This is a genomic window from Methylobacterium sp. WL12 (assembly GCF_008039475.1).
Taxonomy (GTDB): Bacteria; Pseudomonadota; Alphaproteobacteria; order Rhizobiales; family Beijerinckiaceae; genus Methylobacterium; species Methylobacterium cerastii.
The window spans coordinates 1-54,802 of the sequence record NZ_VRUW01000029.1 but is presented as its reverse complement, the minus strand read 5'-3'; the positions used below and the strand labels follow the sequence as shown (position 1 = coordinate 54,802).

The window sequence follows — 54,802 nt, the reverse complement described above, 5'->3', positions numbered from 1 at the left end:
CACACCACCAGGACCACCTCGACGGTGTCGGGTCCTGAGGCGAGCGGCCGGTCGTGGAAATAGTACAGGCCGGTCAGGTTCGCCTCGCGGTCGACCATCGAGGGCTTGTCGACCCAGTCCATCGGCCCCCAAGCCAATCCGAACGGCGCCTCGCCCGCCGTCGGTTCCGCCGCCATGGCCGCGCCTGTCCACGCCACCACCGTCAGTGCGAGCGCGGGGCGGCGAGACATCGTCCTACTCCGCGGCCTGGGGCAGGACGGGGCGTGCATGGGGACCCTCCTTCTCGACGGTGGCCTTCCTCGGGGCGACGGCACCGGCGAAGCGCACGTAGAGCGCCGGCAGGACGACGAGGGTCAGCAGGGTCGCCGAGATGAGGCCGCCGATCACCACCGTCGCTAATGGGCGTTGGACCTCCGCCCCGGTCTCCGTCGCAAGGGCCATCGGCACGAACCCGAGCGATGCCACGAGGGCGGTCATCGCCACCGGCCGGAGCCGGGTCATGGCGCCTTCGAGGATCGCCTCGCGCCTCGGTCGACCTTCCGCGATGAGCTGCTTGATGTAGCTCAGCATCACCAGGCCGTTGAGGACGGCCACCCCGGACAGGGCGATGAACCCGACCGCCGCCGGGACCGAGAACGGCATGCCCCGCAGCCACAGGGCCGCGATACCGCCGGTCAGTGCCAGCGGGACCGCGCTGAACACTAGGAGGGCGTCCCGCGCCGAGTTCAGGGCCGAGAACAGCAGCAGGAAGATCAGGAAGAAGCACACCGGCACCACGACCATGAGGCGCTGGCGGGCGGAGGCCAGGTTCTCGAACTGCCCGCCCCAGGTCACGTAGTAGCCAGACGGCAGCTGCACACCGGACGCGACCTTGGCCTGGGCCTCAGCCACCAGCGAGCCGATGTCGCGGCCGCGCACGTTGGCGGTGACCACGACCCGGCGGCGGCCGTTCTCGCGCGAGATTTGGTTCGGTCCCTCGGTGACGGAGAAGCTCGCGACCTGCTTCAGGAGCACCGAGGAGGCCCGCCCGTTGACGCCCGGGGGCAGCGGCACCGGGATGTTCTCCAGGGCCTCGCGGTCCTCGCGGACCTTGTCGTTCAGGCGCACCACGATGGGGAAGCGGCGGTCACCCTCGAACACCATGCCGGCCTCGCGGCCGCCGATGGCCGCGCCGATGACGTCCTGGATCGAGGACGTGCTCAGGCCGAGGCGGGCCGCCTCCGTCTTGTTGATCTTGATCTCCAGGAACGGCAGGCCCGCCGTCTGCTCGACCTTGACGTCGTCGGCGCCCTCGGTTCCGCGCAGGATCGCGGCGACCTGGTTGGCGGCCTTCAGCATCGGCTCGAACTCCTCGCCGAACACCTTCACGGCGAGGTCGCCGCGGGTGCCGGCCAACAACTCGTTGAAGCGAAGCTGGATCGGCTGGGAGAACTCGTAGACGTTGCCGGCGAGCGCCCCGAGGGCCTTCTCGATCTGCTCCTGCAGGTCGGCCTTGGACAGGTCCGGATCGGGCCATTCCTCCTGCGGCTCCAGGATGACAAAGGTGTCGGACGAGCTCGGCGGCATCGGGTCGGAGGCGACCTCCGCGGTACCGGTCTTCGAAAAGACGTAGGCCACCTGGGGGAATCGGCTGATCGCCTGCTCGACCTTCAGCTGCATCGCCTGCGACTGGGTCAGGGAGGTCGAGGGGATGCGCTGGGCGTTCAGCGCGATGCTCTTCTCGTCGAGCTGGGGGATGAACTCCTGCCCCAGCTTGGTGAACAGGAAGCCGGCGCCGACGAGCAGCACAATGGCGACCGCGACGAAGGTCAACGGGACGCGCAGGGCGGCGCCAAGGACAGGACGGTAGGCGGCCTTGATCCCGCGGATGAGGACGTTGTCGGTCTCGGTGACCTTGCCGGTGATGACGATGGCGATCATCGCCGGCACGAAGGTGAGCGACAGGACGAAGGCCGAGACGAGGGCGATGATGACGGTCAGCGCCATCGGTTCGAACATCTTGCCCTCGACCCCGGTGAAGGTGAGGAGCGGCACGTAGACGAGGATGATGATGGCCTGCCCGTAGAGGGACGGCTTGATCATCTCCTCGGCCGAGACGCGCACGGTGACGAGGCGCTCCTCCAGGTCGAGCTTGCGACCGAGCTCGGTTTGCCGCCCGGCGAGATGGCGCAGGGCGTTCTCGGTGATGATGACGGCCCCGTCGACGATGAGGCCGAAGTCGAGCGCCCCGAGGCTCATCAGGTTGGCGCTGATGCGGCCCTGGACCATGCCGGTCATGGTCATCAGCATCGCCACCGGGATCACCAGCGCCGTGACGATGGCCGCCCGGATGTTGCCCAGCAGCAGGAACAGGATGACGATGACGAGGGCGGCGCCCTCGGCCAGGTTCTTCGCGACCGTCCGGATGGTGGCCTCGACCAGCAGGGTCCGGTTCAGGACGGTCTGGACCTCGACGCCGGGGGGGAGCGTGCGCCGGATCACCGTCATCCTCGCGTCGACGGCGGCCGAGACCGTCCTGCTGTTCTCGCCGATCAGCATCAGGGCGGTGCCGATGACGACCTCGCGCCCGTCCTCGCTACCCGACCCGGTGCGCAGGTCGCGCCCGATCCGGACCTCGGCGATGTCCGAGATGCGGACCGGCACCCCGCCGCGCGTGGTCACGACCACGGAGCCGATGTCCTCCATCGTCTCCAGGCGGCCGGCGGCACGGACGACGTAGCCCTCGCCGTTGTCCTCCAGGTAGCGGGCGCCCTGGTTGGCGTTGTTGGCCTCCAGCGCCCGGCCGATGTCGGCGAACGACAGGTCGAGGGCGGTCAGCTTCATCGGGTCGGGCTGGACGTGGTACTGCTTGTCGAAGCCGCCGATGCTGTCGACGCCGGCGACCCCCGGCACGGTCTTCACCTGGGGCCGGATGATCCAGTCCTGGACCGTGCGCAGGTAGGCGGTGCGTTCGAGCTCCGTCGTGAGCCGCTGGCCCTCCGGGGTCAGGTAGCTCCCGTCCGATTGCCAGCCGGCCTTGCCGTCCGGGGAGACCTTACGATCCTTCGGTTGGGCGTAGTGGATCGACCACATGTAGATCTCGCCGAGGCCCGTGGAGATCGGGCCCATGTGCGGCTCGGCCCCCGGCGGCAGGGTCGACTTCGCCTCGCCGATCCGCTCCGCGACCTGCTGCCGTGCGAAGTAGATGTCGAGCTTCTCGGAGAAGACGGCGGTGACCTGCGAAAAGCCGTTCCGCGAGAGCGAGCGGGTGTATTCGAGGCCCTTGATCCCGGCGAGCGCGGTCTCGACGGGGTAGGTCACCTGCTTCTCGATATCGACCGGCGAGAGCGACGGCGCCGTGGTGTTGATCTGCACCTGGTTGTTGGTGATGTCCGGCACCGCGTCGATGGGCAGCTTCGTCAGCGAGAAGACGCCGAAGCCCGCCGCCAGCAGCGACAGCAGCACCACGAGCCAGCGCTGGTGGACGGAGAAGTCGAGGATCTTCGAGATCATGATGGCCGCCCTCAGTGGTCGTGGTCGGCTTCGGCCTTGCCGAGCTCGGCCTTCAGGACGAAGGAGTTGGCCACCGCGACCTCGTCGCCGGGCTTGAGTCCGGTAAGGATCTCGTACGCGTCGTCGTCGGCCTTGCCGAGCGTCACGTCCCGGCGCTCGAAGCCGTCCGGGGTCCGTACGAACACGACCTTCTCGCCGCCGATGGTCTGGATCGCGGACTTCGGCAGCCGCACCTTCACCGGGTCGCGGGCGATCTCGACCTCGGTCGTCACGAAGGTGCCCGGCCGCCAGGCCATGTCCTTGTTCGGCAGGGCGACGATGACCCGGGCCGAGCGCGTCTCGGCGTTGAGGATCGGGCTGACGAAGACGACCGTGCCCACGCCGCGGGAGGCGTCGTCGCCTCCGACGATGGTGACCTTGGCGCCCTCGCGGACCTTCGACAGCTCCGTGGTCGGGATGGCGAGCTCGATCCACACGGAGGACAGATCGGCGACGGTGTAGACGTCGGCCGGATCGCCCTCCTTGCCGACGGCGGTTCCGACATCGACCTTGCGCTCGACCACACGGCCGGCGAGCGGGGACTTGAGCTCGTAGCGGCGCAGCGAAGATAGGTTCGGGGTGGTTTCGTCCTTCTTGGCGGACGTCGCGACCTCGGCCGCGTTCAGCCCCAGGGCCGATAGCTTCTGGCGTGCCAGGTCGACCCGAAGGGTCGCGTCCGAGTAGGCCGCCTTGGCGTTCAGAAATGCGGACTCGGCCGAGATCCGCTTGTCCCAGAGGGCCTGCTGGCGGTCGAAGTTGGTCTTCTCCAGGTCCGCCTTGACTGTCGCGGTGAGGAAGTCGCTCTTCGCCTCGGCGACCTCGCGGCTGTCGAGGATGGCCACGACCTCGCCCTTGGCGACCTCCTCGCCGAGGCGCTTGCGCATCTCGGCCACGGTTCCGACGACCCGCACGGGGACGCGAGCGATCCGGTCGGCGTCTTGGGCGATGGTGCCAGGCACCAGGAGATGTCGTGAGAGGATGCCACCCTCGACCGTGGCGAGCTTGATGTCCTGCTCGGCGGCCTGCTCGGCCGTCATCTTGATCTTGCCCTCGCCCTCATCGTCGTGGCCGTGCGCCTCGCCCTCGGCGTGCTTGTGCTCGCCGGCAGGCTTGGGCTCGGCGTCGGCATGCTCGTGGCCATGCTCGCCATGACCGTGGCCATCGTCGGCTGCGGGTGTCGCCGGCTTAGTCATGGCTGCGTTGGTCGGCGGCGCTGCCCGGGCGTTCGTCAGGCCGGCGGCGGCGAGCGCGCCCTGCACGACCTCGGACACACGGGGGAAGGCACCGCCGACGGCGATGCCGATGGCCAGGAAGGCCACGGAGAGGAGTGCACGCATGGAGGAAGGCCATTCGCCTGGGATCCGGCGAGCCGCTCAAGCGGCTTCCTGGATCCGGTTCGGATCACGCTCGATGAGGAAGCCGGCATCCGCAAGGATGGACGGCAGGCAAGCGCCACGGTCGTGGCGATGCGGCCTCAGGCGCGAGGCGGCCTCGGTAAACGGTCCGGTGAGACGGACCCGATGGCGGTGGTCACGGTCGCGTACAGAGCACGCCCGGTCGCCGGGGACGGCAACGCAGGTGCTTCGTCGACCCCAAGAGCCTGATGGCAACCGCAGTTGGCGTGACAGGCCGGGCAGGCATCGCCGTGGCCGGTGCCGGCCGCCTCGGTCGGGGCGGACACCGACAGTCCATGGCTAGCCGGGCGATGGGCCTCGGAGGAATGGACCGTGCCGGGGACGACGAGCGACAGGACCAGGACGAGCGACAGCACGCGGACGGTGGTCGCCCACCAGCCGCGCATCGTCTCGTAGGCCCTGATCCGGGGTCCCGTGGTCATGGTCGCCTTATGAACGATTCAGGGTCACCCGTACATGCCGGGTGAGCCACGACGAGGACGGAACCTCAATAGTCGTCGTGATGATGGTGGTGCCTGCGCTCGCCGTAGAACCGGCGCTCGCCATAGTACGCCCGGTCGCCGTAATCCCGGTGCGATCGGTGGATGACGACGTCGTCATGGTCGCCATGGTGGTAGCGATCGACATGGACGTCGCCGCGCCGGTCGAAGTCGCCGCCGTAGTATTGGGCGGACGCCGCGGCCGGGGCGAGGATCAGGCTGACGGCGACCAAGGCCGGAATGCGGACACGCATGGCTCGTTCCTCAAGGGATGATGCCGTCAGGATCGGCTTCGACGGTTGAACGAGGCCTGAAACCGCCGTTCATCCATCGGTGGCCGGAAGCACCGAACCGATGTCTCGCGACACGGATACAGGGCTCCTTCGGTCGCACGGGTTGAAGGCATCCCCTTACGGTCGGGCATGTTTCCGATGGCTCACACGACGTGGGCGGGGGCGAGGGTGCAGGCGGTGTCGGCGCTCGTCTCGACCTGCAGGGTGGTGTGGCCGATGCCGAACCGTTCCCTGATCCCGGCGGCGGCGTCCATCAGGAAGGCGTCGTCTGGTCGGCCGCCGGGCATCAGGAGATGGGCGGTGAGGCAGGTTTCGGTAGTGCTCATCGCCCAGACGTGCAGGTCGTGCAGGGCGGCGACCCCGGGCAGTCCTTCGAGATGGCTTTGGACCGTGTCCGGATCGATGCCCGGCGGGACGGCGGCGAGGGACAGCGTGAGGCTGTCGCGCAGGAGGCCCCAGGTGCTCCAGACGATGACCGCAACGATGGCAAGGCTGACGACGGGATCGAGCCAGGTCCACCCGGTGTAGAGGATCACGAGGCCGGCGATCACCACGCCCGCCGAGACGGCGGCGTCGGCGGCCATGTGCAGGAAGGCGCCCTTGATGTTGATGTCGCCCTTGGCCCCGGAGGCGAACAGCCAGGCGGTGATGCCGTTCACCAGGATGCCGACCGCGGCCACGATCATCACCGTCTTGCCGGCGACGGGTGCTGGTTCGCCGAAGCGCTGGATCGCCTCCCAGGCGATGGCGCCGACGGCGACCAGCAGGAACACCGCGTTGAACAGGGCCGCCAGGATCGACGAGCCCTTCATCCCGTAGGTGTAGCGGGCGCTCGGGGCGCGCTTGGCCAGCACCATGGCGACCCAGGCCACCACGAGGCCGAGCACGTCGGAAAGGTTGTGGCCGGCATCGGCCAGCAGGGCCATCGAGTTCGCCAGCACCCCGTAGGTGGCCTCGACGACGACGAATCCGACGTTGAGGGCGATGCCGATGGCGAACGCCTTCCCGAAGCTCGCCGGGGCGTGGCTGTGTCCGGGGCCGTGGGCGTGCCCGGCGTGGGCTTCGGAATGGTCGTGTCCGGCGTGGTCGTGGCGTTCCGTCATCTCGGCTTCTGGTCTGAGGGTGCAAGCATCGATGCCTAACTCCTCTACCCACTAGAGGAGCAAGCCTGCGTTTCGGCCTCGGTCAGTGCCGGTCGCTGAGACACTCGCCGTGGTCGGCCAGCACCTCGATGATGCGGCATTCCCCGACGTCGCCGCCCGAGCACTGCTCGACCATGGCCTGCATCTCCCGCCTGAGGCCGGTAAGCCGGGCGATCCGGTCGTCGATGTCGGCGAGGTGTTTCCGGGCGATGGCGTCCGCCTCCCCGCAAGGCCGATCGGGATGTCCGGCCAGGTCGAGAAGGGTTCGGATATCCGCGATCTCGAAGCCGAGCTCGCGGGCGTGCCGGATGAACCGCAGCGTCCGGACGTCGCCCTCTCCGTAGGTGCGGCGATTGCCTTCCGTACGCACCGGCGTCGGCAGCAATCCGCGTTCCTCGTAGAACCGGATCGTGGGGACCTTCACCGCGGCGCGCCGCGACAACTCCCCGATGGCGATGGGCTTCATTCCGCTTGCTCCTCTAGTCGCTGGAGGAAGTAGGGTGCCTTCGAGAGATGCGGAAGGCACCCGCCATGAGCGACGCTGCGACCCCGGACCGAACCGAGAGCCCCCCGACGCGCCTGCGCGTGACTGGGATGGACTGCGCCTCGTGCGCCGCCAAGGTCGAGAACGCCGTTCGGCGCCTACCCGGCATCGAGGACATCTCGGTCTCGGTGGCGACCGAGACGCTGACGGTGCGGCATGGACCCGCCACCGACGCCCGGGCCATCGCGGCGACGGTCCGCAGCCTGGGCTACGGCGCCGAGGCCCCCTCCGCCGACACGGTGTCGGATGCCGAACGACCTGAGCCGGTCTGGTGGCGGTCTCCGAAGGCGCTGCTGGCGTTCGCCTGCGCGGCGGCCCTGGTGCTGGCTTACGCGGTCGGCCAAGCCGCGCCGGCAACGGAGCGCTGGGCTTTCCTGGCGGCCATGGCGGTCGGCCTGGTACCGATTGCTCGACGTGCCGTCGCGGCCGCCCGGCACGGGACGCCGTTCTCCATCGAGACCCTGATGTCCGTGGCCGCCATCGGCGCGACCGCCATCGGGGCGACCGAGGAGGCGGCCACGGTCGTCTTCCTGTTCCTGGTCGGCGAGGTGCTGGAAGGGGTGGCCGCAGGCCGGGCCAGGGCGAGCATCCGCGGCCTCACCGGCCTGGTGCCGGACACGGCCCTGCTGGAGGGCGACGGATCGATGGAGCGGGTGCCCGCGGCGAGCCTGCGGGTCGGGGCGACCGTCCTGGTGAGGCCGGGTGACCGGGTCCCGGCGGACGGAACCGTCCTCGACGGGGAGAGCGCGGTGGACGAGGCGCCGGTCACCGGCGAGAGCGTGCCGCGGCGCAAGGCACCGGGCGATGCGGTGTTCGCCGGGACCGTGAACGGGGACGGCGCGCTTCGGGTGCGGGTGACCGCGGCGGCGCAGGACAACACCATCGCCCGGGTCGTGCGGCTGGTGGAGGAGGCCCAGGAGGCCAAGGCCCCGACCGAGCGCATGATCGACCGCTTCTCCCGCATCTACACCCCGGCCGTGGTCGCGGTGGCCGCCCTCGTCGCGATCCTGCCACCGCTGCTGTTAGGGGGCTCGTGGGACGGCTGGGTCTACAAGGGGCTCGCCATCCTGCTGATCGGGTGCCCCTGCGCCCTGGTCATCTCGACGCCGGCCGCCATCGCGGCGGGGCTCTCGGCAGGCGCCCGGCGGGGCCTGCTCATCAAGGGCGGCGCCGTGCTGGAACGGCTCGCCGCCGTGACCATGGTGGCCTTCGACAAGACCGGCACCCTGACCGAGGGCAAGCCCGTGGTCACCGACGTCCTGGCGTTCGGCCGGTCCGAACGGGAGGTCCTCTCCCTGGCCGCCGCGCTGGAGGCGGGCTCCTCGCATCCGCTCGCCAAGGCGGTCCTGGCCAAGGCGGCGGAAGCCGGCGCACCGATGCCTCCGGCATTCGGGTCGAAGGCGCTCGGCGGCAAGGGGATCACCGGCAATGTCGGCGGCCTCGACCTGTTCCTCGGATCGCCGCGGGAGGCGGCAGCGCGCGTGACGCTCAAGGCGGAGCAGGAGGCGCGGATCTCCACCCTGCAGGGCGAGGGCAAGACGGTCGCCGCCCTGCTGGCGAACGGGGCGTTGGTCGGGCTGTTGGGCATGCGCGACGAGCCCCGGTCCGACGCCAAGGCCGGAATCGACCGTCTCGCGGCGGAGGGCATCGGGGCGGTCATGCTGACCGGCGACAACGCCCGCACCGCCCGGTCGGTGGCGGGAACGCTCGGCATCGAGGCACGGGCCGAGCTCCTGCCGGAGGACAAGCAGCGGATCGTGCGCGAGCTCCAGGCCGGGGGTGCGGTCGTGGCGAAGGTCGGGGACGGCATCAACGACGCCCCGGCGCTCGCGGCCGCCGATGTCGGCATCGCGATGGGTGGCGGCACCGACGTCGCGCTGGAGACGGCCGATGCCGCGGTGCTGCACGGGCGCGTCGCCGACGTGGCGCGGATGGTCGAGCTATCCCGCCGGACGCTGGCGAACATCCGCGCGAACATCGCCATCGCGCTCGGACTGAAGCTCGTGTTCCTGGTCACCACCGTCGCCGGCATCACCGGTCTGTGGCCGGCCATCCTGGCTGACACCGGAGCCACGGTGCTCGTCACGGGCAATGCGCTGCGGCTGCTTGGCATGCGGCTTCGTTAGGCGAATGGCGCCTTGGCGCGGCGTGGGACGTGCGAAGCTCGAAGCCGTCGGCTTCATTCGGTAGACTTCGCTCCGTGGGCTGCGGACAGGTTGTCCCTGGAGATCGTCGTCAATCTACCTTTGACCCCTCCCGTGGACAAATCCAGAAGGCGGGTCTCCGAAAGGGGGCGCCGCCTTCACTCGTTCTCGACTTCGAAGGACGCAGAAAGCGCATCCCGCGGCCCTTCTCCGGGAACCTCCTTGCATCGCCGGAAGGGTAGGCGCCCAGGCTCTTGCGTTCCGACACCGTCGGCGCACCGAGCTAGGCTACCCATGCTTCGCATTGAGCATCACCGCTCAGAAACGACAAAGGCCGCCCTCCTTTCGGAGGCGGCCTTTGTTTTACTCTAGGTTGATTCAATGCGGAACTTTGGTGGTGAAATGCGGATCATTGGGTCGGCTATCATCAACGGCTATCAGCTAGGACTATCAGGAATAGCAGGTCGAGCATGTTGGTGACCTTGCATGCAGGGTTCGCCGCCGGGTCGAAATATCCTCATGAATTATATTAAGCATGCCGCACGCCCCGCTTCGTTAGTTGTAGAGACCTCAGCAATTAAAATTGTGTCGATTACCCCTTAATTCAGCGATTTGCTTTTGGTAAAATAATTCCGAAGTAGCTCGGCACGCCGGCGAGAGGGATCTCCGTCCGTCGCACGCGCACCCCGCCACCGGCGCTCAAGTGCGCGAGATCCAGCTTGCGCAGGTACTTCACGGGCGCGCAGAAGCCGAGCGGCTCGGGGATCGTGAACTCGTCGGTAACACGGTTGATATGGCTGATGCGCTAGTACCCATCGAGGATCTTGACGGGGGCGTTGCACCGGATTTTCCTCGAAGTCAGCGGCGATCACCGGGACTGCCCGCGGCGCGGGATCCGCATCGGGCTCCACGTCCTCCACGGGGGACGGGACCTGCCGATCGCACACCGCCGGCGGGATCTCCTCGACCCCCGTAGCCTTCCGCGCGGCGACCTCCACCATCGAGGCCTCGACCCGCGCCGATTCCCCTCGCCGGCGTTGGCTCGGGTTCGTGTTGTATTCCCAGAGCCGGTCCGCAACCTCGGCGTCGATCGTCTCGTCGGGCAGCACTGCCACCGCTATGTGACCGGATGCGATCGTCTTCCTCACCGCTTTGTGGTTTCAGCTGCTGCGGATCTCTTATGCCCGGCGGGACGGTCAAACCGGGCGGACTGCCTCGATGTCGGAGAATGCCAAGTGCAGGTGGTAGCTGTCCCATGCCGGCAGGGGCTCAGGCGAGGACGGGCTTTAGACCAAGACGATGGCCGTCGGATGCCAAGTCTTGATGGCGGCCGGCACGGCATCGAGGCTGGCGAGGGCGAGGCGCATGGGGGGCCTGACATGGAAAGGGACGGGTGGCTGAGCCAACCCGTCCCTGGAGTGTAGCTGCACAACCCGCTCCCATGGGGCTCGCGGCCCCTGCATCGGACAGCTCCCAGTGTCGGCTACAGCGGAGGCAGATGCGGCTGCTTGGGCCCGAGGCGCGACGTAAGGGCGTCAGCCGCCTTCTGCCTCTCCCACCCCCTGGAGAGCAGCTCGCGGAACGCGAGGCGCATGACCTGCCCCAGGTAGATCTCCGGCGCCGGAGGACGGGTCACGCCGGTCTTGATCCGGATCTCGTCCCGGACGTGCATCTGCTGCGAGACCATGGCGTCGACGAGGACCATGTCGAGGGTCGTGCGGTCGGCGACACGCTGGCGGTATTCGCGGTTGCGGGCGGCTGCGCTCCTGGCATCGGCGGCCGCCTTTGCGACTGGGTGCAGATCTGCACCGGGGGCGTAGGTCTCGTCATCGTCGAAGACCAAGTCGTCTGGGTCGACGTCTGCGGTGGGCAGGGACAGGAACACGGCGGCGGATCCGGAGGGAGCGATGAGCGGATCATCGCTCCCCGGGATGAAAGGATCACGGCCTTTCTCACCGGCATGAGATGTAGAACCGCAACCGTCGCGGTCGGCGGGAACGTGCGATCGTGCAATCGACAACTTGCAAATCTGAAACTGAAAAGAGGGCTGCTTACGAGGGAGAATGGGCGGAGACTGTTCGTAATACTAATAGGGACCGACCGACTTTCCCTTCCTTCCGGGCCGTTCAGACCCGTCCCAACCCTGCCGACGGCCTCTGCGCCTATTCTATTAGCATTGCGCCCCGAACAATGGTCCGCTTTTCCCCACTCCGTGCTCTTGTGAGAAGCCAAATTCGGCGTATCGTTTCGTTGCAGATTTGCAGAACGGGCCGACATGAGCACCGCTTCCAACCTTCGTCGCGTGCCAACACGCCGCTCTGCCTTCGTCCCGCAAATCCGTGGGGACTTGGCTCAGGCCCTAGTGAGCCCCGAGGCGTTCCTCGACGTCGCGCCGTCTGTGCCCCGCTCCGTTGCGTGGCTGAGGGATCGGACGCTCGCCCACAACCCGAAGGCCACGGTCCGCGACATCGCCCTGTTCGAGATGCTCGTTGCCCTCAGCGTCGTAGGAGTCGAAACTGAGGATACGATCCGCGCTGCGCGGATGTGCTCAGTCAGGCAGGCGTCGACGGTCCTCTCTGTCGGCGGTCACTCCGCACAACCACGCGAGCTCGTCGCCGCCCTTGAGAGGCTGTTCGACCGCAAGCCAGAGCCGCTGAAGCTCGGCGCGATGTTCTACTTCCACCTGCCGGGGTGGGTAGTGCCGGTGCAGCAACCGGGCACGCGATACGCGCACATCGACCTCGCCGTACTTGCCCGATTTCGCCGGCGATCGTCGCCGTTCCTCTACCGGGAGATATTGGCTCACATCGCGGCCGAGCGGATCAGGTACGAGCCGGGCGCGCCGCCTTTTGAGATGCGCATGCCACCGTCCCTTCTGGGGGACATTCTCGGCATGCTGGCGCCGGTGCACGTGGGGCAGCTGCGCCTCAGGTATCTGGATCCGGCAGTGGCCGAGATCCGCGAGCACGTCCGATTGTTCGAGATCGTCTCGGTCGCCGACGTCCACCAGGGTCGTGCCGTGACAGAGATCGTCCTCACGATCCGGATGCGGCCTCCAGAGCGGCTGGACGCCGTGCCGACGCGGCTGATCAGCGAGACGGATTTCTCGTTCATGTCGGAGCGTGGGGACGCGCCGGCCTATCGCGTCAAGCCTGCGACGCTGGTGCGCCTCGGCTCCAGCCTGCCCAGCACCGTCATGCGCAGGAAGAAGAATGGCGGCGCAAACCCGCTCTTAGGCTCCGAGATGCTCCAGCGCTACGACACCTGGCTGATCGCTCTCAACGAGGCCCTCACGAGGCGAGCGCTCACGCCGGGGTACGAGACGGGCGCCTATCGCGGGCAGCGGCTGCTCGACACGATCGAGCGCGATGGCGCTGATGCGGTCTTCTTCGCGTTCTCGCATGCCGAGGCCGCCGCCCCGGATCTGGGCCCGGTCATCGCCGAGCGGCATTCACTCCGGTGGGAAGCCGACGCGGCGCGGAAGGCGCGGGCGAAGGCGTCACGGGCTGCTGCCGCACGGGAGCGCCGGGTGGAGGTGCGGAATGCGAGGGCGGACGGCATGATGGCTCCGCCGCAGAAGCGCAGACCGAATCGTGAGGAGCCGATGCCGACCGCACCCGTCCAGTCCGCTACCGAGGCCGCTCATCCCGTTCTGTCCGCGGAGATGATCGCGATGCTCTCGACGCCTGAGGGGATGGCAGAGGGCGATCGGCTCTACAGGGAATGGGATCAGGGATTCGATTTCCCGTTCTCGCATGCCGTCAAGGCAGCGGAGCGGATCAAGGCGGCATTCCAGCGAGGCGACTTTCCGATCCTCGCAGCCGTCAATGCGGCGATGGACAATTACTACCTGCGGTCGCTGAAGCCGATCCTGAAGATCTCCTACGACTACGTCCCGGGCCTGACGAAGACGGAACAGGAGGAAGAGGCGAGCCACTGGGTGTCGCTGCTCGCTAGATGGTGGCCGAATCGCGTCAGCCTCGGCCGCTCGAAGGATCCCGTGGCTGAGATCCTGAACGATCGCGCGGTGTACCTGCGTGACCGCGCCCGGACGACGGAGACGATTAAGTCGGCGAGAGCCGCTGCGCAGGCGAGGCTCAAGGCCCCCATGCCCAGGCCAGAAACGGAGCGCTACATCAACGGGTACCAGCCCAAGCGGCGCATGCCGGCCTAGCCAAGAGCCTGATTCGTCACGTCAATAGGCGTGCGAAATTCGTTGAGGAAAACCTCGAATCGCGGATCCTCCTGTTCCGGTGACCTGGGCGGTCGATTCGGTTTTCTGGGGACAGGCGTTGAGTGCGCAGGGGCTGGTCAGGCGTGCGTGTTCGACAGCTACAACCGGTGGTGCGATGAAGCCGCCGCCACCGTCAGGGCCCACATCCGGGCAGAGGGCTACAAGCCGAAGGAACTGGCGACCCGGCTACCCAGCGTGCGAGCCGGGCGCCTAACAGACTTCATGAAGGGCAAGGGCGAATTCGCGCCCCGCGTGATCGCCTCTTATGCCGAGGCGGCCGGCCTGGAACTAGACCCGCCGAACTTCCGTAAGCGGACCAGTTGGGCGCCTCGAATCCAGAAGGACGAGCCCCGGCAGGACGGGGGCTGAGCATGGCGCGCCAGCTCGATGCCGTCTTGGACCTTTGGGCCAAGGGCTATTCGGTCGCCACGATCGTCGGCGAGACCGGATCCACGCCCGGCTCCAACTACGTGATGGTCCACAAGGCGCGGAAATGCGGTGATCGCAGGGCAAAGCCCCGGGCGTTCGCAACACGGCCCGTGACGCACCACAGCCGGGGCTTCAGCCTGGACGGGCGCCGGTCGCGAGGCCGGCGCCCTTTTTCATGCGTCAGTACGACGGGTAATCGTCGAGCGGATCCGTGTTCGGATCGGACGGCGGCTGCGGCTGAGGCGGTGACACTGCCTCCAGGCGCGAGACCAGCTCGTCGAACGCGTCCTGCGCCGGCCTCGTCGGATCCGGGTGCGGCTCCCCCGTCCGGTAAAATCGACCCTGCGTGCGGATCCAGCCCGGGCCGCGCGCCAGGATCGGGCTCGTCATCACCGGCCCGTCGGCGAGACGCGGGTGCCCGGTGCACGTGCCGTAGAGCGCCGGCTCGCCGGTGCCGGGGTACGTCGTCTCGACGTAGTCCGTCAGGAATGGAGCGGCGGCGAGGGTCCGCTCGTCGGGCATCCAGCCCGCTTCGAGGAGGTCCTGATCCCGCACGGCGTCAGCGCGACGCTTGGCGATCTCGGCGAGGGACAGGCGGGCGAAGCGCACGGGGGGGCTCCTTTCTCGGATGGTGGGCGCGGGGAACGAATCCCACAATGTCAGGGGCACAGCCGGCCTGGCGGCTGCAGCCGGTACCGGGCGCCGTCGTGGGTCAGGTCGCCCCCCGGCTCGATGGCGAGGTCCGTGTCGTAGGAGGTCTCGGCCCCGCCCATGCCGTAGCAATGCGGGGCGGAGACCTGCCCGGCGCGGTAGGCCGCCCCCCGGCAGTCCATGAGGTCGATGCCGAGCATCCCGGGCGCGGGACCGATCGTGACGTCGGGCAGGCCCGGGGCGCAGTATCGGCCGGGGGCGGGCTGCGCGGCCGCGGCCGTCGGAACGGCCAGCAGCAGGGCGATGATGAGAGTCCGGGTCATGCCGCTGCCCTCCCTTCCTCGCACCTGTCGCACTGGCAGCGGATCCAGCTGCCGCGGCGCAGCTTCCCAGGTTGCCCGCAGTCCTCACAGATCCAGGCGCTCAGGATGTCGACGGCCTCGATGATGTCCTCGGCGGCCTGGGAGTCCTTGTCGGCGTGCCAGTCCCAGCGGGCTTGGCCAAACTTTTCCTTCGTGTCGTCGGTCACGAATCCGGGCGGGAGCCCGGCGCGCACGAGAGCCTCGGCCCCAGCGCTCCAGAGCCAGTACCAGCCCGGTCCCGTCGACGGGCTCATCCGGCCGAACACGCGCCGGTGACGCCGGATCAGCTGATCGTCCCAATCCTTCGGGCAGCGCGGCGTGCCGTAGCGCCACCGCGCTTGCAGCGTGCGCGCAAGGAGATCCAGGATCACGGGACCGGGTATGGCTCCGACCGAGGGCCCGCCACCAGGCTTCCGCATCTGCTCGCGTTCCGTGGCGAGCCGGGGTGCGGTCCAGCGGATCACGGGACCACGCCGGTTCGGCACGATGGCGGTGATCTCGACCGAGCCAGCGCCCGCGTAGTCCTTGAGGGCACGGGACGCGATCAGCGCGAATTCGTTGAACAGCATGACTTCCTCCTTGCGTGCGGGGTCCGCGGATCCGTTTCATGAGCGGGGGGCCTGACGATCATCGCCGGGTGGCAGCGCCGTCGTCAGGATGAGGAGGAGCTGCGCGAGCATTCGCAGGTCTCCGGATCCGGCGCGTCCCGTGGCGTAGGCGCGGGCGCCGTGGTCGAGGACGACGACGACGGCCGCGGCGAGCTCGGGGCGGACGACGTCCCGCTCCCTCGCCCCCGCACGGATTCGCGCGCGGCTTCGAGGACAGGCAGCTTCTTTCGGGCATGCGAGGACATGACAGATCTCCAGGGATGGGGGTGTTGGGGTGGGGTCAGTGACGGGCGGTGAACCGGTCGCGGCTCGCGAGGACGGTCTCGACCATCCGGCGCAGCGGCCGCATCGAGCCGCCCTTCCACGGGATCATGTCGAGGTCCTCGGGCGAGAGGTCCGGGCACCAGGTGGCGTCGAGCCCGCGTTCCCGACGTAGGTCCCCCAGGATCGCCGCCGCGACGATTGGTAGGTCCTGCTCCCGGGGCGCGGGCCAATGCAGGGCCGGGACCCGGTCCCGCAGAGGGCCGACGATCCCGCCGAGCGAGTTGGCCGTCAGGACGTACGAGACGGCCGAGAGATCTACTGGGGCCTCTAGGGCTGGGTCGTGGATAGACCGGGCGGTATGCTCCAGAAATGGAAGGATCGTCTCATCCAGCCTGCCCCACCTCCGGGACGTGCCCGCCTTCTCGACCTCGTCAACGACGATTCCGACAGACGCCTTCTGAGCCCGAAGGATCGCCTGCGCGCTCGTAGACATGCGCCAGGATCCCCATTGACGGCTCGTGCCGGCGAACGCGCCGCCATCCATCTGCCCGGCGGCCGAGTAGAGCGTCACGTCCAGCCCGGCGGCTTCGAGCAGCTCGCGCGCAAACGCTGTCTTCCCGAAGCCGGGCCCGCTCACGAGGATCCGAGGCCGGAACCCCGCGAACGGCGCGCCGACAAGGTCGCCGGCGTACGCCTCGATCACCTCGGGTGCCCAAGGGAATCGCGCGAGCAGCGCCGCGGAGAAGGCATGCGGATCCGGTGCCGCGACGAGCGGCAGGGGCTTCTCGGCGTAGGCTTCGACGAGCGCCCGGGGGCTGTCGCCGCGGTCCTGCTGACTGGCGCTGGGCTTAGGCAGGTGGCCTAGCTTCGGGAACACGACGAGCGTGCGGGGGGCCTTGGAAGCCGCCGCGCGCTTGTCGGCCTCGGCCCGCGCACGCTGGGCGGCCTGGGCCTCAGCGAGGATGTCGTCGAGCGACGCCAGATCCGATGTGTCCGCCTGCTGCCCGGCGCCGCCGCGGAGGATCGCGTCCTCGTCGTCCAGCATCCGCTCGGCGCCGGCGATGACCGTCCACGCCCGTAGCCAACTCTCCGCCCGGAAATCATAGGCGGCGAGCCGGGCGTAGACGGGGCCGCCGACGTAGTGATCTACGTACGCGTCCTCCTGCGCGTCGCAGGCGTAGAGACAGGCGGCGCGGAACGCGAGGAAGCCTTCCGAAATCAGGCCCATGTCGACCCAGCCGCACGCACTCTCCAGCGCGTCGGCGGCGCAGCGCGCAGCAGCCTCCTTGCTGCCCATGTGCCACTGGTGGAAGGGCAGCAGATCCGCGACCTCCAGACAGGCGGTCCTCGACATGTCGGGCACGGGCCGGCGCAGCGCAGCTTCGGCGCGCCGGAGCGTCGCGGCGGTCGTGTCATCGATCGCGCGGCGGACGGCCGCCAGAACCGGGTCCGGTAGCACGAGGTCGAACAGCGGCGTCAGCAGCAGCCGCGCGTCCTCCCGGGCGGACCACAGCACGAATTCGCCGCCCCGTAGGTGCTGCGCACGGTCGAGCGGGGCCTCAGGCGCCTTGGGGCCGGAGAGCTCGGCCGGGTTGAGCATGACGGCGCGCACGGCGGCCATGCTCGCGCCGAGTCGCTTGGAATCGTCGGTCATCGGAGGACACTCGCAAGATAGAGAAAGCAGGACGCGGCGAGGCCTGAGCTGTCTGGCTCAGGCGGCGGTCAAGGCTTTCAACATCAGGCGAGAGAGGGTCACGGCGGAGTCCTTTCGAGTAACGAGGATCACTAAGGCCTGGGCGGGGCAGCTTGGCTAGATGCCGATTCCCCGGATGGTGTGCACAGTCTTACTCACATGCTGGAAATGACGCGGTAAACCTCGCTCTCATCCTCGTCAGCGTTCTGCTGTCGGATGTCCTCGAAGCTCGGGCGCGGCCGGTGGACGGTCAGTCTCATGTCGAGCCCGAGGGCGTGGAGCACCCGCAGCACGCGGTGCAGGCTTGGCTCCATGCCGGCCTCCTGCTCGAACCTCGCGAGCCACGACAGGCTCACGTCCGCCTGAGCGGCGAGCCGGCGCTGCGAGAGCCGGCGGTGGATCCGGGCGGTCCGGACCTGCCCTCCGAGTGCGAAGATTTCCATGCCCCGGATGGTAGCGCGCCGGCCTGAAAGGCACCGGCCGGGGATACCCGTGCCAACATGCTGCACCCGTCCGAGACGGCCCAGCGGCCGGTTTACCTCCTAGGGCGCGCTCTCACGAATCAGTCCGCTGCGAGATTTCCGCTCTGGCGTCCAGGTCGAATCGTTCATCGGGTGGCAGAATCCCCTCGGGAACAGGACAGCAGGGGACAGAAGGCATGCCGCAGGACAGGTTTTATCTGACCGCTTGGACGCCGGAGGGCGACGGCGAGACCCGCAAGCTCATGGAGCGCGCCGGCACCGACGACGGCGGCGACGCCGTTACGGCCGAGTTCTCTCGGTACCCGGCTCCGCTCGGCGAGCAGCTCGCCGACACGGCGCTCTCCGCGGCGAACGCCTACGCGGAGGCCAACCCGAACTCCTTCGCCCCTGTGGAGGAGTGAGCGCCATGACCCGCTCCCTCGATCCCGCCCTGCTGGCTCGGCTCGACCGGCGGTTCGCCGGGCAGCCGAACTTCAACACCTGGCTCGCCCGACAGAGCGTGGCGATCGCAGTCATGGAAGAGCCGGCCGAGCCGTACCCAAGGCCGCACTACGACTATGTCGCCGACCCGGAGCTGCAGAAGCCAATCCGGCTTTGGGAGGTGGCGATCGTCTACCGCGACGGCCGCCCCGACAACGTGCTGACGCCCCCGGGCGGCGTCCCGGAGGAGGAGGCTATCTCCGTCTACCGGACCTACCGGGACACGGTGGACCGCGCCGAGGGCGTGGTCGGCACCTTCCCGGCGCGGGAGGGCTGACCGCCATGACGAGGTTCATGCTGGTCTGGATGGCGCTCTCGTTCACGGCCGGGCTCCTCATCGGAAAGACGATCGCCTGGGGGCAGCGGCCGACGCCGGCGCCCCCGGCACCCAAGACGCCGGCGGATGACCTGCCGGCGGTCGCGAGCCCGTGGGCGTGAGGGAGGAATCGATGGAACAGGACAACGGCTACCCGAGCGGCGAAGTCATCCAAGAGTTCCTAGCCGCCGTCCACCAAGCTCTTTTCGAGGGCACCGGCATGAGGTTCAAGCTGGAGCTCGACACCGAACATCATGTGCTCAAGGTCACGCGCCTGTGTGATGGCTACCACTGCGCGATCCATGTGCCCCCGCTCCGGGATCCGGCGTTCACCCGCACCGAGTTCAGGATCGGCGGGGACGACGTGCCGAGGGATGAGAGGCTCAAGGCAGCCATGCTAATCCGGATGCACGACGCTGCTGCACAGATCGTCCGAAGCTGCCAGGTCGGGGCGGAGGGAGTCGCCCCGAAATCCTCCGCCAAATCCCTTTGGTGGGAGAACTCCAGGGGGCGGACGATCGCCACGCTGATGGGCGGCGGCATCACCGTTCACGACGGTGACACACTCAACGGCCTCGTCTCTCCAAACCACCTCTCCTTCTACGTGGGCGACCGCCGCGTCCTGCAGGTCCTTAAGCACCTCGTCGGCCCCGTCCCTGACGAGAGGCTGCTCACCGGCCTTTGGGAGGTGTTCAACGACGGCTTCACCGCCGGGCGACGGGCCGGCACCAAGTAAGGCGCCCGGGATCTCAGGCGCAAGTTCCGCGACCTGATGCGGGACAGCCCGGAGGACGAGGTCTCGGTCATCATGGACCATGTCCATGACGCCGCCTCCGCCGACGGGGAGGCGGCCTGACATGGGCACGATCTGGCTCAAGGAGCGCTACGCCCCCGAGGACCGCCACCCGGTCACTCGGGAGCTCGTCCCCGGGGCGATCCCGCCTGGGCTCTACTGCGAGGACCTGGAGGGATTCCGGCACCTGCAGCGGGGGGCCCGGGTGCGCGGCCGGCCGTTCGAGCCGGCCCTGTCGGGCCCGGCCCGCTACGACGGCAAGGCGGTCTACGTCGCTACGCCGGAGCAGGCCGCGTTCTTCCGAGCGAACGCGGTGCAGGCACCGTCCCCGTCGAAGGACGGGACCACCCGCATGCGGCAGGTCGCCGCCGAGATGCAGGCTGCGATCGCCAAGGCGGCCCGCAACGACGAGCCGCCGCCCCCGCGAGTGAGCAAGCCGTTCCGCGGGATGAACCGCGCGGCGCGCCGGAGGGCCGGGGCATGAAGGCCGAGACCATCAACGAGCTCGCTCGTGCCGCGGCCGAGCAGGCCGAGGACATCTTCAGCAAGACCCGAGACGGGGATCCAGCCGCCCGGTGCGTCCGCCTCCGGAAGATGTTCGCCGACTGGTTGCGGCACGCCACGGAACGGGAGCGCCGTAACGACCGGCGTCGGATCGGGAGGACGAGGGCGTGAGCGCGACAGGTCAGGCTATCCGGGACCTCTATGCTCTGCGGGTCGAGGTTGCGCGCCAGGACGAGCGCCTGAACGACCGTGGCTCTCGGTTGGAGGGCGTGCTCTCTTGCGAGGCGATCGTCTCGGACGCTGCCTCAGCCATGGACCTGCTGTCGAAGCGGGTTGTGGTCGCTGAGCAAGAGCGGACTGAGGCGGTGACTGAGCTGAAGTCAGCGCGATTCCGGCATGAGCAATCGACGCGGTGCGCCGGCTGCGGCGAGCGCAAGCACACCCCGCTCCGGGTCGGCGACATGGGCGGGTACGTCTGCCTGACCTGCATCGACAAGCGCCTCACCGAACTGCTGTCGAAGGAAGGGCAGTCGGCATGAAGAAGTCCCACGCCATCCGCCACCGGAAGCTCGCCGCCCTGCAGCGGGCTACCAACCGAGGCGCTCGCTCCCCGAAGGTCGACCGGTCCCGCCGAGAGTCCTTGGCCTGGGAGCGGGTCTGCCGATGGGGCCGCCCCTTCACGCCGCCGGCGCTTGTTGGCGGAACTTACGCGTTCACGCTGAGGGGGCGGACATGAGCACCCGCTGCGCCTTCTGTGGCCTCCACGCCTACCGGGACTGCCAGAGCGAGGAGGCGGCGACGCCCTGCAAGGCCGACCGGATTCAGCGGGCCCGGGACGCCACGCCGATCGGCGAGGTCGCCAAGCTCGGGCTCATCCAGTTCCACTCGCAGGACGACCTGCGGGATCGCTTCTACCACGTGGTCGACGACCTGCGCCGGGCCGGCTGCATCGTCGACCTGTGGCTCATGGATATCGCGACCGTGCTGGAAGAGCACGGCTACGAGATGACCGTTCGCCGGGTCGCCACGGCCGAGGACCTCGCCCGGCAGCGCTCGCGCATCGCCCAGTCGATCGCAAACAGGGAGCAGCGCTCATGATCGAGACCATGCGGCACAGGCAAACGATCCGATCAGCCCGGAACCGCAACGAGTGGGGGGAAGGCGGAACGCTCGGCCGACTTGAGCGAGCCAAGGCGCAGGTCGAGGCGGTAGCCTATTTCGCCGCTCCGGAGCTCGGCGCAGACGCCGCTCACCTGCGTGATGTCCTGCTGCTGACGATCGAGGATGCGATCGTGCAGGTGCAGCAGGACGACCGCTTCACCGCCAACATGGCGAAGGAGATCCGCGCATCATAACCGACACCCCGCGCATGCTGTCCCGGGAGTGGGATTCCTTCGTCGAGGCGTGCGACCTGCAGCATGCTCCGGAAATCCAGCGTCGCGAGATGAAGCGCGCCTTCATGGCCGGGGCCCGCTCCTACTCGGGCCTCGTCATGCGGCACGCCTCGGGCGGCGACGAGGTGACCGAGACCGACCTCGCCATGATGGAGGCGTTGGAGGTCGAGATGGCCGCGTTCCTGAAGGATGTCATGGCGGGGCGGGCTTGAAGCAGAAGTCCCTGCGCGCGGCTGGGCTCAGAGCAGAGTGAAATCGCGCGGGTTTTCGAGCCTCCAGAACCGCCCCGGCGGCTTGAGCTCGCCGTGGATCGAGACCATGCGCCCGGTCTTATGAGCATCGACGGCCTGCAGGTACTCCTCCGGAGGCAGCGAGACCCGCACCCGGATCAGGCCGTGCTCGTCGCTGTCCCACTCGACAATGACATCCTGCGTCCCCGAGATGCTGAAGAGGTCGGAGGGGTTCTCGTTCGAGTGGAGAGTGCGGATCTTGCCGACGATCGTGCGCCGCCGCTCCTCGTCAGAGTGGCGCAGGGCCTTGGCCGCCTCGCGCATGATCTCGGCCGAGAGTGCGTGCCGGATCTCGAACGAGGGGGCCGCCCCGACGTCGGGCACGCCCCACTCGGGCGAGAAGGCGATGTCGATCCGCACCTCGCCCGCGTGCGGGACCTCGACCAGGGCGGCGAGCTCCTCGCAGGCGTTGGCGTTGAGCCCGGCCTCGTAGCCCCGCACGATCTCCCCAGGGTCCTCGCGGGCGATCGCCCCCTCGATGAGGCGCAGCCCGCGGGCGAGCCGCTGCACCGTACGGCGCTCCAGGGGCGGCGCCGGCGGGGCGGCCTCGCCGGGCACGATCGTGTTCGGGCCGACCGGGCTCTCGACCGTGAAGCCGAAGCTGCCGCGGAAGGTGTGCCCGAACCGGCATTCGTCGGCGTAGCGCTGGGCGACGCCGTCGACCCTGGTGAAGTAGGCGGAGGCGTGAAGCTCGGCGTGCGCGGACGCGGCGAGGAGCCTGGCCATCCGCCGGATGAATTCCTCGGCCGTCCCGAGCTTGATCGTGTCGTGCCGGATGACCGAGTCAGGGAGCCGTGACTTGATCAGGTCGTAACTGATGGCCCGGATCGCCGCGATGACCGCGACCGTGTCCCGGCCTTCGAGGGCGGTGAGGGTGTGCACAGCCTGACCGATCCGAACGAACACGTCCCGGGCCTGCGACGTGCCGGGTAGGACGATCTCGATCTCGTCCGCCGCGGGACCGAGCGAGTACAGCTCCAGACCGCTCCGCAGGGCGTTGCGGCGCCACCCGGCCGTGGCCAGGTACCGCTTGAGGGAGCCGAGCGGGATGCGCTCGATGTCATCGGGCTCGCTTGTCATCGGCCGGCCATGGCCTCCTCGCGGGCGAGCGCCATGATGCCCTGCAGGGTGGTTGGTGTCAGCAGGTTGGTCCGTGGGATTCGGATACGCCTGGTCGACGAGTTTTCCGTCGGCGGATCGCTGGTCCTGTACCAGTAGCAGCAGTGCCGCAGGTACATCTCCGTTTCAGATCCAGTGAGCCACTGATTTACGTCTCGGGGCAGGCAGAGCAGTATGAGGATCGTCATGACCTCGCCGGGCTCCCGATCGGCGATAGTCCGGTGCGCTCGCGCTTCGAGATCGTAGACGACGTTCGTTTCTTCGTAATCCCAGTCGACGCTTGCCTTCATCTGAAAGCGAACTGGAAATCCGGTCTCAACACGCTCGCGACCACGCATCTTTACGGGATAGAAGTAGCCGTCGATGCCGTAATCGAAGATGGGGGTGGCCACGATGTTAAGCCCAGCGCGGCCAGCAAGAGCATGGACGTACGCGAGCGACAGGGCCTCCTGCGTGTGCTCGCGGCTGATCAAATCCCCGCCCCGGCGAGATCCCTCTTGCCGCTTGGCATACCATGCAACCTGAGGGAGTCCAGGCGGAACAGGCTCCTTCCGAGGTCACGTCAGCAGCTTGAACCGAGCACGCTCGCGCTCGTAGGCGGCGAGGACGTACGGCACCCAGACCTCCATGCCGGCGGCCTTCAGCGGCAGGCGCTGCGCCTTGATGTAGACCCGGCGCGTGATGTCCTCGGTCCGGGACTTCTCGTCTTCGTCGCTGCCCGTGGCCTTGGAGTGCGCCAGGATCGCAGAGGCGGCACCGCCGAGCTGCTCGTCGTCAAGGAACGTCGATAGGGTCCGGCGGGCATCGTGCGGCGTCCACCGGCGGATCCCGTAGCGCTGGAACAGGTCGCCGAGCGGGCGCGCGATCCGCGACCCGGCCTTGCCGTCCTTCTCCTTGCCCTCGATCCGGTAGAAGAATTGCGTGTAGCCGCTCGGGGTAAGGTGCTTGCCCTCGATCCGGCTCGGAAACAGCCAGGGCGAGGACGGGTCCGCGCCGCACCGCGCGATCGCCTCGACGGCGGTAGGGGGAATCGGAAGGGCATGGGGCTTGGCCGCGCGCCGGCCGCCCTTCATCTCAGCGCCGGTCCACGTCCAGACCTGCCAGTCCGGACGATCGGGCATCGCGATGACGCCGGCGCGTCGGGTCCGGCCGAGAGCCCCGGTGCGCTGCCCGGTCAGCACCACGGCCCATAGGGCGGCGAGCGTGCCTGGGTCGGTCTGCTGGTCGGTCCCGCCAAGGCACCGATGGTGTTCCGCGACCAGCAGCGTGCGGACCAGCTCCTCCACCGTCGGCGTGTGCTCGCGCGCGGTCGAGCTGTACTGGATCGCCCATTGCTCCTGCCACCACGGGTACCGCTGGTCGGACAGTCCGGATCTCGTCCCGTGGTAGCGCCAAGCCCAAGTCAACGCCTCCTTGCACTGCGCGACCACGCGCGCTGCGGCCGAGACGGTGCGGGTCTCGGCGACGCGATCGCGAAGGGATTCAAGCTCGGAGATATCGAGGTGCTGCAGCTCGCGGCCGTCGATCGGCTCGAACTCGTCGCCCTCGTGATAGGCGCGGTACTTCGACCGGTAGCTCTCCCGGAGCCCGGGGAGCTTCGCGGCGAGGAACTCCTCCATCAGGTCCCGCCACTGCCATGGCCCGCGGCGGCGCCGATCGGCGGGCGACGGGAACGGCTCGCTGATCGGGAAGGCCACGTCGACGGCGTGCGCCATGTCCGCGCCCTTGGCCATCTGCCTCTCGAAGATTCCGACGTCCTGACGCGGATCGACGCCAAGCTCCACGTCCCGGCGCGCCCGAGCCGCGGCCTCCCGCGCCGCCGGGAGGTTGAGCACGTCCATCGACCCGAGGCGGATCGTCCCCTTGCGGTGCCGCAGGTACCAGGTCCCCGCCGCCCGGGTCACCCGCAGGGTCAGGCCCGGCGTGTCGGTGTCGAGGATCTCGGCCCCCCGGCCCTGGATCGATCCGGACCTGATCATGGCCGCCGCGCGGGTTAGCGTCGCCGCCGTCATCCGCACCCGTTCGCGGGCATAGGTGCCCCTACTCGTCGTCTCGCCCATCGCCCGTCCCCACGGATACAACGGGGATACAACACAACCATGCCCGGCGAGGCAACGCCGTTTAATGCCTATTCAGAGGGAGAAAACCGAACTATCGCAATGATTTGTCGTCTGTGGTTAACAGAGTTTCTGGCAGTTCTTTAATGGTGGGATATAGCTTCCCAAGCTGAATATACGGGTTCGATTCCCGTCGCCCGCTCCAATCGGCGCTTACCGAACGAGCATGAGTTCCAAGGTAAGCGGACTCCTACGGGCGCATTTTCGCGCTTGATCGGATCAAATCCAAACTCATTTGAATGTCTGCGTAAGGCTCGCCCGGCAAGCTCATGCAAGAGACCGGGGAGCCCGAAGCAGTTTCGCCGATCGTTGGCCTCGATCGGCGACGGACAGTTCGTTAAATCAGGTAGAAGGTCGCGTCCGTCTTGAACACCTTCGGGCAGTTCGCGGCGTCGACGAGCGCCTGTGCATCCGCGATGGAGATGTGATGGTGCAGCGCGATCTCGGGAAGGGTCATCCAGCTCTGTTGCACGTTAGCCTCCTTGGTTAACGCGACAACGCGGCGCATTCCGAAGCGTTGCCCGCGTTCTCGGCGGAAAACCGTTTCCGGCGCGGCCTCCGACGCTTTGCTGAAACGGACGAAGCACGGTGGCAACCGGCGGCCATCGCGAAAATGCGCGTCAGACCGGCCAGGCGGCGTCGCGGTAGGCGCTGTCCCAGAACATCCATTCGAGCCGGGTGGCGTGCGTGAAGGCCCGGTGCATGCGTTCGCGCAACGTGGGCGACGCGTGGATCGCGGCGGCATTGGTCGCCGCGATCATCCGGGCGACGGCCTCCTGGAAGTCCGTCCCGGAATAGGTGTCGATCCAGGCGTGGTAGGGGTTGCCGGCGCTCTCGCGCGCCAGGATGTCTCGGCCGACCTCGGCGTAGAACCAGAAGCACGGCAGCAGCGCCCCGAGGAGCACCTCGAACGGTTCGGCATAGGCGGTCGAGAGCAGGTAGGCGACGTAGTGGTCGCAGGCCGGCGTCAGCGGCGTCGCGGCGAAGGCGTCCGGACCGATGCCGAAGTCGCGGAAGAAGCCGCCGTGCAACGCGCGCTCGACCACGATCGCCTCCTCGGCGGCCTTCGCGAACAGGACGATGCCGTCGGGCTCGGGCGCCTTGGCAGCGGCGAGGCTCAAGGCACGGCCGAAGCCGATCAGGTAGTGCGCGTCCTGCACGATGTAGTGCCGGAAGCGCGACTGCCCGAGCGTGCCGGCGGCGAGCTCGGCGTTGAACGGCATCGTGCGGATGGTCTCGTAGAGCGCGGCATTGCGCGCCCACGCCGCCTGCGAAAAGGGGCCTGTCTCGGTCGCGCCCATGGTTCGCTCCTCCGTCGTGTCGCGCCTGTGCCGGTCAGCCCTGGCGCTGGGCCTCTGTGACGGCGACGTGGATCAGCTCGGCCAGCGTGCGCACGCCGAGCTTCTGGCGCATCTGCGAGCAGGCGTTGGTGACGGTCTTGTAGCTCACCGACAGGTCGGTCGCGATCACGCCGTAGGACTTGCCCTGGGCGAGACGTGCGAGAATCTGCTGCTCGCGCGGCGTCAGCTGGGATTCCGGGGTGCGGCGGGCGTCGGTCCGCAGCATCGCGACCTCGGTGGCCAGCCGCCGGTCGAGGTAGACTTGGCCCGCGCGGACCTTCTCGAAAGCCTCGAACAGCTCGGCAGAGGCATGGTCCTTGAGGACGTAGCCGAGCGCCCCCGCCTCGAGCGCGCGCGCCACGATCACCGGATCGTTGTGCATGCTGAAGACCAGGATGCGGGTCTTGGGCTCGACGGCGCACATGCGGCGGATCAAGCCGAGGCCGGCCAGGCCGCTGCCCTGAAAGGTCAGGTCGCAGATCACGATCGGCGGGCGCAGGCGGTGGAACGCGCGGTAGCCGTCGACCACCGTCGTCGCCTCCGCCACCGTCTCGATGCCGGCATCCTCCAGCACCCGGCGGCAGCCCTGCAGCACGATCGGGTGGTCGTCGATCACGAGCACCGGCATCCGGGTCTCGACGGCGACGGGCTTCATGGCAAAGGCGTTCATCGAGCCACGGACTTCATGGTGAGGCCACTCGGGGTGCGAAGACGACACGGGATGGGAGGGCCGCTCACGCGGATCGCACTTGTCCGGGATCGTCGGCCCGGTGCGGATCCACGGGAATGACAATGCGGACAACGGCGCCGGGCGGGTGCTTGTCAAGAACAAACGTGCCGTCGAGGGCCTCGACGCGCTCGCGCATCCCCGAGAGCCCGAGCCCGGTGCCGTGGTCGGGATCGAACCCGGCGCCGTCGTCCGCGATCGACACCATCAGCGCGCCGTCCGCCTCGCGCGCCTTGGCGGTGACCGACGCGGCGCGGCCGTGCCGCACGGCGTTGGTCGTGCTCTCCTGGATGCAGCGGAACACCGTCAGGTCGGCCAGCTCCCCGTATCCGCGGGCCAGGCCGGCGAAGTGCCCGGAAAAGCGCGTCTCGGGATGGCGGCGGGCGAAGTCGCGCAGCAGCAAGTCCAGGCAGTCGGCGAGCGGCACCTGCCCGAGGGCGTGCGGTCGCAGGCGATTGAGCAGGTCGCGGTTGCGGCTCTGCACCTGCGACACGATCCCGGCAATTTCGGACGCTCGCGCCGAAAGCTTGTTGCGGTCGGGCTCGGCGGCTCCGGTGGCGAGCCGCCCGATCGAGGCAGCGTTGGCTTCCAGCGCGAACAGGCAGGGGCCGAACTCGTCGTGGAGTTCCAGGGCGGTGCTGCGGCGCTCGTCGTCCTGCGCGGTCAGCAGTTGCCGCTTCAGCCGCCCGTTGGCGGCGCGGACCGCGCTCAAGGCTTCCGCCACCTGGTTGAACCGGGTCGCGATCACCGCAAACTCGTGGCTCGACGGGCTCGGAAGACGTGCCGTGTAGTCGTGCCGCTCGAGCTGGGTCAGGCCGTCGGCGAGGCGCGCGAGCGGCGCCAGCACCCGCCCAAGCGCGAGGTACAGGGCGGCCAGCATCGCCGCGTTGATGCAGAATGTCGTGAGCGACAGCGCGCGGGCGTAAACCCAGATCTCGTCGATCTCGTCCATCGGCTGGGTGGTGATCCGCGCGGTGCCGATCGTGCGGCCGGCGGTGACGATCGGCAATTCGTGCTGCTCGATCTTCGGCATGATCAGGTCGGCGAACCAAGCGGGCGCCGCCCGCTCCGGCCGCGGCTGACCGATCGGCGCGCCCACGGTCGCGCCTTCGGCGTCGCGGACGGTCACGCGGACGTGGCGCAGCACCTGGAAGCGCAGGTCGAGGGTCTGAAGCAGGCGCTCGGCCGGCGCCGCCTCGAGGAGGCGGATCGTGTCGGCGACCAGCGATTCCACCGTGGACAGGGACGCCCGCGTCTCGACCTTCACCGCGTTGCGCGCGTTGACGACGATGACGCCGCAGGACACCAGGGCGGCGATCACGTCGATGGCCAGGACCACCGCGATCAGCCGTGCACGCGTCGACCAGCCGCTCCAGAACCTGACGGCCGGAACCGTCTGGGGCAAGGTCGGCTCGGCGGCGGGCACGTCGTCCGGCTGCGTCGCGAAGGGGATCGGCTGGGCGTTCACGCTGCGCAGGGTGGCGGCGCGGCGCGGCGAAGTCCATGGCGTGGATGGGAGCCCGACGGGCCATCCACATTCCGGCCCTCGGCGACCGACCCGGCTTGAGCCGCCGCGACGACCGGCGTAGCCGTCGCCGCCATGCCCCTCGATGCGAACGATCGCGAGATCCTGCTGGACGCGCTCGCCGACCCCGCGAGCGCGTGGAGCCTCGGCGCGTTCGGGGCCGCAGCCGAATTTCGCCGGGGGCAGGATGAGCCGTTCGCGACGCTCGAAGCGGGCAGGGTAGGCCTGCGGACCGACCGCGGCGGCATCGTGTTGACGCTTATCGAGACACTGCGACCGGTCGCCTACGAAATGCCGGTGGGCGACGGCTGGAGCCACGCAGTCGCCCTTTGCCTGCCGGCGACAAGTCTCGTGCCGCCAGCCCGCATGGGGTTCACCGAGTTCGGCCCCGACGCCGAGGCCCTCGATCCGACGCGGCGCGAAGCGGTGAGCTTCGATCTCGGGCTCGGGCTGAGCCCAGCGTCGGTCCGCATCAGGACCGACCGGCCGGCAGCGTTGGACAGGCTGCGCGCGCATCGCGGCTCGGCGTCGATCGACTTCGACGCCGTCATCCGGCCCGAGCTGGTGGCGGGCGGTGCCGACCTCGTCGTCGCGGGTCCGCTCGGGCGAATCGAAATGCTGGGCGGGGCCGGCAACGCCTCCGGTCCGCGGGCGTTCGTCGTGCCGAAGATCTTACTGCGCAGGCTGACGCACCTGGCGACGGCGCCGATCCCGATGGGCCTCGTGCCGGTGGGCCACCTCTATCCACCGCATCCCTGCCGCGACGCGGCGGGCCGCGCGATGCCGTTCGAGCGTGCGCGGCACGACGCGTTCCAGGCCCTGCTCGCGCGCTGGGGCGACCGGGACGGCTTCGCGCTCAAGGCCGCCATCCTGTCCGGCGGGCCGCGCCCCGCCCAAGCAGCGGATCGGTGGGTCCGCGCGATCGAGCGGGTGGCCGGCGCGCAGGCCCGCTACTTGGCACACTCGCGTTGAGGCGTACCGAAGAGCAGGCGATACGAGTTCTTAAGCAGCCTGCGTCTACGCAAGACCTCGTCGCCGGAACGACTTCTCCACAGAAGACGCCGGGTGCTGAAGCCGCGGATCAGCGCGGCGAATGCGCGACGACATCGTTGCGCCGTATTGCCGGTCCTCAGTGGAACGCCAAATCTCGCGTTCGGAAGGTCTTCGGGGGCGGGCGCGACCGTGATTGGGGGGATCGGTCGCATTCGTCTCGCTTTTCCGACGCAACCTCGTGCCAAGATCGACCCCGCCCGATGATTGATCTCGCCCTCGACCCTTCCGAGACCCGATCCGCCGCCGCCGCGACCCCGCGCTCAGGCGTTCGCCGTCCATGGGCGCGGATCGCCCTGTTCGGTGCGCTGGGCCTCGGCGCCACCGGGGCCTTCGCCGGCGTCGCCAGCACGTACCTCTCGGGCCTTGCCGGCCCGCAGCGGGCGAAACCGATCGCGATGAGCCAGAAGGCCGCCGACTGGCCCGACCTCAAGGACGGCATGCCGGCGCTGGCCGGAAGCGGTCCCGCGGTCCCGAAGATCCGCGAGATCCTGCCGCCCGAGCCGGCGACTGCGCCGGTCGTCGAGGCGCGGGTCGACCCGATTCTGCGCGCCGGAAACACGGCCGCGGACACCGTCACACTGCCGGTCGCGCTCCCCGTCGCCCCCGCGGGCAAGCCCGACGTCCCGGCGCAAAAGCCGCTTCCGGCCATCGTCGAGGTGCCGGTGATCGGCCCCGCCCGCCAGGCGACGCTGGTCGCGCCGGCCCGCGCTGTCCCCGGAATTGCGCCGCTCGCGGCCGAGACGGTTCGGGCCAAGACGGAAACCACCACCTACGCGGCCCTGCCGCTCGAACCGCCGAAGGCGATCGTTGCCAAGCCGGCGGCGACGAAGGACGAGGCGATCCGGCAGGAGGGCGCCAAGCCTGAGGTCACGAAGCTCGAGATCAGCAAGCCGGAAGCGGTCAAGGCGAAGCCGCGGATCGAGGCGCACGCCAAGCCCACTTCGGTGCCGGCGAGCAAGGCGGTGGCGGGGAAGCCTGCCGCCCTGAAGCCAGTGGCGGTCGAGGCCAAGGCGGCGGAGACCAAGCTGGCGCCCGCCCAGGCGCAGGACGAGGACACAGAGGTGTTCGGGATCAAGGTCCCCTCGCTCGCACCCGCCGGCCGCAAGATCCGCGAGAGCGTCGAGGCCCTCGGCGACGCCGTGAAGGGCATTCCCGACCGGTTCTGACCGGCCCAGACGTGTTGGTGACGGGCGTCGCCCTAAGGCGGCGCCCGGTCGCGGCTCAGGCCCGCGGCTTCCGGGCGTAGGTCTTGGCCCCTTCGGGCTTTCCGACGTGGCGCTCGTGCTTGGCCGCGCGCGGGCTCTTGAAGCCGGCCGGCCCCTTGCGCTCGGCGGCGGGCGCATCGCCCTCCAGCGCTTCCACCTGGATCTCCGGTGAGCCGTTGCGGGCGAACGCCTGCGCGAAGCGCGAGGCGGCGTTGCCGCGGACTTCGAACTTGGTCTCCCGGTCGAAGATGCGGATCGCGCCGATCTCCTGGCGGTCGATGCCGCCGCGGCGCGTCAGCATCGGCAGCAGGCGACGCGGGTCGGCGTTGTCACGCCGGCCGAGATTGAGCCGGAACCACACCGCCGGGCCCATCGCGGCGATGCGCTCGGGGTCCATCGGGTCGTAGGGCGGACGGCTCGACGCGCCGCGGCCGGACTGCTCGCCGGGGTCGGTCACCTCCTCCGGCGCCGGCAGGCGGGTGCGGTAGACCCGGGCCAGCGCGGCAGCGAGCTCGAGCGGCGTACGGCCGGTGACCAGGGTCTCGGCGAGCGCAAGGTCCTCCTCGCCGGGCGCCTCGGTGAAGAGCGGGTCTTCCAGCATGCGCTCGCCGTCGAGGCGGCGGATCTCGTCGGCCGAGGGCGGGCCGCCCCATTCGGGGCTGATCTTGGCGAGCTGGAACATCTGCTCGGCCCGGCGGCGGCGGGCGTTCGGGATCAGCAGGATACTGGTGCCCTTCTTGCCGGCGCGGCCCGTGCGGCCGCTGCGGTGCTGCAGCACCTCGGCGTCGTGCGGCAGGTCGGCATGGATGACGAGCGACAGGCCCGGCAGGTCGATGCCGCGGGCGGCGACGTCGGTGGCGACGCAGACCTTGGCACGGCCGTCGCGCAACGCCTGGAGCGCGGCGTTCCGCTCGCCCTGACCGAGCTCGCCCGACAGCGCCACGGTGGAGAAGCCGCGCTCGGTCAGGCTCGCCTGGAGGTGGCGCACAGCGTTGCGGGTGTTGCAGAACACGATCGCCGTCGGCGCGTCCGCCGCGCGGAGCAGGTTGAGCACCACGTGCTCGATCTCGCGCGGTACGACGCGGATCGCCCGGTAGGCGATGTCGGCGTGCCCGCGGGTCTCGCTCTTCACCGCGAGCCGCAGCGCGTCGCGCTGGTAGCGGGCGGCGAGGCTGTCGATCGCCTTCGGCAGAGTCGCCGAGAACAGGAAGGTGCTGCGCTGGTTCGGCGTCGCCGAGAGGATGAACTCGATGTCCTCGCGGAAGCCGAGGTCCAGCATCTCGTCGGCCTCGTCGAGGACGACCGCCCGCATCTGGTCGGTGACGAGGGTCCGGCGTTCGAGGTGGTCGCGCAGACGCCCGGGCGTGCCGACGACGATGTGCGTGCCCTCGTTCAGCGCGCGGGCCTCGCGGCGCGGGTCCATGCCGCCGACGCAGGCCGTGACGCGGCCGCCGGCGGGGCCGTAGAGCCACATCAGCTCGCGCTGGACCTGCAGGGCGAGCTCGCGCGTGGGTGCGATAACCAGCGCCAGCGGGGCGCCGGGGGGCGCCAGCGTCTCCGCGCCGTCGAGGAGCAGGCCGGCCATGGCCAGCCCGTAGGCGACGGTCTTGCCGGAGCCGGTCTGGGCGGAGACGAGGAGGTCGCGGCCGTCGGCGGCCGCTTCGAGCACGGCGCTCTGCACCGGCGTCGGTTCGGCGTAGTCATGGTCGGCAAGCGCCCGCGCGAACGGGGCGGGAAGGGTGGGAAACGGCACGGTACGGGGCTTTCACGACCGTCCGTCCCGTCAGAACCGACGCTGGGCGCGGCTCTCTGTCAGGCTCACCGGTCTCGACTCGGGTTGCGAAGCCATACCCTCTAGCGGCTTCCTGGGATTTCCGCCACGTCCCGGCCCGCATGGGGCGGTTGCGTGTGCGCAATCCATCCCGATCGCCTAAGCATCGTCGCAGGGGCGGATGGATCGGACGATCGATGGGAACGGCGCGGTTGGCGGTGGTGTGGGCGACGGTTGGCGCCTTCGCGTGGTTCGGTAAGGCGTGGCTCGGCGACCTGACGTCGCCGCTGTTCGCCCTCGCCCTGTTCGCGTGGCTGCTCGTCGCGATCTTCTGGTGTGCCTTCGGTGTGGTGCACGAGGCGGAGGAGCTGGCCGACATCCTGGGTGAGCCGCTGGGCACCCTGGTGCTGACGCTCTCCATCGTCGTGATCGAGGTGGCGCTCGTCTCAGCGGTGATGCTCGGCGCGAAGGACGCGCCGACCCTCGGTCGCGACACGATGTTCGCGGTGCTGATGATCGTCCTCAACGGGGTCGTCGGCCTCGGGCTCCTGGTCGGCGGCCTGCGGCACCACCAGCAGAGCTACAACCTGCAAGGGGCGTCGGCCTTCCTGTCGGTGATCATCCCGCTCTCGACCCTGGCGCTGATCATCCCGAACTTCACCACCTCGACCCGCGACGGCACCTTGACCACGCTGCAGGCGGTGACGTTCTCGGGCTTCACCCTGGCGCTCTACGCGGTGTTCCTCCTGATCCAGACCGGGCGGCACAGCGACTTCTTCCAAGATGGTTCCGGCGCGGAAGGCAGCCGGTCCGTCGCGGAGCCGGAGCGACGCACCAAGGCGCCGGCCGGCAGCATCGTCCGGCACACGGTGCTGCTCGTCGCCAACATCCTGCCGATCGTCTTGCTCTCCAAGAGCCTCGCGACGATCCTCGACCACGGCATCGCGGCGCTGGGCGCGCCGTCCGCGCTGTCGGGCGTGCTGATCGCGGCGATCGTGTTCACGCCCGAGGCGATTTCGGCGCTGAAGGCCGTCGCCCGCAACGAACTGCAACGCGCGATCAACCTGTGTCTCGGTGCGGCGACCTCGACCATCGGCCTCACCGTGCCGGCGGTGCTCGCCGTCGGCCTGCTCACCGGCCAGACGGTGGTCCTCGGCCTCAAGCCGACCGAGATGACGCTGCTCGCCGTGACCCTGATCCTCAGCACGCTGACCTTCTCGAGCCTGCGGACCACGGTGCTGGAGGGGGCGGTGCACCTGATCGTGTTCTTCGTCTACCTGGTGCTGATCTTCAGCCCGTGAGCCTTGCCGTCGGCTGCAGCCTAACGCCGAAATTTCTTGGATTTCACGGAGCTAGGCCTTGAGACTATCGAAGACATCACGGCAAGGGGCGGCTTCGGCCGTACCAATCCAAGCCGACCCGCGCAGGCGCGGACATTGCAAACGGCCTTGGATCGACGGCCTCAGTATCACCCAAATCCAATGTCGAAATCGATAGCCTCTGATATCGGCGCGGTGGGCGGAGCGGATCGATGACGCGTGCGAGCGTAGCGGGCAAGGTTCGGACCTGGGCGAACGCGGCCCGAGGCTTAGCCGGTGGACGGAGCGACACGCTCGGAAGCGAGCCGCCGGCGCACCTTCCCGTCTCGCGACCCGGAGCGCCCAACGTCGTGGACGCCGACGTCCCTGTCGACATCGGCTGCATCAAGGTTTTCCGCTCGGAGAACTTCCCCGAATCCGGGCCTTCGCCCTGGCTCGACCGGCCGGACGCCGCCGAGACGATCGCGCGGCGCCTCGATCGGGGCGAGCTGACACCGAAGCAGGCCGAGATGTGCCGGTTCTGGGCCGAGAACGGGTATTACGTCGCCCGCGGCGCGGTCGATCCGGACACGATCGACGCCGCCTGGGCCGCCTACGAAGCCGCCATCGCGCAGGGTGAGATCACGCTCGCGCCGGAGAAGGCTGCCGACGACGACCCCCATCCCGGCCGCTACCTCAACCCGCACCTCAAGGTCGAGGAACTCGATACGCTGCTCGAGCACCCGGTGCTGTTCAACTTCAGCAGCATGGTGCTGGGGCGTCGAGCGATCCCGTTCCAGACCATCGCCTCCCACAAGGGGAGCCAGCAATCCGAACATTCGGATTCGATCCACATGACGACCTACCCGCTCGGCTACCTCGCCGCCTGCTGGGTCGCGATGGAGGACATCCACGACGATTCGGGGCCGCTGGTCTACTATCCCGGCAGCCATCGCCTGCCTTACGTGTTCAGTCACGACGTCGGCATCTCGACCGACGACTTCCGCGACAGGGGCTACGCGGCCTACGCAGAGCGCTACGAGCCGGCGATCAAGCACACGATCGCCGAGCACGGCATCGCGCCCCGGCGCTTCATCGCGCGCAAGGGCGACGTGCTGTTCTGGCACGCGAACCTCCTGCACGGGGGCTCGCCGCGCAACGACGTCACCCGGTCGCGCAAGGCGCTCGTGCACCACTATTTCGCCGAAGGCTGCGTCTGCTACCACGACCTCTCGGCGACCACGTCCGCGGTCCACGGGTCGGTGGAGAGCCTGCCGACCTGCGGCGCCTCGAGCCCCGACATCAAGCGGCGCAAGCAGATCAGGCGGTCCTGACGGCCGGCGTCGCGTCGAGAGAATCCGTAGAGCGAACTGCTAACCGCCGAACCGCTCGGTGCGGATCAGCCCCGGGGCGACGCCGGCCTCGACCAGCAGCGTCGCGGCCGTGCTCACGAACGGCGTGGCGCCGCAGATGAAGACGCGGGTCGGGTGGCCGAGCGTCGTGAGCGCTTCCGCTACCGTCGCCGCATCGATCCGCCGTCCGCCCGAGCGGGTCGCGGTGAAGATCAGCGACAGGCCCGGCTCGGTGCCGGCGCGCGCCTCGATCTCGTCGAGCGCGATCGCATCGCCGCGGGTCCGCGCCGAGTAGAGCAGAAGAGCCGGGATCTCCGGTGCCACCGCCCCCCGGTGGCGCAGCATGGCTAGGAGCGGCACCACGCCGGAGCCACCGCCGACGAGCAGCAGCGGCCCGCCGTCGGCCGGCCCCCAGGAGAACGCGCCGCCGATCGGCCCGCGCAGCTCGATCGCGTCGCCGACCTCGGCGATCTCGTGGAAGAAGCCCGAGACCTCGCCGCCCTCCAATCCCTCGATCATCAGCTCGATCGTTGCCGAGCCGTCCGGCGCCGAGGCGATCGAGTAGCTGCGCTGCGCGCGGTAGCCGTCCTCGGCGGTGAGGCGCACGTCGACATGCTGGCCCGGCCTGTAGGCGTCGGCGATCTCGGTGCGCATGCGAAAGCTCTTCACCCGCGCGGTGACCGGCGCGATCGCCGTGATCACGGCCTGTCGCCAGCGGAAGTCGGGCGCCTCAATCACTGGTGTAGCGCTGCTCACGCCAAGGGTCGCCGTACATGTGGTAGCCGCGCATCTCCCAGAAGCCGGCCTCGTCCTTCTTGGTAAAGCGCAGGCCCTTCAGCCATTTCGCGCTCTTCCACAGGTAGAGGTGCGGCACGAACAAGCGGGCCGGGCCGCCGTGGTCCGGCTCGATCGGCGCGCCCTCGTAATGCGTCGCGATCATCGCCCGTCCGCCGGCGAGGTCGGCGACGGGGACGTTGGTGGAATAGTCGTCGTAGCCCTCGGCGAGCAGGAAATCCGTCGGCGCCGCGATGCCGGCGTCGGCGAGCACGTCGTCGAAGCTCACGCCCTCCCAACCGGTGTCGAACTTCGACCATTTGGTGACGCAGTGGATGTCGCCCTGCCAGGCGGTGCGCGGAAGCGCCTGGAATTCGTCCCAACTCCAGGACTTCAGCGGCTTGGCGCCCTCGCGAAGGGTGAAGCGCCACGTCGCAAGGTCGATCGTCGGGTTCGGCCCGATCTGGAGGATCGGGAAATCCTCGACGCGGTGCTGTCCCGGCGGAAGCCGCTTCTGCGTCTCCTCCGGACTGCGCCGGCCGACGAAGCCTCGTGTCGCCATCTCGGTCCCTTCCGTTGCGGTTCGGCCCGGTTGCAGCCGGAATGACCGGCGCCGTCAAGCGGCGGCTTCTTCGAAACCGCTGGCAGGGCTACCCTGATCCGGCGACAGGCGACGACGAGGCGGCGACGATGGACCCGACGTTCAAGGACCACTTCTCGTCGCAGGCGGCCGCCTACGCGGCCCACCGGCCGACCTATCCGGCGGCCCTCGCGGCGTTCCTCGCCGAGGCCGCGCCCGGACGTGGGCTGGCGTTCGACGCCGCCTGCGGCACCGGGCAGCTCTCGACGCAGCTCGCCGCGCATTTCGGCGACGTCGTCGCCACCGATGCCAGCGCCGCGCAGATCGCGAACGCGACGCCGCATCCCCGTGTCACGTACCGCACCGCGCCGGCCGAGCGGAGCGGCTTGACGGCGTCGAGCGCCGACCTGATCACCGTAGCGCAGGCGGCCCACTGGCTCGACCTCGATGCGTTCTACGACGAGGTCCGCCGCATCGCCCGGCCGGGCGCGGTGCTGGCGCTGGTCAGCTACGGCATCCTGCACGTCGAGGGCGAACCGGATGGAGCAGTCCGACACTTCTACGACGACGTGGTCGGGCCGTACTGGCCGCCCGAGCGCCGACACGTCGAGGACGGCTACCGATCGCTGCCCTTCTCGTTCGCGGAAATCGCCGCACCGGACCTCGCGATCACGGTGGCGTGGTCTCTTGCCGACCTGATCGGTTACGTCGAGACGTGGTCGGCCCTGCGTGGGCTGGAGAAGGCGATCGGTCGCGGGCCCGTCGACTCTTTCCATGAAGCGCTCGCGGCATCATGGGGGCCGGGCGAACAGCTTCGCACCGTGCGCTGGCCGCTGTCGCTGCGCCTCGCGCGGGTGTGAGTGGTGGCCGAGGGCGCGCGCCGAAGATTTGCCTCAAAGCAAGTTTGTTCTATCGAACGATCCGAGGCCCAACACGAATGTGATCTTCGTGGCAGGCGGCGAAGCCCGCGGCGTTCGCATTTCGTTTACGATCTGGCCGGACATTGCGGCCACGACAGACCCAGAGGGGACGAACCATGATCCGATATCTTTCCGTTGCTCTCGTCGCCGGGAGCCTCGTGGCAGTCGCACCGGGGGCGCAAGCCCGCGACGGCATCGGCGCCGGCGGTGCGGCCGCGCTGGGCGTGCTCGGCGGCCTCGCCGTCGGCGGCGCCATCGCGTCCTCGCAGAACGGCTACTACCCAGGCCAGCCGGTCTACCGCGCGCCGCGCCCGGTCTATGTCGAGGAAGATTACGGCCCCGTCTGCCATTTCGAGCGCCGCCGCTCGGTCGACGCCTACGGCGACGTGTTCGTCCGCCGCGTCCGGGTCTGCGAATAAGCCGACCGATCCCCGTGGCCGGCGATCCCGCCGGCCGCGATCAGGGCGTGCGACGGTCTCGCGGCGCGGCCGGCTCGGCGATGGCCGGCGTCGCGCCGCGCCCGAGGCGTTCCGCGCAGAAGATGCCTCCGAGCACCAGGGCGAGCGCCAGGGCCTCGTTGATCCCGAACGGCTCGCCAGCCAGCACGGCGAGGCCTGCGCCGAAGATCGGCACGAGGTTGACGAAGAGGCCGGCCCTGTTCGGCCCGATCAGCTCGACGCCGCGCATGAAGAACAGTTGCGCGGCGAGCGACGGCCCGAGCGCGACGAACACCACGATCGCCCAGCCCTGCGCCCCCGGCCAGATCAGCCGACCGGCCGCCGCCTCGACCGCCAGGAGCGGCAGGGAGGTGAGGAAGGCCATCAGCGCCATCGCCGCGAAGAACGTCAGCCCGGAAATCGCCGGGCGATGCGGCAGGGCGAGGGTGTAGCCGGCGTAGAGCAGGCAGGCGATGAAGACGAGCACGTCGCCGCGGTTGAAGTCGAGGGTCGCGAGCACGTGCCAGTCGCCGTGCGTCGCCGCCACCGTCGCGCCGACGAGGGTGACGAGCACGCCGACCACCTGGCCGGGCGTGACCGCGGTGCGATACAGGGCGTAGTTCAGCAGGATCACCAGCACGGGGATCGAGCCCTGGAACAGGGCGAGGTTGATCGCGCTGGTGTAGGTCCCGGCGGCGTAGAACAGGCTGTTGAACGCGGTGTAGCCGAGGCCGCCCATCAGCAACACGAGCCGCCAGTGACCGCGGATGCCCGACCAGTCGGCGGCGATGCGCCTGCGGGCGAGCAGCCCCAGAACGACGCAGACCACGCCCCAGCGCAGCGAGGTGATCGCCTGGGGCGAGACATGGCCCGGCGCCCACCGGCCCGCTACGGCGTTGCCCGCCCAGAGCAGGGCGGTCAACGTCAGGAGCGGGTAGGCAGCAGCGGTCCGGACGGGCGCAGGAATCGGCGGCCGCTCAGCGGCGGCGGAACTGACCGCCGCGCACCGGCGGACGGGGGCCGGCGGAGCGCTCGTCCTTGTGCCGGAACACGAGGCGGCCCTTCTCCAGGTCATAAGGCGACATCTCGACGGTGACGCGGTCGCCGGCCAGCGTCTTGATGCGGTTCTTCTTCATCTTGCCGGCGGTGTAGGCGACGATCTCGTGGCCCTGGTCCAGCTGTACCCGGTAGCGCGCATCCGGCAAGATCTCGAGAACGAGACCGTCGAACTGCATCAATTCTTCTTTCGCCATTCACCCTCTCCAGTCGGACCGTCTGGAAGCAGGCGTTCCGGCGCACGATCTTTCGTCACGGCAATTCGATGTCCGCCGCGGCGGCGGGTCCGTATCCGGAGGCGCCACGCCGTCGAGCGTCGGCACGATGTAGGGGGCCGCCGCCATGCAGGCAAGCTTTGCCGCAACGTCGTCGCGACGGCGTCGACATAAAAAGCATCGTTCCTGCACGATTCCTGCGCGGAACGACCGATTCTACGGCGCGACCTCGTTGCCGGCATAGTCGAGCCGCCCGTCCGGCGTGCGCTTCCACGCCCGCAGCGACACGGCCCCCTGGCGCAGGTCGCCCTGCGCGTCGAAGACGACCTCGCCCTGGATCGTGCGGAAGGGCGCGCCTCGCAAGGCCGCGGCGACCCTGCGCGAGTCCTGCGATTTCGCGCGGTCGAGCGCCTGCGCCAGCACCTCCACCGCCGCATAGGTCGGGCCGGCGACCGCATCGGCCTCCGCGGTGCGCGGCGGCCGACCCTTCGCCTCGGGCAAGCGAGCCGGTTCGACGGGAACGGTCATCACCGTGCCCTCGCCGGCGGTCGCTGCGAGGCTCGCGAAATCGCGGTCGAGGATGCCGTCGCTCGCCACCATGCGGGCGCCGAGGCCGGCATCCCGCATCGCGCGCAGCAGGGTCGCCGCTTCCGGAGCCAGGCCGCCGAAATACACCGCCTCGACGCGGGCCGCCTTCAGGGTCGTTACCAGTTCCGTGGCATCGCGGCTGCCGCGCGGCAGGCTCTCGAACGCCACCTCCGGGTCGCCACCCGCCTTCAGCGTGCGCGAAACCGCGTCTGCGAGACCGCGTCCGAAGGTGGTGCGGTCGTGAACGATGCCGATCCGCCGCCCGGGCTCGTGCACGAGGAGATAACGGCCGGCCGCCGCGCCCTGCTGCGCGTCGCCAGGGACGACACGGAAGATGTTCCCATAGCCCCGCTGCGTCAGCGCAGCCCAGGACGCGCCCGGCGTCACCAGGACGACACCCGCATCCTCGTAGAGCGGCGCCACCGCGGCCGCGACCGAGGATTCGAGAGCGCCGACCACGAGGCGGATGCCGTCCGCCGCGAACCGCCGGGCGACCACGGCGCCCTGCTTGGCCTCGCCGGCATCGTCGGCCACGACCAGCGCCAGCTTGCGGCCGGACGTGCCGGTGGCGCGATTCAGGTCGGCGATCGCCTGTTCGGCCGCGAGCCGCATGCCCTGGCCGAAGGCCGCATCCGGCCCGGTGAGCGGCGCCGAAAGACCGATCCGGACGACGGTCTGCGCCGCGGCCGGCCCCGCGAGGAGGAGGGCGGTGACGATCCCGATCAAGGCGCGCATCGAAACCATTTCCCGGTGACGGTCGGGGACCGCGATCCCGCCCGCAAGCTTAGTCGCCCCCGTCACGCTGCGAAAGCGTAGCACCGAGCAGCCTGATCGATCGACAATCCGTTCGACGGCCTCCGGTCCCCGCCGGCCCAGCCGTCAAAGCGCCCCGTCGCGGATCGCGCCCGGGTCGGCGAGGCCGTACAGCACGCGGGCGGCGCTGTGGGCGAAGCGCAGCGTCACCGCCTTGCGGCGCGGGCCGGAGAGCGGGTGCTCGGGCGCCTCGCGGACCACCAGCCCGCCGAAGGCGTCGGCGACGATCAGGCCGCATTCCTCGGGGATCAGGGATTCCGGCACCGTGTCGGGGATCGCGAAGTAGAACCGGTCGCAGAAGTCGCGGTAGTCGGGCCATTTCCGGTCGGCGCGGAAGTCGGCGACGCTCGACTTGATCTCGACGATGGTCAGTCTCCCGGCACCGCAGAGTGCGATCACGTCGGCCCGCCGGCCGTTGACCAGGGAGAACTCGGGCAGGGTGGCGCACCCCATCTCGGAGAACAGACGGCGGACGCCGCGCTGGATCTTCAGCGCCGTCGGCGACTGGCGCCGGTCGGGCGGCAGGACCAGATCGGGCGCGGCTTGGGCCGGGAGAGCGTGGGCGAGGGCTGACGGCATCGTCTCTCGTGTGGCGGCCTGTGCCGAATCGGGACGCGGCATCTTGCCAAGGCCTGACTCGCCTTGTCACCTGCGGCGGGAGATCACGCGAGCGCGGCGCGGATCGCGGCGAACCCGTCGGTGAACGCCGCCGGCCCGGGCTGCAGGATCAGCGGCGACTTGATCTCGTGGATGCGCCCGTACCGCACCGCCGGGATCGCTGCCCATCCCGGCCGCTCCGCGATCCGCGCGACGTTGACCTTCTTGCCGCACCAGGAGGCGAGGATCACGTCGGGCGCCGCAGCGATCACCGCTTCCGGCCCGACGATCCGGTCCTTGGCTGCGGCCATCCGGGCGTGCTCGGGAAACACGTCGTCGCCGCCGGCGATGCCGACCAACTCGGAGACCCAGCCGATGCCGGAGATCATCGGCGCGTCCCACTCCTCGAAGTAGACCCGCGGCCGCGGCCGACCGGCGAGCTCGGCGGCCACTCGCGCGAGGTCGTCGGCGTAACCCTGCGCCAGGGCCTCCGCACGGTCCGGCACGCCGACGAGCGCGCCGACCGTGCGGATCATCGCGAGGCAGCCGGCCACGTCGCGCTGGTTGAACAGGTGTACGGCGACGCCGGCGCGGGCGAGGTCGGCGGCGATGGACGCCTGCAGGTCGGAGAAGGCGAGGACGAGGTCGGGCTCGAGCGCCAGGATCTTCGGCAGGTCCGCGCTGGTGAAGGCCGACACCCGCGGCTTCTCCCGCCGGACCTGCGGCGGGCGCACCGCGTACCCCGAGACACCGACGATGCGGTGGTCCTGGCCGAGAAGGTACAGCGTCTCGACGGTCTCCTCGGTGAGGCAGACGACGCGCTCGGGCGGGAACCGCCGCATCAGCGCTGGAACCACGCGAGCAGGCCGGCGCCCGGCGCCAGGAGAACGAAGGCCCAGACGATCGCCGAGAGCACGTTGGCCAGCTGGAACGGCAGCCGGGCGACGCCGAACATCCCGGCGATCAGCGGCACCACCGCGCGGGCCGGCCCGAAGAACCGCCCGACCGCCACCGCGGCCGCGCCCCAGCGCTTGAGGAAGACCTCGCCCTTGGCGACCATCTCCGGGTAGCGCCGCATCGGCCAAAGCCGCTTGGCGCCCTCGCCGTAGTACCGGCCGAACTCGTAGGACAGCCAGTCGCCGAGCGCCGCGCCCAAAGCCGCGGCGGCCACCACCGGCCAGAACGGGATGTCGGCCGCGCCGACCATCGCCCCGATCCCGACCAGGATCACGGTGGCCGGCACCAGCAGCGACAGGAAGGCGATCGATTCGCAGAAGGCGAGCACCCCGACGATCAGCGGTGTCCAGGCGCGATGCGCCTCGACGAAGGCGAGGGCGGAGGCACGCAGCGATTCGAAGTCCATGACCTGTCTTTTCCAGGGTGAGCCGCGCCGGGTGCGCGCGGTGCCGAAAGCCGGTAACACGCCGCGGGACCGATGCGCGCGGGAGAGCCGCGGGGAGACATCGCGATGAACATCCTGTCGATCCAGTCGCACGTCGCCTACGGCCATGTCGGCAACGCCTCTGCGGTGTTTCCGATGCAGCGGCTCGGGGTCGAGGTCTGGCCGATCCACACGGTGCAGTTCTCCAACCACACCGGATACGGCGCCTGGCGTGGCCGGGTGTTCGACGGGCCGGCGGTGGAGGACCTCGTGGCCGGCATCCGCGAGCGCGGGGTGCTCGGGTCCTGCGACGGCGTGCTTTCCGGCTACATGGGCTCGGCCGACATCGGGACCGCGATTCTTGGCGCGGTCGCGGCGGTGCGGGCGGAGAACCCGCGCGCGCTCTACGCCTGCGACCCGGTGATCGGCGACATCGGCCGCGGCGTCTACGTCCGCCCCGGCATCGCCGAGTTCATGGCCGACCGCGCGGTGCCCGCCGCCGACATCCTGACGCCGAACCAGTTCGAGCTCGATCTGCTGACCGGCCTGACCAGCGGCACCCTCGCCGACGCCAAGCGCGCCGTCGCCGCGCTGCAGGCCCGCGGCCCACGGGTGGTGCTGGTGACCTCGCTCGCCACCGACGCCACGCCGGCCGACGCCATCGACATGCTGGCCGGCGAAGGCGGCGCGTTCTGGCGGGTGCGCACGCCCCGCCTCGACCTGTCGGTCAACGGGGCGGGCGACTGCATCGCCGCCTTGTTCCTGGTGCACTACGCCCGCACGCGCTCGGCGGCGCTCGCACTCGGGATGGCCGCGGCCTCGGTCCACGGGATCCTGCGGCGCACCCTCGCCGAAGGCTCGCGCGAGATCCTGACGGTGGCGGCGCAGGACGAGTTCGTCGCGCCGACCGAGACGTTCCCGGTCGAGACGGTCTGAGCGAGAAGGAAGGAACTGCGATGCCACGCCGCTTCGTCACCTCGACGTGTTCACGACGCAGGCGCTCGCCGGCAACCCGCTCGCCGTCGTGCTCGACGCCGGCGGGCTCGACACGGCGGCGATGCAGGCCATCGCCCGCGAATTCAACTTGTCCGAAACGGTGTTCGTGATGCCTCCGGACGACCCGCGGCACCGGGCAAGGCTGCGCATCTTCACGCCGGCCCGCGAGCTACCCTTCGCCGGGCATCCGACGATCGGCACCGCCGTGCTGCTGGCCCTGCGCGCGGAGAATGCCGGGACCGCCGACGCCGTCGCGTTCGGCCTGGAGGAGACGGTCGGCACGATCCCCTGCGTCGTCGAGGTCGGCGACGGGGCGGGGCGCGCCCGCTTCAAGCTCCCGATCCTGCCCGAGTCCCTCGGCGACGCCGCGGAGGCCGCCGAACTCGCCGCGGCGTTCGGGCTGACGGCGCAAGACGTCGGCTTCGGCAGGTATCGTCCGAGCCGGCACGGCGTGGGCCCGAGCTTCACCTTCGTCCCGGTGGTGTCGCGCGCCCGCCTCGACGCGGCGCAGCCGGGTACGCTTGCGGGCTCGCAGGACGGCTTCTTCCTCTACGCGCCGGACGAGGCGGGCGGCGCACGCGCGTTCCAAGCCCGGATGTTCGCACCGGCGCTCGGCGTTCCCGAAGACCCGGCGACGGGTTCCGCGGCGGCGGCCTTCGCCGGCGTGCTGATGCAGTTCGAGACCCTCAGCGACGGCACCCACGACGTGGCGATCACGCAAGGAGTCGCGATGGGCCGCCCGAGCGAGATCGCGTTGCAGCTCGTCATCGAGGCCGGGGCGCTGCGTTCGGTCGAGATCGGCGGTGCGGCGCTGATCGTCTCGGAAGGACTGCTGCATGTCTGACCGCCCGACGCCGGATCCGCGGCCCTACGGCTTCGAGGTCGTCCGCCTCGCGCGGCTCGAAGCGCGGCTGGTGACCTACGATTGGGCCTGGGCGCGCGACAACGCCGAGCGCATCGACGACAATTGGAGGCGCCGCCGCGCGGCGCAGCCCGCCCTGTTCGATGGGCCGGTGCTCGTCGCCTGCGGATGCGCGATCGACGACGACACCTGCCGCCTCGACCTGTTCGAGACGCCGTATTCGCGGTTCCTGGCCTATCGCGACGGCGGCTCGCCGGACGGGCACGTCGCCAACGCCTTCGCGGCGATCGTGCCGTGGAGCGCCGACGGCGCGGTGCTGCTCGGGCGGATGGGCGTGCACACCGCCAACGCCGGGCAGATCTACTTCCCCTGCGGCACGCCGGACCTGGACGACGTGCGCGGAGAGTCCGTCGATTTCTCCGGCAGCGCCGCGCGCGAGCTTCTTGAGGAGACCGGCCTGCGGGTGCCGGACGGCGCGACCGAGGAATGGGTGTGCCTGCGCGGCGAGGGGCAGCTCGCCTTCCTGCGCCCCGTGCGCTTCACCGAGCCGGCCGCAGCCCTCGTCGAGCGCATGGAACTCTACGCCTTGCGCGAGGACGAGCCGGAACTCTCCGGCATCGTGACCGTTCGCGGTGCCGACGACCTCGACGGTGCGATGCCGGGGTTCGTGCGCGCCTACCTCGCCAGCGCGTTCGAGGCCGAGACGGGCGCCGCCGATGTGATGCCCTGACCGGTCCGTGACCCCGATGCGTCGACAACCGGCGGTGCATCGGGCAGGCTTTCGCGACATCCAGCCGCCATCCCGGAGCCCCGCATGACCCTGATTTCCAGAACCGCGCTCGTCACCGGCTCGACCAGCGGGATCGGGCTCGGCATCGCCCGCGCGTTGGCGCGCGACGGGGCGAACGTGGTGCTGAACGGCTTCGGGGAGGCCGACGCGATCGAGGCGGCGCGGGCCGCGATCGAGTCCGAGTTCGGCGTGCGGGCACACTATTCGGCCGCCGACATGTCGAAGCCGTCCGAGATCGGCGACATGGTGCGCGAGGCGGAGGAAAAGTTCGGCTCGGTCGACGTGCTCGTCAACAATGCCGGCATCCAGTTCGTCTCGGCGATCGAGGAGTTTCCCGGCGCGAAGTGGGAGCAGATCATCGCGATCAACCTGTCCTCGGCCTTCTACGCGATGCAGGCGGCGATCCCGGGGATGAAGGCGCGCGGCTGGGGACGGATCGTCAACACCGCCTCGGCGCACTCGTTGGTCGCCTCGCCCTACAAGTCGGCCTACGTCGCAGCCAAGCATGGCATCGCCGGCCTGACGAAGACCGCGGCGCTGGAACTCGCGACGCACAAGATCACGGTCAACTGCATCTCGCCCGGCTACGTCTGGACGCCGCTGGTCGAGGCGCAGATCCCCGATACGATGAAGGCGCGCGGGCTCAGCAAGGAGCAGGTGATCGACGAGGTGCTGCTCAAGGCGCAGCCGACGAAGGAGTTCGTCACCGTCGATCAGGTGGCTGCGCTCGCCCTGTTCCTGTGCTCGGACGCGGCGAGCCAGATCACAGGCACCAACATCTCGATGGATGGCGGCTGGACCGCGCAATAGGCCAAACGAGAACACCCCGCCGGACAGGTCCGACGGGGTGTTTCGAGGTCGCGGCTCGCTTTCGAGACGCCTCGGCGTCAGCGACGCCCGTGGAGCAGCAGGGCGAGGCCGTAGCCGACGGCGCCTGCGATCATCAGCGCCACCAGCGGGTTCTCCTCGACCCGCGAAGACACCGCCTCGCGGCCGTCGCGCAGGTAGTCGCCGCGACGATCGTAAGCATCTGAGGCGTAGTCCGTGACGTTGTCGGCGACATCGCGGATCTTGCTGCGAGCTTGGCCGTAGGCGTCCTTGGCCTGACCGTAGGCGTCCTGCGCGCGGTCGCCGGCCTCGTCGGCCACGCTGCGCACGGTGTCCTTCGCCTGTCCGTAGGCGTCCTGCGCGCGCCCTTGCGCCTCGCGCAGGCGCCCCTCGGCGGAGTCGCGGTTCGACCCGACGAAGTCGCCGGCCGCCCCCTGGATCTTGCCGCCGAGTTCCTTGGCACCGCCGACGATGCGATCCGTATCCACCATGGTCACCTCCTACGCGTTCGTTGTGCTGGTTCGGTGCGAGCGACTACTTGCCCAGAATCTTCGTGACGAGGCGGCCGATCGGCGAGGCCGAGCTCGCGTTGCGGTCGTCTCGGACCACTTGGCGGTCCTCGTTCCCGAGAAGCTTGGTGACGATGCGTCCGATCAGGCTCATGGCTCTCTCCGCGAGGTTGGCGCCGACCGACGGCGCAGCTTGCCTCCTCAACGGCCGATCGCCGCACCGCGTTCCGTCATGCGCGAGCCCGTTGCCGCGGAGCGAAGCCGGCCGGAACGACCTAAGCGGCGGCGCGCAAAAACTCCGCCGCGCCGTCCAGCGACGCGCGCGCCTCCGGCAGCATGCTGTGGGCGAACTGCCAGACGTGGCTGACCACGGGGAACACCGTGATCGAGACGGTGACGCCGACCGCGCGCGCCTTCTCGGCCATCCGCACGGAGTCGTCGCGCAGCACCTCGCGCTCGCCGACATGGAACAGCAGCGGCGGCAGGCCGGCGAGGTCCGCGAAGAGCGGCGAGATCCGGGGGTCGCCCGGGTCGACGCCGCCGAGATACAGCGGCCCGAGGTTGAGCATCGCCCGCGGGTCGAACATCGCGTCGCGCTGCGCATTGCTGACGCGCGAACCGTCGCGGGCGAGGAAGTCGGTCACCGGCGAGAACAGGGCCGCGGCCGTCGGCAACGGTAGCCCCCGGTCGCGGGCCGAGAGCATCGCCACCAAAGCGAGGTTGCCGCCGGCAGAATCGCCTGCGATCGAAGCCGGCCCGTGCGCCGCGAAGGCGTTCCAGGCCGCGCAAGCGTCCTCGGTGGCGGCCGGAAACGGATGCTCCGGCGCGAGCCGGTAGTCGGGGGCGAAGATGGTGAAGCCGCGTTCGGCCAGCGCGCCCGTCACCGGGCGGTGGGATTTCGGCGAGCAGGCGACGAAGCCGCCGCCGTGCAGGTAGAGCAGCCGCCGCTCCGGCCCCTTCGCATGGGCCGGCCTGACCCATTCGCCCGGAATGCCGCCGACCGTGCCGGCCTCGTAGGTCGCGCCGGCCGGGTCGGGGAACGTCCGGCCGCCGAACACGGCGCGGATCTTTGCCACGTCGTCCATCGCCCCGAGCCGGTTCCGGACGTTGCGCCTGACCATGTAGGACGCGAGATGCGCGCGCAGGCTCGCCATGTTGTCGTCCGCTCCAGGTCGTCGGTGAGGTTCGCACGAGCGTGCCGACCGTGCCTTTGGCCGAGCAGGATAGGTTCGCCCCAGCGCCATGAACAGGCGCCGGCGTCGCCGAGCGCCGCATTCGCGCATCACCGGCGCTCAAACGGCATTCGGGCGATGGCGTCGGCGAGCGCTTGGCGCGAAGCTTCCATGATCTTCGTCGAGCCAACGCGCTTTCAAGGGACCGATGTCCGATCGCCTCCTGCATGCCGGCCTCAGCATCGTGCTGTTGCTCGCCGTCGCCGTCCTGTTCTCCACGAACCGTCGGGCGATCCGCCCGCGCGTGGTGCTGGCCGCGCTCGGTCTCCAGGCCGGGCTCGGCGCCCTCGTGCTGTTCGTGCCCGCGGGCCAAGCGGGGCTCGCCGCGGCGGCGGGCTTCGTCCAGACCGTGCTCGGCTACGGCGACCGCGGCACCGCGTTCCTCTTTGGCGGCCTCGTCGAGCCACGGATGTTCGAGCTGTTCGGCGGTAGCGGCTTCATCCTCGCTCTGCGGGTGCTGCCGCAGATCCTCTACGTCTCGGCACTCATCGGCGTGCTCTATCACCTCGGGATCATGCAGGCCGCCGCCCGGATCGTCGGCGAGGGCTTGCGCCGCGTGGTCGGCACCAGCCCGATCGAGTCGTTCTCGGCGGTGATCACCATCGCCATCGGCCAGAGCGAGATCGCGGTGGCGTTGCGGCCGTTCCTGGCGCTGCTCACCGGGGCCGAGCTGTTCGCGGTGATGACGAGCGGCGCCGCCTCCACCGCGGGCTCGATCCTGGCCGGCTACGCGGCGCTCGGCGTGCCGATGACCTACCTGCTGGCCGCCTCGCTGATGGCGATCCCCGGCGGCCTGCTCTACGCCAAGCTGCTGATGCCCTCGACCGAGCCGACGCGGATCGCGACGACCCGCGTCACCTTCGGGGAGACCCGGGCGGCGAACCTGATCGAGGCCGCCGCCGACGGGACGCAGAAAGGCCTCGCGGTCGCGGTCGCCGTCGGCGCGATGCTGATCGCCTTCGTCGGCCTGATCGCTCTGGCCGACGGCCTCGTCGGCTATGTCGGCGGGCTCGCCGGATATCCGGCGGCCTCGATCCAATCCATCCTCGGCGCCGCGCTCGCGCCGCTCGCCTGGCTGCTCGGCGTGCCGTGGGAGCACGCGACGCTCGTCGGCGGCGCCATCGGCCAGAAGCTCGCATTCAACGAGTTCTTCGCCTACGCCAACATCTCGCCCGCTCTGAAGGGCGGCGTTCTCGATACGCGGAGCCAAGCGATCGTCTGCTTCGCGCTCTGCGGCTTCGCCAACCTGTCGTCCATCGCGATCCAGCTCGCGAGCTTCTCGAGCCTCGTGCCCGAGCGCCGCTCCGAGATCGCCCGCTACGGCCTGCGCGCCATCCTGGCCGGCACCCTGTCGAACCTCACGAGCGCCGCCATCGCGGGCCTCTTCATCGCCGGCTGAGGCGGATCGTCGGCCTCACGCCGTTCCGCGCAAGCGTGTAGAAGGGCGCCGCATCGCAGGGGCTCTCGCACCGGTTTTCCCCGCGGGGCGGATTGCGACGGGGCGGCGCGACAGGCTGCGACCCGGTCGGTAGAGGACGGACATGACGGCGGCTCTCGACCCAACGGCGACGAAGGACTCCGCAGGCTCGCGCCCCGCGACGCCGCGGATCGTGCCGCCGTTCCGGGTTCCGCCAGAGCGCGAGCCGCCGATCCTCTCCTATCTCGGGGCGCTGCGCACCAACGCCCTCGTCGGCTGGCCGCGCCAAGCCTACGAGGAGCCGATCACCCGCCGCAGCCTCCTCGGGCGGTCGAGCTTCACCTTGAGCGATCCCGATGCGATCCGGCGCGTGCTCGTCGACAACCAGGCGAACTACGCCCGCACCGCCGGCTCCGTCCGCATCCTCCGTCCCATCCTCGGCGACGGATTGCTGATCAGCGAAGGCGCCCCCTGGCGCCACCAGCGGCGCTCGCTCGCGCCGGCGTTCACGCCGAAGGCGATCGACGGGCTGGTGCCGCTGATCGACCAAGCGATCGGCGACGCGATCGTGGACCTCGAGGTCGCCGCCGCGCGCGGCCCCGTCGCGCTGTTTTCGAGCCTGCACAGGCTGGCGCTGGAGATCGCCGGGCGCAGCATGTTCTCGGTGGCGATGGACCGGCACGGCGACGCGCTTCGCGGCTTCATCGCTGAGTATTCCGAGCGGCTCGGCCGGCCCCACCTCCTCGACATCGTGATGCCGCCGACCTGGCGCGCGCCCCTCGACTTCCCGCGGGCGCGATTCCGGAAGCGCTGGACCCCCTTCCTCAGCCAAATCATCGAAGCGCGGGCTGCCGACGCGACGCCGCGCACGAACCGCGACCTGCTCGACCTGATGATGGCGGCCCGCAGCCCGGAGAGCGGGGCGGCCTTCACCTATGCCGAGGTCCGCGACCAAGTCGCGACGATGATCCTCGCCGGCCACGAGACCACCGCCGTGCTGCTGTTCTGGGCGGCCTACCTCCTCGCTCTCGCGCCCGACCTGCAGGAGCAGGTGGCGCGCGAGGCGCAGGGCGCCGACCTCACCGCCCCGGCCGGCTGCGCTCAGGACGGGCGGCTGCCGCTGACCCGCGCAGTGATCGACGAGACGATGCGGCTCTACCCGCCGGCCTTCGTCATCGTCCGGCGGGCGCTGCAGGCCGACAGCGTCGCCGGCGTGGAGATCGCGGCCGGCGACATCGTGATGATCTCACCGTGGGTGCTGCACCGGCACAACCGCCTCTGGGACGACCCGCACGCCTTCGACCCGGGCCGGTTCCTGCCCGGCGCGCCGACGATCCCGCGTTACGCCTACCTCCCGTTCGGCGTCGGCCCTCGGGTCTGCATCGGCGCGCACTTCGCCCTGACCGAGGCGGTGCTCGCGCTCGCCCGCATCGTCGGCCGCTTCCGGATCTCGCTCGCCGACACCAAGCCTGTCCTGCCGGCGGCGGTGGTGACGACCCAGCCCGAGCACGCGCCCGACTTCACGCTGGTGCCGCGCTGAGCCGGCTTCGCGACAGGCGCTCTGCGACATCGCGCCGTCACATTTAAACCACGGCCGGAACCTAGGCCTCGGCGACGCCCGCCAAACGGGCAAGATGCCGTTTCAGCCAGCCCGGCGCGCGTTCTCGATGCCGGGATCCTTTGCGGATGCCCCATGTCGCACGTGACCGCGTTCCCGATCGCGCAGAAACCCGCGAAGCCGTCTGCGCCCCGCCTGCACGCGGTCGCCGCGGGGGAGGGCGACAGCCGCGCCATCGCGGTGCGCAGCCTCCGCCTCGGCATGTCGGCCCTCGACGAGGTGATCGGCCTTCTGGAGGGCGACCTCGGCGCCGCCTTCGAGCGTGCGGTTGAGACCATCGTGTCGGTGAAAGGCCGCGTCATCGTCTGCGGTATCGGCAAGAGCGGCCATGTCGGCCGCAAGCTCGCCGCGACGCTGGCCTCGACCGGCACGCACGCTTTCTTCGTCCATCCCACCGAGGCGAGCCACGGCGACCTCGGCATGATCGCCCCCGACGACGTGATCGTCGCCCTGTCCTGGTCGGGTGAGACGGTGGAACTCGGCGACCTCGTTAGCTTCTCCCGGCGCTTCTCGATTCCGTTGATCGCGATCACCTGCAACGCCGACAGCACCCTCGGCCGCGCGGCGGACGTGCTGCTGGCCCTGCCGAAGGTCCGCGAATCCTGCCCGCACGACCTCGCCCCCACCACCTCGAGCCTGATCCAGCTGGCGCTCGGCGACGCGCTGGCGGTGGCCCTGGTCGAGAGCCGCGGCTTCACTTCGGCGCGCTTCAAGACCCTGCATCCGGGCGGTACCCTCGCGGCGCGCCTGAAGGCCGTGCGCCAGCTCATGCACACCGGCGACGAGGTCCCGCTCGTGCCCGACGACATGGTCATGTCCGACGTACTGATCGAGATCACCCGGCGCCGCTACGGCTGCGTCGGCGTGATCGACGCGGATGCGCGCCTGATAGGCATCGTCACCGACGGCGACCTGCGCCGCCACATGGGACCCGCGATCCTCGACACCACCGTGCAGCAGGTGATGACCGCCGCCCCCGTCGTGGTGGAGGCCGACCTCCTGGCGAGTGCCGCCCTTGAGGTGATGAACCGCAAGCGCATCACCGCGATCTTCGTGGTCGAGGACGGCCGCCCCGCCGGCATCCTCCACATCCACGACCTGCTCCGGGCCGGCGTGGTCTGATCGGCTCGCGACCCTTCGCGGATGTCCGGGGTCAGCCCGAGGCGGCGCTATAACGCGCCGTAGAGCTCCACCCGCATCCAGATGCTAACGGCGCCGAAGTTCTGGAGCGCGGTGCCGCCATAGAACGCGAAAGCCTTCTCCGGTCGAACGGGAGCCCTACGGGCGGACGAGTCCCATGAGGGCGTCCGGTCATGCCCCGTGGGCCCGAAAAGAAAAAGGGGCTGGCGATCCGCCAACCCCTTCGACCACCCGAAAATTCGATGGTACCACCGCCCCGGCTCGAACGGGGGACCTCTAGATCCACAATCTAGCGCTCTAACCAACTGAGCTACGGCGGCACTGCGGCGGGGTGTATCGTGGCGGCGTCGGCATTTCAAGCGGGTTGGAGAACGCGCATCCGTCTGTGGACGACGGGCGGACCGACGTCCTAAAGGATCGGGGGTGACCCGTCGTTCCAAGCCCGCCCTACGATGAGCCAGACCGCCGAACCCCCGCGGCGCCGTTGGGGGCGCGCCACCGTGGTCCAGGCGCCCGGCCGGCTCCGCGTCCTCGTCCGCCGGAGCGAAGTCGGCCTGGTGGTGCTCGCGGGGGTGACGGGATGCGTCGCCGGCGCGGCGGTCGCGGGCATGACCGTCGCGACGCAAGCCCTTCGCGAGACGTTGTACCGCCTGCCGCACGGCACCCGCCTGAGCGCGGCCGACGGCGTGACGCCGCTGGCTCTGCTGCTCGGCCCCTGCCTCGGCGGCATCCTGCTCGGCCTCGTGATCCTTGCCGCCAGCGCGGTCCGCGGACGGCGCAGGCGGCCGGTGATCGATCCGATCGAGGCCAACGCCCTGCATGGCGGCCGGATGTCGCTGCGCGACAGCCTCTACGTCGCGGTTCAGAACGTGATCTCGAACGGAAGCGGCGCCTCGGTTGGGCTGGAGGCCGGCTACACGCAGATCTGCGGCGGGCTGGCCTCGCGCCTCGGCATCGCCTTCGAGATGCGGCGCAACGACTTGCGCACGCTGGTCGGCTGCGGCTCGGCCGCCGCCATCGCCGCCGCCTTCGGCGCGCCGCTGACTGGGGCGTTCTACGCCTTCGAGCTGATCATCGGCACCTACTCGATCGCGACGCTGACGCCGGTGATGGTCGCCGCGCTCTGCGGCAGCCTGGTCTCGCGCGGCCTGGTCGCGGCCCAGCCCCTCGTCGCCCTCGATAACGTGCAGGCGGTGACGACGGCGGCGGTGACGGGCGCCGACACCCTGCCGAGCCTGGTCCTCGGCCTGCTCTGCGCCGGCCTCGGCATCCTGATCATGCGCGGGGTCACGCTGGTGGAGCAGGGGGTGGCGGCGACGCGCATCCCGCGGGCGGCAGGACCCGCGCTCGGAGGGCTCTGCGTCGGGGCGCTCGCCCTCGCGATCGGCCCGCAGGTCCTGTCCGGCGGCCACGGCGCCCTGCACGTGCATTTTGCGGACGGCGCCGAAGGCTACGGCACGGTGGCGCTCGCGCTGCTGTTCGTCGGCAAAGCGACGGCCTCGGCGATCTCGATCGGGTCGGGGTTCCGCGGCGGCCTGTTCTTCGCCTCGCTGTTCCTCGGGGCGCTCGCGGGCAAGCTGTTCGCGACGGTCGCGCCCGAGGTGATCCCGGGGCTCGCCGCCTTCGGGTTGACGCCGCTCGCCTACGCGGTCATCGGCATGAGCGCGCTCGCGGTGGCCGTCATCGGCGGCCCGCTCACCATGACGTTCCTGGCGCTGGAGGTGACCGGCAGCCTGCCGATCACCGGCCTCGTCCTGGTCGCGGTGATCGCCTCCTCGCTCACCGTGCGGAAGACCTTCGGCTATTCCTTCGCGACGTGGCGCTTCCACCTGCGCGGCGAGAGCATCCGCAGCGCCCACGACGTCGGCTGGATCCGCAGCCTCACGGTCGGCCGGCTGATGCGCAAGGACGTGCGCACCATTCCCCTCGACACGCCGATGGCGACCTTCCTGCGCGCCCACCCGCTCGGCTCGCCATCGCGGGTGATCGTGGTCGATGAAGCCGGGCGCTATGCCGGCATCGTCCTGGTGCCCGAGGCACACGCCGCTACGCGCGACGAGGCCGGCACGCCGGCGCCACTCGCCGAAATCCTGCATCACCCCAACGACGTGCTGACACCGGAACTCAACGCCAAGGAGGCGTCGGCGGCCTTCGATCGCACCGAGAGCGAGGCCCTGGCGGTCGTCGACACGCTCGACGACCGGCGGGTGATCGGCATGCTCACCGAGAGCCACACGCTGAAGCGCTACAGCGACGAGCTCGACCGCCAGCGCCGGGCGATGCAGGGCGAGGCGGACTGAGCGTCGGTCGGCCGGCGCTCAGCGCGGGCGGCGACCGACGCTGACGACGTTGCTCGGCCGCGCCTTCCGCTCGGGCAGGATTTCCTCGACCTTTTTGACGATGCTGGCGGCGTCGAGGCCGGCTTCGGCGTACATCTTGTCGGGGCTGTCGTGGTCCTGGTAGGCGTCCGGCAGCGTCATCGTGCGGACCCGCA

The 54,802-nt window shown here is 69.8% G+C and carries 59 protein-coding genes and 1 tRNA gene (1 of these 60 cut by a window edge); 27 read left to right on the top strand and 33 right to left on the bottom strand.

Annotation, left to right across the window (positions count from 1 at the left end; genetic code table 11):
- From FV226_RS13255 to FV226_RS13225, 7 genes are all read right to left on the bottom strand, one after another.
- Positions 1 to 230: the start of a threonyl-trna synthetase gene (locus FV226_RS13255; RefSeq protein ID WP_147763268.1), read on the bottom strand. It extends 319 nt beyond the left edge of the window; only the first 230 of its 549 coding nucleotides appear in the window; it begins with the start codon at positions 228 to 230; its stop codon lies off the left edge, out of view.
- Between the two features lie 4 nt (positions 231 to 234).
- Positions 235 to 3,492, bottom strand: a complete 3,258-nt coding sequence (locus tag FV226_RS13250; protein WP_147763267.1) for a CusA/CzcA family heavy metal efflux RND transporter — start codon at positions 3,490 to 3,492, stop codon at positions 235 to 237.
- 11 nt (positions 3,493 to 3,503) lie between these two features.
- Positions 3,504 to 4,868, bottom strand: coding sequence for an efflux RND transporter periplasmic adaptor subunit (locus tag FV226_RS13245; protein WP_147763266.1), 1,365 nt, complete (start codon positions 4,866 to 4,868; stop codon positions 3,504 to 3,506).
- Positions 4,869 to 5,005: 137 nt separating this feature from the next.
- A complete protein-coding gene (locus FV226_RS13240; protein ID WP_246691596.1) occupies positions 5,006 to 5,368 on the bottom strand; it encodes a hypothetical protein in 363 nt (120 codons plus the stop codon).
- 65 nt (positions 5,369 to 5,433) lie between these two features.
- Positions 5,434 to 5,679, bottom strand: coding sequence for a hypothetical protein (locus FV226_RS27980; protein WP_187278754.1), 246 nt, complete (start codon positions 5,677 to 5,679; stop codon positions 5,434 to 5,436).
- A 182-nt stretch (positions 5,680 to 5,861) separates the two neighbouring features.
- Positions 5,862 to 6,821, bottom strand: a complete 960-nt coding sequence (locus FV226_RS13230) for a cation diffusion facilitator family transporter (RefSeq protein ID WP_147763265.1) — start codon at positions 6,819 to 6,821, stop codon at positions 5,862 to 5,864.
- Positions 6,822 to 6,903: 82 nt separating this feature from the next.
- Positions 6,904 to 7,326, bottom strand: a complete 423-nt coding sequence (locus tag FV226_RS13225; protein ID WP_147750031.1) for a helix-turn-helix domain-containing protein — start codon at positions 7,324 to 7,326, stop codon at positions 6,904 to 6,906.
- A gap of 65 nt (positions 7,327 to 7,391) precedes the next feature.
- On the opposite strand from FV226_RS13225, the gene FV226_RS13220 reads away from it, so the two are divergent.
- Positions 7,392 to 9,530, top strand: coding sequence for a heavy metal translocating P-type ATPase (locus FV226_RS13220; protein WP_147763264.1), 2,139 nt, complete (start codon positions 7,392 to 7,394; stop codon positions 9,528 to 9,530).
- A gap of 1,501 nt (positions 9,531 to 11,031) precedes the next feature.
- Here the strand turns inward: FV226_RS13220 and FV226_RS13215 are convergent.
- Positions 11,032 to 11,433 (bottom strand): hypothetical protein, encoded by a 402-nt coding sequence (locus FV226_RS13215; RefSeq protein WP_147763263.1) that lies wholly within the window; start codon positions 11,431 to 11,433, stop codon positions 11,032 to 11,034.
- Between the two features lie 390 nt (positions 11,434 to 11,823).
- On the opposite strand from FV226_RS13215, the gene FV226_RS13210 reads away from it, so the two are divergent.
- A complete protein-coding gene (locus FV226_RS13210; protein ID WP_147763262.1) occupies positions 11,824 to 13,722 on the top strand; it encodes a hypothetical protein in 1,899 nt (632 codons plus the stop codon).
- Positions 13,723 to 13,869: 147 nt separating this feature from the next.
- Positions 13,870 to 14,151 (top strand): hypothetical protein, encoded by a 282-nt coding sequence (locus FV226_RS13205; protein ID WP_147763261.1) that lies wholly within the window; start codon positions 13,870 to 13,872, stop codon positions 14,149 to 14,151.
- A gap of 240 nt (positions 14,152 to 14,391) precedes the next feature.
- Here FV226_RS13205 and FV226_RS13200 read toward each other — a convergent pair whose 3' ends face one another.
- From FV226_RS13200 to FV226_RS13180, 5 genes are all read right to left on the bottom strand, one after another.
- Positions 14,392 to 14,820: a DUF6634 family protein gene (locus tag FV226_RS13200; protein WP_147763260.1), complete on the bottom strand. Its 429-nt coding sequence runs from the start codon at positions 14,818 to 14,820 to the stop codon at positions 14,392 to 14,394.
- Between the two features lie 50 nt (positions 14,821 to 14,870).
- Positions 14,871 to 15,185: a hypothetical protein gene (locus FV226_RS13195; protein WP_147763259.1), complete on the bottom strand. Its 315-nt coding sequence runs from the start codon at positions 15,183 to 15,185 to the stop codon at positions 14,871 to 14,873.
- Positions 15,182 to 15,793, bottom strand: coding sequence for a hypothetical protein (locus FV226_RS13190; RefSeq protein ID WP_147763258.1), 612 nt, complete (start codon positions 15,791 to 15,793; stop codon positions 15,182 to 15,184). The genes FV226_RS13195 and FV226_RS13190 overlap by 4 nt, the downstream gene beginning before the upstream one ends.
- A 319-nt stretch (positions 15,794 to 16,112) precedes the next feature.
- A complete protein-coding gene (locus FV226_RS13185) occupies positions 16,113 to 17,750 on the bottom strand; it encodes an AAA family ATPase (RefSeq protein WP_147763257.1) in 1,638 nt (545 codons plus the stop codon).
- A gap of 194 nt (positions 17,751 to 17,944) precedes the next feature.
- A complete protein-coding gene (locus tag FV226_RS13180) occupies positions 17,945 to 18,232 on the bottom strand; it encodes a helix-turn-helix transcriptional regulator (RefSeq protein ID WP_147763256.1) in 288 nt (95 codons plus the stop codon).
- 215 nt (positions 18,233 to 18,447) lie between these two features.
- Here FV226_RS13180 and FV226_RS13175 point away from each other — a divergent pair, with 215 nt between their 5' ends.
- From FV226_RS13175 to FV226_RS13135, 10 genes are all read left to right on the top strand, one after another.
- Positions 18,448 to 18,672, top strand: a complete 225-nt coding sequence (locus FV226_RS13175; RefSeq protein ID WP_147763255.1) for a hypothetical protein — start codon at positions 18,448 to 18,450, stop codon at positions 18,670 to 18,672.
- A gap of 5 nt (positions 18,673 to 18,677) precedes the next feature.
- Entirely contained in the window at positions 18,678 to 19,028 is a 351-nt protein-coding gene (locus FV226_RS13170) for a hypothetical protein (RefSeq protein WP_147763254.1), read from the top strand.
- Positions 19,029 to 19,033: 5 nt separating this feature from the next.
- Positions 19,034 to 19,189, top strand: a complete 156-nt coding sequence (locus tag FV226_RS27975; protein WP_187278753.1) for a hypothetical protein — start codon at positions 19,034 to 19,036, stop codon at positions 19,187 to 19,189.
- 11 nt (positions 19,190 to 19,200) lie between these two features.
- Positions 19,201 to 19,803, top strand: a complete 603-nt coding sequence (locus tag FV226_RS13165) for a hypothetical protein (protein ID WP_147763253.1) — start codon at positions 19,201 to 19,203, stop codon at positions 19,801 to 19,803.
- Between the two features lie 121 nt (positions 19,804 to 19,924).
- Entirely contained in the window at positions 19,925 to 20,344 is a 420-nt protein-coding gene (locus FV226_RS13160; RefSeq protein ID WP_147763252.1) for a hypothetical protein, read from the top strand.
- On the top strand, positions 20,341 to 20,535 hold the full coding sequence (locus FV226_RS13155; protein WP_147763251.1) for a hypothetical protein: 195 nt from the start codon (positions 20,341 to 20,343) through the stop codon (positions 20,533 to 20,535). The genes FV226_RS13160 and FV226_RS13155 overlap by 4 nt, the downstream gene beginning before the upstream one ends.
- On the top strand, positions 20,532 to 20,903 hold the full coding sequence (locus FV226_RS13150; protein ID WP_147763250.1) for a hypothetical protein: 372 nt from the start codon (positions 20,532 to 20,534) through the stop codon (positions 20,901 to 20,903). The genes FV226_RS13155 and FV226_RS13150 overlap by 4 nt, the downstream gene beginning before the upstream one ends.
- Before the next feature lie 193 nt (positions 20,904 to 21,096).
- The gene (locus tag FV226_RS13145) at positions 21,097 to 21,462 is read left to right on the top strand and encodes a hypothetical protein (RefSeq protein WP_147763249.1); all 366 of its coding nucleotides are present in this window, start codon (positions 21,097 to 21,099) and stop codon (positions 21,460 to 21,462) included.
- Entirely contained in the window at positions 21,459 to 21,719 is a 261-nt protein-coding gene (locus FV226_RS13140; RefSeq protein WP_147763248.1) for a hypothetical protein, read from the top strand. Before FV226_RS13145 ends, FV226_RS13140 begins: the two co-directional genes overlap by 4 nt.
- A gap of 14 nt (positions 21,720 to 21,733) precedes the next feature.
- The gene (locus FV226_RS13135; RefSeq protein WP_147763247.1) at positions 21,734 to 21,970 is read left to right on the top strand and encodes a hypothetical protein; all 237 of its coding nucleotides are present in this window, start codon (positions 21,734 to 21,736) and stop codon (positions 21,968 to 21,970) included.
- Positions 21,971 to 21,997: 27 nt separating this feature from the next.
- On the opposite strand, the gene FV226_RS13130 is transcribed toward FV226_RS13135, so the two are convergent.
- The 7 genes from FV226_RS13130 to FV226_RS13105 form a co-directional block, all read right to left on the bottom strand.
- A complete protein-coding gene (locus FV226_RS13130; RefSeq protein WP_147763246.1) occupies positions 21,998 to 23,128 on the bottom strand; it encodes a hypothetical protein in 1,131 nt (376 codons plus the stop codon).
- The gene (locus tag FV226_RS13125; RefSeq protein WP_147763245.1) at positions 23,125 to 23,640 is read right to left on the bottom strand and encodes a DUF4365 domain-containing protein; all 516 of its coding nucleotides are present in this window, start codon (positions 23,638 to 23,640) and stop codon (positions 23,125 to 23,127) included. Before FV226_RS13125 ends, FV226_RS13130 begins: the two co-directional genes overlap by 4 nt.
- Positions 23,641 to 23,724: 84 nt before the next feature.
- On the bottom strand, positions 23,725 to 25,227 hold the full coding sequence (locus tag FV226_RS13120) for an integrase arm-type DNA-binding domain-containing protein (RefSeq protein ID WP_147763244.1): 1,503 nt from the start codon (positions 25,225 to 25,227) through the stop codon (positions 23,725 to 23,727).
- 394 nt (positions 25,228 to 25,621) lie between these two features.
- A complete protein-coding gene (locus FV226_RS28965; protein WP_281406040.1) occupies positions 25,622 to 25,756 on the bottom strand; it encodes a hypothetical protein in 135 nt (44 codons plus the stop codon).
- A 148-nt stretch (positions 25,757 to 25,904) separates the two neighbouring features.
- On the bottom strand, positions 25,905 to 26,585 hold the full coding sequence (locus tag FV226_RS13115; RefSeq protein WP_147763243.1) for a TenA family protein: 681 nt from the start codon (positions 26,583 to 26,585) through the stop codon (positions 25,905 to 25,907).
- Positions 26,586 to 26,619: 34 nt separating this feature from the next.
- Positions 26,620 to 27,294 (bottom strand): response regulator transcription factor, encoded by a 675-nt coding sequence (locus FV226_RS13110; RefSeq protein WP_147752173.1) that lies wholly within the window; start codon positions 27,292 to 27,294, stop codon positions 26,620 to 26,622.
- Positions 27,295 to 27,358: 64 nt separating this feature from the next.
- Positions 27,359 to 28,756 carry an ATP-binding protein gene (locus FV226_RS13105; protein ID WP_246685393.1) on the bottom strand — a complete coding sequence of 466 codons (1,398 nt, stop codon included), beginning with the start codon at positions 28,754 to 28,756 and terminating at the stop codon, positions 27,359 to 27,361.
- A 195-nt stretch (positions 28,757 to 28,951) separates the two neighbouring features.
- Between FV226_RS13105 and FV226_RS28620 the strand changes: the two genes are divergently transcribed.
- Together FV226_RS28620 and FV226_RS13095 are read left to right on the top strand one after the other, a co-directional pair.
- Positions 28,952 to 29,848: a hypothetical protein gene (locus tag FV226_RS28620; RefSeq protein WP_246685392.1), complete on the top strand. Its 897-nt coding sequence runs from the start codon at positions 28,952 to 28,954 to the stop codon at positions 29,846 to 29,848.
- Positions 29,849 to 30,129: 281 nt separating this feature from the next.
- On the top strand, positions 30,130 to 31,095 hold the full coding sequence (locus FV226_RS13095; protein ID WP_147763240.1) for a hypothetical protein: 966 nt from the start codon (positions 30,130 to 30,132) through the stop codon (positions 31,093 to 31,095).
- A 55-nt stretch (positions 31,096 to 31,150) separates the two neighbouring features.
- Here the strand turns inward: FV226_RS13095 and FV226_RS13090 are convergent, their stop codons facing one another.
- Complete coding sequence (locus FV226_RS13090) at positions 31,151 to 32,887, bottom strand: DEAD/DEAH box helicase (RefSeq protein ID WP_147763239.1); 1,737 nt, start codon at positions 32,885 to 32,887, stop codon at positions 31,151 to 31,153.
- A 215-nt stretch (positions 32,888 to 33,102) separates the two neighbouring features.
- Here FV226_RS13090 and FV226_RS13085 point away from each other — a divergent pair, with 215 nt between their 5' ends.
- Positions 33,103 to 34,206, top strand: coding sequence for a calcium:proton antiporter (locus FV226_RS13085; RefSeq protein WP_147763238.1), 1,104 nt, complete (start codon positions 33,103 to 33,105; stop codon positions 34,204 to 34,206).
- Positions 34,207 to 34,574: 368 nt separating this feature from the next.
- The gene (locus FV226_RS13080) at positions 34,575 to 35,537 is read left to right on the top strand and encodes a phytanoyl-CoA dioxygenase family protein (RefSeq protein WP_246685502.1); all 963 of its coding nucleotides are present in this window, start codon (positions 34,575 to 34,577) and stop codon (positions 35,535 to 35,537) included.
- A 39-nt stretch (positions 35,538 to 35,576) separates the two neighbouring features.
- Here FV226_RS13080 and FV226_RS13075 read toward each other — a convergent pair whose 3' ends face one another.
- Together FV226_RS13075 and FV226_RS13070 are read right to left on the bottom strand one after the other, a co-directional pair.
- Complete coding sequence (locus FV226_RS13075; RefSeq protein WP_147763236.1) at positions 35,577 to 36,311, bottom strand: FAD-binding oxidoreductase; 735 nt, start codon at positions 36,309 to 36,311, stop codon at positions 35,577 to 35,579.
- The gene (locus FV226_RS13070) at positions 36,286 to 36,891 is read right to left on the bottom strand and encodes a sulfite oxidase-like oxidoreductase (RefSeq protein ID WP_147763235.1); all 606 of its coding nucleotides are present in this window, start codon (positions 36,889 to 36,891) and stop codon (positions 36,286 to 36,288) included. Before FV226_RS13070 ends, FV226_RS13075 begins: the two co-directional genes overlap by 26 nt.
- Before the next feature lie 41 nt (positions 36,892 to 36,932).
- Here FV226_RS13070 and FV226_RS13065 point away from each other — a divergent pair, with 41 nt between their 5' ends.
- Both FV226_RS13065 and FV226_RS13060 read left to right on the top strand, forming a co-directional pair.
- Positions 36,933 to 37,769 carry a class I SAM-dependent methyltransferase gene (locus FV226_RS13065; RefSeq protein WP_246691595.1) on the top strand — a complete coding sequence of 279 codons (837 nt, stop codon included), beginning with the start codon at positions 36,933 to 36,935 and terminating at the stop codon, positions 37,767 to 37,769.
- A gap of 176 nt (positions 37,770 to 37,945) precedes the next feature.
- Entirely contained in the window at positions 37,946 to 38,248 is a 303-nt protein-coding gene (locus tag FV226_RS13060) for a hypothetical protein (protein WP_147753009.1), read from the top strand.
- A gap of 40 nt (positions 38,249 to 38,288) precedes the next feature.
- Here FV226_RS13060 and FV226_RS13055 read toward each other — a convergent pair whose 3' ends face one another.
- The 6 genes from FV226_RS13055 to FV226_RS13030 all read right to left on the bottom strand — a co-directional run bounded on the left by FV226_RS13055 (position 38,289) and on the right by FV226_RS13030 (position 42,898).
- Entirely contained in the window at positions 38,289 to 39,188 is a 900-nt protein-coding gene (locus FV226_RS13055; protein WP_246691594.1) for a DMT family transporter, read from the bottom strand.
- Between the two features lie 55 nt (positions 39,189 to 39,243).
- Positions 39,244 to 39,519: a translation initiation factor IF-1 gene (infA, locus tag FV226_RS13050; protein ID WP_147025743.1), complete on the bottom strand. Its 276-nt coding sequence runs from the start codon at positions 39,517 to 39,519 to the stop codon at positions 39,244 to 39,246.
- A gap of 234 nt (positions 39,520 to 39,753) precedes the next feature.
- Positions 39,754 to 40,860, bottom strand: coding sequence for a branched-chain amino acid ABC transporter substrate-binding protein (locus FV226_RS13045; RefSeq protein WP_147763233.1), 1,107 nt, complete (start codon positions 40,858 to 40,860; stop codon positions 39,754 to 39,756).
- A 144-nt stretch (positions 40,861 to 41,004) separates the two neighbouring features.
- A complete protein-coding gene (locus FV226_RS13040) occupies positions 41,005 to 41,517 on the bottom strand; it encodes an MmcB family DNA repair protein (RefSeq protein WP_147763232.1) in 513 nt (170 codons plus the stop codon).
- Positions 41,518 to 41,600: 83 nt separating this feature from the next.
- Complete coding sequence (locus FV226_RS13035; RefSeq protein ID WP_147763231.1) at positions 41,601 to 42,377, bottom strand: cobalamin-binding protein; 777 nt, start codon at positions 42,375 to 42,377, stop codon at positions 41,601 to 41,603.
- Entirely contained in the window at positions 42,377 to 42,898 is a 522-nt protein-coding gene (locus FV226_RS13030) for a DedA family protein (protein WP_147763230.1), read from the bottom strand. The genes FV226_RS13035 and FV226_RS13030 overlap by 1 nt, the downstream gene beginning before the upstream one ends.
- A 105-nt stretch (positions 42,899 to 43,003) precedes the next feature.
- Between FV226_RS13030 and pdxY the strand changes: the two genes are divergently transcribed.
- The 4 genes from pdxY to FV226_RS13010 all read left to right on the top strand — a co-directional run bounded on the left by pdxY (position 43,004) and on the right by FV226_RS13010 (position 46,374).
- Positions 43,004 to 43,852: a pyridoxal kinase PdxY gene (pdxY, locus tag FV226_RS13025; protein ID WP_147763229.1), complete on the top strand. Its 849-nt coding sequence runs from the start codon at positions 43,004 to 43,006 to the stop codon at positions 43,850 to 43,852.
- A 46-nt stretch (positions 43,853 to 43,898) separates the two neighbouring features.
- On the top strand, positions 43,899 to 44,756 hold the full coding sequence (locus FV226_RS13020; RefSeq protein WP_147763228.1) for a PhzF family phenazine biosynthesis protein: 858 nt from the start codon (positions 43,899 to 43,901) through the stop codon (positions 44,754 to 44,756).
- Positions 44,749 to 45,504, top strand: coding sequence for an NUDIX hydrolase (locus FV226_RS13015; protein WP_147763227.1), 756 nt, complete (start codon positions 44,749 to 44,751; stop codon positions 45,502 to 45,504). Before FV226_RS13020 ends, FV226_RS13015 begins: the two co-directional genes overlap by 8 nt.
- Before the next feature lie 84 nt (positions 45,505 to 45,588).
- Positions 45,589 to 46,374, top strand: a complete 786-nt coding sequence (locus FV226_RS13010) for a 3-hydroxybutyrate dehydrogenase (RefSeq protein ID WP_147763226.1) — start codon at positions 45,589 to 45,591, stop codon at positions 46,372 to 46,374.
- A gap of 77 nt (positions 46,375 to 46,451) precedes the next feature.
- On the opposite strand, the gene FV226_RS13005 is transcribed toward FV226_RS13010, so the two are convergent.
- The 3 genes from FV226_RS13005 to FV226_RS12995 all read right to left on the bottom strand — a co-directional run bounded on the left by FV226_RS13005 (position 46,452) and on the right by FV226_RS12995 (position 48,055).
- The gene (locus tag FV226_RS13005) at positions 46,452 to 46,883 is read right to left on the bottom strand and encodes a CsbD family protein (RefSeq protein ID WP_147763225.1); all 432 of its coding nucleotides are present in this window, start codon (positions 46,881 to 46,883) and stop codon (positions 46,452 to 46,454) included.
- A gap of 43 nt (positions 46,884 to 46,926) precedes the next feature.
- Positions 46,927 to 47,055, bottom strand: coding sequence for a TFIIS helical bundle-like domain containing protein (locus FV226_RS13000; RefSeq protein ID WP_147726177.1), 129 nt, complete (start codon positions 47,053 to 47,055; stop codon positions 46,927 to 46,929).
- A gap of 121 nt (positions 47,056 to 47,176) precedes the next feature.
- A complete protein-coding gene (locus tag FV226_RS12995) occupies positions 47,177 to 48,055 on the bottom strand; it encodes an alpha/beta hydrolase (RefSeq protein WP_147763224.1) in 879 nt (292 codons plus the stop codon).
- A gap of 226 nt (positions 48,056 to 48,281) precedes the next feature.
- Between FV226_RS12995 and FV226_RS12990 the strand changes: the two genes are divergently transcribed.
- The 3 genes from FV226_RS12990 (at position 48,282) to FV226_RS12980 (ending at position 52,290) form a co-directional block, all read left to right on the top strand.
- Positions 48,282 to 49,532, top strand: a complete 1,251-nt coding sequence (locus FV226_RS12990) for a nucleoside transporter C-terminal domain-containing protein (RefSeq protein ID WP_147763223.1) — start codon at positions 48,282 to 48,284, stop codon at positions 49,530 to 49,532.
- Between the two features lie 142 nt (positions 49,533 to 49,674).
- Positions 49,675 to 51,090 carry a cytochrome P450 gene (locus tag FV226_RS12985; RefSeq protein WP_147763222.1) on the top strand — a complete coding sequence of 472 codons (1,416 nt, stop codon included), beginning with the start codon at positions 49,675 to 49,677 and terminating at the stop codon, positions 51,088 to 51,090.
- A gap of 153 nt (positions 51,091 to 51,243) precedes the next feature.
- Positions 51,244 to 52,290, top strand: a complete 1,047-nt coding sequence (locus tag FV226_RS12980) for a KpsF/GutQ family sugar-phosphate isomerase (RefSeq protein ID WP_147753023.1) — start codon at positions 51,244 to 51,246, stop codon at positions 52,288 to 52,290.
- 261 nt (positions 52,291 to 52,551) lie between these two features.
- Here FV226_RS12980 and FV226_RS12975 read toward each other — a convergent pair.
- Positions 52,552 to 52,628 (bottom strand) — tRNA-His (locus tag FV226_RS12975).
- A 132-nt stretch (positions 52,629 to 52,760) separates the two neighbouring features.
- Here FV226_RS12975 and FV226_RS12970 point away from each other — a divergent pair.
- Positions 52,761 to 54,608: a chloride channel protein gene (locus tag FV226_RS12970; protein ID WP_147763221.1), complete on the top strand. Its 1,848-nt coding sequence runs from the start codon at positions 52,761 to 52,763 to the stop codon at positions 54,606 to 54,608.
- Positions 54,609 to 54,802: the final 194 nt, after the last annotated feature.

Bases quoted from the DNA above. Each gene is read 5' to 3' on its own strand.
- FV226_RS13115 (WP_147763243.1), bottom strand. From the start codon at position 26,585: ATGGGCGCGACCGAGACAGGCCCCTTTTCGCAGGCGGCGTGGGCGCGC.
- FV226_RS12980 (WP_147753023.1), top strand. From the start codon at position 51,244: ATGTCGCACGTGACCGCGTTCCCGATCGCGCAGAAACCCGCGAAGCCG.
- FV226_RS13040 (WP_147763232.1), bottom strand. From the start codon at position 41,517: ATGCCGTCAGCCCTCGCCCACGCTCTCCCGGCCCAAGCCGCGCCCGAT.
- FV226_RS13185 (WP_147763257.1), bottom strand. From the start codon at position 17,750: ATGACCGACGATTCCAAGCGACTCGGCGCGAGCATGGCCGCCGTGCGC.
- FV226_RS13005 (WP_147763225.1), bottom strand. From the start codon at position 46,883: ATGGTGGATACGGATCGCATCGTCGGCGGTGCCAAGGAACTCGGCGGC.
- FV226_RS13110 (WP_147752173.1), bottom strand. From the start codon at position 27,294: ATGAACGCCTTTGCCATGAAGCCCGTCGCCGTCGAGACCCGGATGCCG.
- FV226_RS13170 (WP_147763254.1), top strand. From the start codon at position 18,678: ATGACCCGCTCCCTCGATCCCGCCCTGCTGGCTCGGCTCGACCGGCGG.
- FV226_RS13135 (WP_147763247.1), top strand. From the start codon at position 21,734: ATGCTGTCCCGGGAGTGGGATTCCTTCGTCGAGGCGTGCGACCTGCAG.
- FV226_RS13225 (WP_147750031.1), bottom strand. From the start codon at position 7,326: ATGAAGCCCATCGCCATCGGGGAGTTGTCGCGGCGCGCCGCGGTGAAG.
- FV226_RS13165 (WP_147763253.1), top strand. From the start codon at position 19,201: ATGGAACAGGACAACGGCTACCCGAGCGGCGAAGTCATCCAAGAGTTC.
- FV226_RS13245 (WP_147763266.1), bottom strand. From the start codon at position 4,868: ATGCGTGCACTCCTCTCCGTGGCCTTCCTGGCCATCGGCATCGCCGTC.
- FV226_RS13065 (WP_246691595.1), top strand. From the start codon at position 36,933: ATGACCGGCGCCGTCAAGCGGCGGCTTCTTCGAAACCGCTGGCAGGGC.
- FV226_RS27975 (WP_187278753.1), top strand. From the start codon at position 19,034: ATGACGAGGTTCATGCTGGTCTGGATGGCGCTCTCGTTCACGGCCGGG.
- FV226_RS13085 (WP_147763238.1), top strand. From the start codon at position 33,103: ATGGGAACGGCGCGGTTGGCGGTGGTGTGGGCGACGGTTGGCGCCTTC.
- FV226_RS13250 (WP_147763267.1), bottom strand. From the start codon at position 3,492: ATGATCTCGAAGATCCTCGACTTCTCCGTCCACCAGCGCTGGCTCGTG.
- FV226_RS13070 (WP_147763235.1), bottom strand. From the start codon at position 36,891: ATGGCGACACGAGGCTTCGTCGGCCGGCGCAGTCCGGAGGAGACGCAG.
- FV226_RS13240 (WP_246691596.1), bottom strand. From the start codon at position 5,368: ATGACCACGGGACCCCGGATCAGGGCCTACGAGACGATGCGCGGCTGG.
- FV226_RS13155 (WP_147763251.1), top strand. From the start codon at position 20,341: ATGAAGGCCGAGACCATCAACGAGCTCGCTCGTGCCGCGGCCGAGCAG.
- FV226_RS27980 (WP_187278754.1), bottom strand. From the start codon at position 5,679: ATGCGTGTCCGCATTCCGGCCTTGGTCGCCGTCAGCCTGATCCTCGCC.
- FV226_RS12985 (WP_147763222.1), top strand. From the start codon at position 49,675: ATGACGGCGGCTCTCGACCCAACGGCGACGAAGGACTCCGCAGGCTCG.
- FV226_RS13035 (WP_147763231.1), bottom strand. From the start codon at position 42,377: ATGCGGCGGTTCCCGCCCGAGCGCGTCGTCTGCCTCACCGAGGAGACC.
- FV226_RS13000 (WP_147726177.1), bottom strand. From the start codon at position 47,055: ATGAGCCTGATCGGACGCATCGTCACCAAGCTTCTCGGGAACGAGGAC.
- FV226_RS13230 (WP_147763265.1), bottom strand. From the start codon at position 6,821: ATGACGGAACGCCACGACCACGCCGGACACGACCATTCCGAAGCCCAC.
- FV226_RS13210 (WP_147763262.1), top strand. From the start codon at position 11,824: ATGAGCACCGCTTCCAACCTTCGTCGCGTGCCAACACGCCGCTCTGCC.
- FV226_RS13190 (WP_147763258.1), bottom strand. From the start codon at position 15,793: ATGCTGTTCAACGAATTCGCGCTGATCGCGTCCCGTGCCCTCAAGGAC.
- FV226_RS13120 (WP_147763244.1), bottom strand. From the start codon at position 25,227: ATGGGCGAGACGACGAGTAGGGGCACCTATGCCCGCGAACGGGTGCGG.
- FV226_RS13220 (WP_147763264.1), top strand. From the start codon at position 7,392: ATGAGCGACGCTGCGACCCCGGACCGAACCGAGAGCCCCCCGACGCGC.
- FV226_RS13145 (WP_147763249.1), top strand. From the start codon at position 21,097: ATGAGCACCCGCTGCGCCTTCTGTGGCCTCCACGCCTACCGGGACTGC.
- FV226_RS13095 (WP_147763240.1), top strand. From the start codon at position 30,130: ATGATTGATCTCGCCCTCGACCCTTCCGAGACCCGATCCGCCGCCGCC.
- FV226_RS12970 (WP_147763221.1), top strand. From the start codon at position 52,761: ATGAGCCAGACCGCCGAACCCCCGCGGCGCCGTTGGGGGCGCGCCACC.
- infA (WP_147025743.1), bottom strand. From the start codon at position 39,519: ATGGCGAAAGAAGAATTGATGCAGTTCGACGGTCTCGTTCTCGAGATC.
- FV226_RS12990 (WP_147763223.1), top strand. From the start codon at position 48,282: ATGTCCGATCGCCTCCTGCATGCCGGCCTCAGCATCGTGCTGTTGCTC.
- FV226_RS13130 (WP_147763246.1), bottom strand. From the start codon at position 23,128: ATGACAAGCGAGCCCGATGACATCGAGCGCATCCCGCTCGGCTCCCTC.
- FV226_RS13160 (WP_147763252.1), top strand. From the start codon at position 19,925: ATGGGCACGATCTGGCTCAAGGAGCGCTACGCCCCCGAGGACCGCCAC.
- FV226_RS13060 (WP_147753009.1), top strand. From the start codon at position 37,946: ATGATCCGATATCTTTCCGTTGCTCTCGTCGCCGGGAGCCTCGTGGCA.
- FV226_RS28620 (WP_246685392.1), top strand. From the start codon at position 28,952: ATGCCCCTCGATGCGAACGATCGCGAGATCCTGCTGGACGCGCTCGCC.
- FV226_RS13010 (WP_147763226.1), top strand. From the start codon at position 45,589: ATGACCCTGATTTCCAGAACCGCGCTCGTCACCGGCTCGACCAGCGGG.
- FV226_RS13015 (WP_147763227.1), top strand. From the start codon at position 44,749: ATGTCTGACCGCCCGACGCCGGATCCGCGGCCCTACGGCTTCGAGGTC.
- FV226_RS12995 (WP_147763224.1), bottom strand. From the start codon at position 48,055: ATGGCGAGCCTGCGCGCGCATCTCGCGTCCTACATGGTCAGGCGCAAC.
- FV226_RS13180 (WP_147763256.1), bottom strand. From the start codon at position 18,232: ATGGAAATCTTCGCACTCGGAGGGCAGGTCCGGACCGCCCGGATCCAC.
- pdxY (WP_147763229.1), top strand. From the start codon at position 43,004: ATGAACATCCTGTCGATCCAGTCGCACGTCGCCTACGGCCATGTCGGC.
- FV226_RS13045 (WP_147763233.1), bottom strand. From the start codon at position 40,860: ATGCGCGCCTTGATCGGGATCGTCACCGCCCTCCTCCTCGCGGGGCCG.
- FV226_RS13030 (WP_147763230.1), bottom strand. From the start codon at position 42,898: ATGGACTTCGAATCGCTGCGTGCCTCCGCCCTCGCCTTCGTCGAGGCG.
- FV226_RS13140 (WP_147763248.1), top strand. From the start codon at position 21,459: ATGATCGAGACCATGCGGCACAGGCAAACGATCCGATCAGCCCGGAAC.
- FV226_RS13175 (WP_147763255.1), top strand. From the start codon at position 18,448: ATGCCGCAGGACAGGTTTTATCTGACCGCTTGGACGCCGGAGGGCGAC.
- FV226_RS13195 (WP_147763259.1), bottom strand. From the start codon at position 15,185: ATGACCCGGACTCTCATCATCGCCCTGCTGCTGGCCGTTCCGACGGCC.